This window comes from Shimia sp. (genome assembly GCF_039969785.1).
In the GTDB taxonomy this organism is placed as follows: domain Bacteria; phylum Pseudomonadota; class Alphaproteobacteria; order Rhodobacterales; family Rhodobacteraceae; genus Shimia.
Map to the genome: position 1 here is coordinate 113762 of NZ_JBDVNC010000005.1, position 57671 is coordinate 171432.

The window sequence follows — 57671 nt, forward strand, 5'->3', positions numbered from 1 at the left end:
GGCAAGGGCATTTCGGGCATGCAGACCAAAGAAGAGGATGTTGTCACAACGCTCTTCGTGGCCAATACGCACACGCAGTTGTTGTTCTTTACGACCGATGGCATGGCCTACAAACTCAAGACATGGCGCCTGCCCCAAGGGGGGCGGACCGCCAAAGGCAAGGCCATCATCAATATCCTGCCCATTCCGCAAGGTGTCTCTATTGCCGCCATCATGCCGGTGGATGCCGAGGAAGAAGACTGGAACGATCTGCAGATCGTGTTTGCCACGTCGGCGGGTGATGTGCGCCGCAACGCGCTGTCTGACTTTACCAACGTCAAACGCAACGGCAAAATCGCGATGAAGCTGCCCGAAGAGGTCGAACTCGTGAACGCTCGCATCTGCGGCGCGGATGACGACGTAATGCTGGTGACGAACTCGGGCCGGGCCATTCGATTCCGCAGCACGGATGTGCGTGTCTTTAAGGGGCGCGATTCCACCGGTGTTCGTGGCATCCGCCTGTCGGGCACAGACCGCGTGGTGTCGATGTCGGTGATCCGCCACTTTGAGGCTGAATCCGAAGAACGCGCCGCCTATCTCAAAATGCGCCGGGCCGTGGCCGGTGTGACCGAGGATGGAGAAGAGGACGAAGCCGTTCAGGGATCTATCAGTCAGGAACGCTATGCTGAAATGTCAGCTGCTGAAAACCTGCTGCTGACCATCACATCGGGCGGCGCGGGCAAGCTCAGCTCCAGCCATGATTATCCGGTCCGTGGTCGCGGTGGTCAGGGTGTTGCTGCAATGGACAAAGCCATGCGTGGAGGTGCGCTTGTAGCGTCCTTCCCGGTTGAAATGGGCGATCAGATCATGCTGGCAACCTCCAAAGGTCAGTCGATCCGCGTGCCCGTTGATGGCATTTCCTTTCGCTCGCGCAGCGCTGGCGGCGTCAAAGTCTTCAACACCGGCAAGGGTGAAGAGGTTGTCTCTGTTGCGTGGATCGCGGAACAGAACGACGAAGATGACCAAGATCAAGGCGAAGACACTTCAGAAAGCTGACAAGCATCAGGGGGCACAGGCTGCCCCCTGCATTCTGGAGACGCGTTATGAAATCCGCTTTGTTTGTCCCACTTCTGACTGGTGCCATTCTGGCTGGCCTGCCTGTGCAGGCCGCCGAAATCACCGGAGCAGATCTGATAGACCAGATCACGGGAAAATCCTTCGATTGTGTTCAGGGCGATATCCCGCTGGAATGGCGGTTTGACGACATCGCGCAAGATGCCAAAACCATTCCTTACACGGCTGTTGTGCGCGGTAAAACCGTCGAGGCCGAATATGAAGTCACTTCAAATGGTCGTTTAAGTTCTGATGGTTATGGCGCGGAACGCATTGTTGAACGCGCCCCGGACGGCACGTTGACCGTAACCCGTGCAGACGGGCGCGCAATGACGTGTATCGTCCAGTAATACCTAAAACCAGAACTCAAACCTGATAGCACTTATCAGGAAAGTTTGTTTGATTTGCGTTAAGCGCAATGCGTCTATCCGGCATCCAATTGACCCATGGTCAATGGACAGCTTTTAAGGAGAGACACATGCGCGCGATCAACACAGAGACCATGAAAATGATATTCATGGCAGGGCTAGGCGGAGAGTTCGTATTCGAAGCCTATTCATGGGTGCTATCGCCTGTTTTCTTCGGGCCAATTCTGGAACCCGCCAAACTGGTCACGGCCATCGTCGCCAAAACGACCGGGATTATGCTGCCCTATGGGCTTGCCTTTATTATCCACTTTCTGATCGGGTCTGTCTTCTTTGCTCTGCTCGTCTACCTGTTGAATGGCGTTCTGAAGAAAGGATACATTCTGGCGGGTCTGGCGACCGGTCTGATCCTTTGGTTTGTCGCGCAAGGCATGCTCGCCCCCTTCATAGGTCGACCGTTTATGATGGAATTTGGCGCCTATACACAATCGTCGTTTGTCGCACACACAAGCATGATGATGGTTATAGGCTTCATCCTGTCCAGGCTTTTGCCAAACGCAGCCGTAACGCCCTGACATCTGAGCGACCGGTTATTCGTCATGAGATGAAGCCATTCAGCATCGCTACCTAACTGGCGGTGCTGAGTTAGGTTCTGATTTCGCAAGGGTACCTAAGGCAAGCCCCATGACGCCAAATCAGAATAAAACCGCGTCTCTTGCCAAAGATTTCAAGGCGTTGCGAGCATCACTGAGCCTTTTCGATGCAACCAAACGGTCTATCCGTTTCAAAGCCGCCGGGACGTGCGCGCGATCAAGGCACCCAATCTGCGTGCCCGGCCCGCGATCAATGGTCAGGTATCCAAGTATATCCTCGGTTGCACCCAATTGAAACTTATACTCGGCATCGCCTTGCCCGAAATCATATGTTTCATACCCGTTCTGGATCGCAAAACGCATTGCCTCCAGATGCATCACCATCCCGGCACTAAATCGGGTTTCCAACGGATCACGCCCCTCAATCACGGAAATCATGCGCCGGGATTTGGCGTCTAACACATGCGCAGTGGCACAGATCTGACGCTCTCCGTCAAAGCATGCCATCAAAAGAAGCGTGCCCAGTTGATTGGCTCGATCCAGAAAAGCCTCATAACGATGCTTCAAAGCCTCCAGCTTGCGACCGCTTTTGTGATCTCCCCACTTAATGGCCCATTGTGCCATCATCTCGGCTTGCACAATTGCGCGGTCTTCGGGCTGTGAGATCACTCGCATCTCGATCCCTGCTGCGTCCGACGCCCGCAAGTCCCGTCGTAACCCTTTTCGCGTGCTGCGGCCCAAACCGGCAAGATAGCTGTCAAAATCCGTTGCCACTGTCATCGACAGATGGGCCAACTGATTTGTACGTCCGCCATTCGATCGATACTCAGGCCAATCAACCCGATACGCAGGCCCGCCAAAATCGTTCGACAATATCTGCAACCGCCGCAAATCGGGCACATGGCGCAGCGAAAGGCGCGCCCATGGAGCGTTTTTCAGATATCTGGCAAATGCACGCATGGCGATGGTCTGATGCTCTGGCGCACAAAGCATTCCTGCACTATCAGAAAGCCCCAGCCTGCCAAGCCCCGTCAGATGAGTCACAAATCGTTGACGTGACCGGCTCCAATGCAGTTGTCGCGCAAGCGGCAAAAACGCCTGAAACCCGTCACTTACATCCCTCGGCGACCACGCCAATACACACATGTCGTCTGGGTTTTCGCGCGTTATCGCGGTGATCCAATCCCGGCCAAGAAAGAACCCAGCGTTCGGATCAGCGCCATGCACGCGATCAAAAGCAGCGCGGCACGCTGCAAATTCGCGAATATCCGTGATCGCAACCACATCTCCAAGCGAGGCACCCGCCGCAATCTCTGCGCCGTCACGTTCGTTGGAAAAATTGCCGTCCATTTGTTTACTCGTCTGCAATAACACTACACCGCAGACGGTAGCACCGGATTAGGGCATCAGTTTGGCGAACCTCAAAGTCCGTACAAGTCCCCAAACTTGCCTTCCAGATAGGCCAGCAAGGGTTCTGGTGACGGCTCTACTCCGCTGGCATGTCTGATCGTGTCACTTGGGCGACGCAAACCGCCATGTTGTTGCAAGTTTTCGCGCAACCATCCGGTCGCAGCTTCGGTTTCGCCCTCTGCCAACAGAGCATCCAGATCGGGCACCGCCTTGCGCATCGCGTCGTTCAGGCATCCGGCATAGACATTGCCCAGCGAATAGGTCGGGAAATAACCAAACAGCCCCACCGACCAATGCACATCCTGCAAAACACCGTTTGATGGTTTGTCCACGGCATAGCCGAAATCAGCGGCAAACCGATCATTCCAGGCCGCCTCAAGATCAGCCACCTCAAGATCGCCGCTCATCAGCGCGCGTTCCAGATCAAACCGCAACATAATGTGCAGGTTATATTGCACCTCATCGGCTTCGGTGCGGATATAACCGTCATGAACGCAATTCACCGCGCCATAAAACGCATCGGCATCGGGCATGCCAAAATTGCCGAACTTTTCGCGCATTTCTTCGAACAACCATCCGGAAAAGGCACGGCTGCGCCCCAGCTGGTTTTCGTAAATCCGGCTCTGGCTTTCATGCACACCCATCGACACACCCTGCCCCAATGGCGTCAGAGCATAGTCGTCATCGATGCCCTGTTCGTAACAGGCATGGCCAACTTCATGAATAGTCGAATAAAAACAGTTGAACGGATCATCATCGCTGGTGCGTGTGGTGATGCGCACATCATGGCCGGACCCCGACGAAAACGGGTGCACGGCCTTGTCGATCCGCCCCATCGACATGTCATATCCAAAGCACCGCGCCAGATCGCGGGTCAGCTTCATCTGTTTGTTGGCCGGAAAAATACCTTCGATTCGCGCCGGAGCCGGTTTTTCCAGAACCGCCGCACGCAGCGCCACCAATCTTGGGCGCATGGTGTCAAACATCGCGCCCAATTCGTGCGCCGTCATGTCCGGTTCGTAATCGTCAATCATCGCGTCATAGACATCGCCACCGTTTGCCAGCGCCTGTCCTTCCTGGCGTTTCAGTGCGACAACCTCTTCGAGCACCGGCAAAAACGCGGCAACATCTTCGTCAGCCCGCGCCTGTGCCCATTGGCCCTGTGCGCGACTTGTCACCTTGGCAATTTCGGAAGCCAGTGCGGCGGGCACTTTCATGGTCCGGGCATAGCTTTTTCGGATATGACGCATCTGCGCCTGCCCAACTTCGTCCAACGTCGCATCGTCGATCTCGTCCAGCCACGCGCCCACTTTGGGATCAACCCGGCGTGCGTGCAATACCTGCTCCATCGCTGCCATTTCCTCGGACCGCTGACCAGCAGCCCCCCGCGGCATCACCGTTTCCTGATCCCAGCCAAGACGTCCGGCCACTTGCCCCAACGCCTGTGTGGTGTGGGTGAATGCCATCAAATCATCATACGCGCTCATTTACTCAGCCTTCCCGGATCGATGTTGCGATTGGATAATGTGACAGGAACCGCGCCTTCAGGATCAGAACCCAAACCAGAACCGCCATCACCTGATGCACAATCGCAATCTGCACAGGAGCGGCGTAAATCACCGTGACAACCCCAATCACAATCTGCAACACCACAGCCGCAAATACCGTGTTTAAGGCGAATTTTGTCCGACCATTGGCAGACCCTTGACCACGTCGCCACACAATCACGGCGAAGATCACAAACAGATAGCCCCAGATCCGATGCACAAACTGCACCAGCCCCGGGTTTTCGAAAAAGTTCTTCCAGCCCGGCGAAATCGAAAAGGCATCCGGCGGGAACAGTTGTCCGCCCATCATCGGCCAATCTGTATAGGACCGGCCCGCATCGATGCCAGCCACCAAAGCACCCAGCAATATCTGCACAAACGCCATGTGCATCAGGCCTGTCGACATGGAAAACAGTTTGTCCTCTTTACCGCGCCGGGCCTGCATCAGATCCCGTTCGCTGCGGCCCAACAAAAGGATGTACCAGCCGATAAAGCCCAGAATGACAAAAGCCAGCCCCAGATGTGTGGCCAATCGATAGCTCGCAACCGACGTCATGCCCTCGCCAGAGGTCACACCAGACGCAACCATCCACCAGCCAACAGCCCCCTGAACACCGCCAAGCGCACCAATCAGCACCAGCCGCCCGGTCCATCCGGTTGGAATTTTGCGCGCCGCCAGAAAACCAAAGAACCCCAACGCCCAGACCAGCCCAATCACCCGCCCCAGCTGGCGATGGCCCCATTCCCACCAATAGATAGATTTGAAATCGGCCAGCGTCATCCACTGGTTTTCAATCTGCCACTGGTCAATCTGTTTGTACTTGTCGAATTCGCTCTGCCAGTCCGCTTCGTTCATCGGCGGCAATGCCCCGGTCACCGGGCGCCATTCCGTGATCGACAGACCACTGTCGGTCAGACGGGTCAGCCCGCCGACAACAATCATCACGACAACCAGCGCAAACAACACCATCAGCCACAGACGAATTCCACCACGTGCACCTTTGTGCCCCTGATCGATCACACCCACCGCTTTTGCGGCGTCTTTGGGCGCGCTGTCGCCCACTTCTTCAAAAATACTGCGCTTCTGGCTCATGGGCATTCTCCCGGTCTTCGTGGGGGACATTAGGGATGGCTCGAACCACCTTCAACACCCAAGCCGCGATTAGTTCTGTGACACCGAAAATACTTGCCTTCCGGCCCTGCGTCCTGCTGCAAATCAAAGATGACCCGATGCATTCGACAATTGCCTGCACCTACATATCAAAGGCACGGCAGAAACCGCCGGTTCTGTCTGCGTTGCTGCATGCGTCTGTCTTACGATAAGCTGTGAAAAAAATGCGGGCGTCATATGAAAACAGAACAACAAAAGATGGCAGCGGGCGAATGGTACACCTGCCTTGATGACGAGCTAGAGGCGCTGCGGGCAACGGCACGAATGGCAGTCCATCAACACAATACCCTGCCCCCGGACGCGCGCGGCGCCATCGGGCCTAAGCTTAGCCAACTTCTGAACGCCACGAATGCCTTCATAGAAGCCCCCTTTCATTGTGCCTATGGCGTCAACATCCATCTGGGGGATCAGGTTTATCTAAATGCTGGCTGTACCATTCTGGATTGCGCCTCTGTGGCGATTGGCGACCAGTGCCATCTTGGCCCAAACGTGCAAATATTTTGCGCCGAACACCATCAGGACCCGGTGAAACGAAATGTCGACGGGTTAGAAATCGCCCGTCCTGTGACCATTGGCAAACGCGTATGGATTGGTGGCGGAGCGATCATTCTGGCCGGTGTCACAATTGGTGACGGAGCGGTCATTGGTGCGGGCAGCGTGGTCACAAAGGATGTCGCCGCCGGAGAGGTCGTCGTGGGCAATCCCGCGCGACCGATCGATCGAAACGGGTGACTATTATGTCATGAGGGGCGCTTAGCGCCTCTTGCGCAAACCCACCTGAAAAGCCGCTCGGAATTCTCAGCTATTCTCCGCGTTCTTTCCAACGCACCATCTGCCGCAGCATGCCATGCAACATCTGCACATCCGCCCGGGTCAGCCGCATCCGGCTCCACATATTGCGCAGATTGATCTTCATGCCCTCGGCCTTGGTCTCAGGAAAGAAAAAACCAGCCTGATCCAACCGTTCTTCGTAATGCCGGTTCAGGGCTTCCATTTCCGCGCCGGTGGCCCATTCCGTTTTGGCCATGTCCACCCGTTCGGCCTCGATCTCGGCACTTGCGCGTTTCCATTCATAGGCGGTCAGCAACACACATTGCGCCAGATTAAGCGATGCGTATTCCGGGTTCACCGGCACGTTGATAATCGCATTGGCTCGCGCGATGTCATCGTTCTCCAGACCAGACCTCTCTGGGCCGAACATCACTGCAACCTTGTCGCCTGCCGCAATCATCTGCGCGGCCATCTCCATCGCGCGCTCAGGCGTGACAACCGGTTTGGTCAGCCCGCGTGCCCGCGCCGTTGTGGCAAACACAAACTGACAATCCTCCAGCGCGGCTTCGGTTGTGTCACACAAAAACGCTTCATCCAGCAAACGCCCGGCCCCGCTGGCCATCGCCACGGCGCGCTCATTTGGCCAGCCATCACGCGGCGCAACCACTCGCATTCGGTCCAACCCGAAATTCCACATTGCCCGCGCTGCGCCGCCAATGTTTTCGCCCATCTGTGGACGCACCAGAACAAAGGCCGGTTGAGGGGTTGCGCTTGCCATGTCACTCTCCAAAAAATCTCGCCGCTGATACCGCCGCCCCGGAAAACAAACAACCCACAGCGCCTCATTTCACTGTAAATTCCCGATCGATGGCCTAAAATCGAACTTGTAACAGGGAGACACACCTTATGACTTATGACGACGGACACGCCACGATCCTGCGCGATGACCTGACCGACACGCACGGTCTGAGCGAAAAAAAGATGTTCGGCGGGCTCTGTTTCATGCTGAACGGCAATATGCTGTGTGGCGTGCACAAAGGCGGCGGCATGTTTCGCGTCGGCAAAGATAACGAGGCCGCAGCTCTTGAAATCGAGGGCGTTGATCCGCTTTCTTTTACCGGGCGCAAAATGGGCGGCATGGTGGATGTAAACGAAGACCTGATTGGCGACGATGACCGGCGCGCTCAGGTTATGGCCCTCGCGATGGATTTTGTGTCCAGTCTGCCAGCAAAGTAGCCAATCCTGAAAAACCGCGTTATAGCGGCCCGGACGTCATTCAAGGAGCCCGAAGATGGCCGATACCGAGCTGCCCCAGATCTATCTGATCTCCCCACCCGAGATTGAACTCAGCCGTTTTCCCGATCAACTCGCCCGCGTGCTCGATTCGACCGAAATCGCCTGTGTGCGTCTCGCACTTGCCACGCGTGACGAAGACCGCCTGTCCCGCGCCGCTGACGTGGTGCGCGAGGTCACGCATGCCCGCGACGTTGCAATCGTCATCTCTGAACACTTGCTTTTAGCCGAACGTCTGGGTCTGGACGGCGTACATCTGACGGATGGCGCGCGCTCAGTTCGAAAAACCCGCAAGGACATGGGCGACGACGCCATTGTCGGCGCGTTTTGCGGTGCCTCGCGCCACGACGGGATGACGGCCTGCGAACTGGGATGCGACTATGTCAGCTTTGGCCCCGTCGGAGCCACGCCACTGGGCGATGGCACATTGGCCGAACCGGACTTGTTTGAATGGTGGTCTCAGGTAATCGAAGTGCCCGTCGTTGCCGAAGGCGCGCTTGATACCGACATCATCGCCAGGCTTTCCCCGATGACCGACTTTTTCGGCATTGGTGAAGAGATCTGGCGCTGTGACGATCCGGTTGCGAAACTGACCGAATTGCGCGCCGCCATGTCGTAGGGCGGACAATCTGTCCGCCGCCACGCTTGCCAATCCGCATACAAAGCGCCAAAACGCTGGGATGACGCATTCGCCAGATATCCTTTGCATTGGCTCCGTCCTCTGGGACATAATTGGCCGATCCCCCAGCCATATGCGTCAGGGTTCTGACGTGCCCGGTCGGATCACCCGCCTGCCCGGCGGCGTGGCTCTGAACATTGCCATGACGCTGGCCCGCTTTCGTCTGCGTCCCGCGCTGTTGACAGCCATCGGGAAAGACGCCGAAGGCCACGAACTGATCCGCGCCTGTCACGATCTGGGCCTGATCACCGAGTATGCCTATCGTTCTGACGACCTGCCCACCGACACCTATATGGCGGTCGAAGGGGCCAATGGCGTGATTGCCGCCATCGCGGATGCCCACTCGCTCGAAGCGGCAGGTGACAAAATTCTGCGCCCGTTGTCGGATGGCTCGCTGGGGTCCCAGGATGCGCCTTACGCAGGCTTTATCGCACTCGATGGCAATCTCACCCAACGTCTTCTGGAACAAATCGCCCGCGCGCCCTTGTTTGCAGCGGCTGACCTGCGTGTCGCGCCCGCCTCTCCGGGCAAAGCGGAACGTCTGTCCCCCTTTCTCAACCATTCCCGCGCGGTGCTTTATGTGAACCTTGAAGAGGCCGGTCTGTTGTGCCAGACCGAATTCACCTCATCCGAGGCGGCCGCCCAAGGGTTGCTGAACAGGGGCGCCAAACGCGCGCTGGTGACGGATGGCGGCAAATCCGCCTCAGACGCCACCCCGGATGGTATCCTCACCCAAACCCCACCCGCCGTGCTTGTGACCCGCGTCACCGGTGCGGGTGATACGTTTATGGCCGCCCATATTGTGGCCGAAATCGCAGGTTGCGCCCGCGACGAAGCGCTTTCGCGCGCCCTCAACGCCGCCGCAACATATGTTTCCGGAGAACACGCAACATGAGCCTTGTCACCCTGTCGCCAGAAATCACCAAGGCCATGGCAAATGGCGTTCCCGTGGTTGCGCTGGAAAGCACGATCATCACGCACGGAATGCCATTTCCGCAAAACCTGGAGGTTGCAAGACAGGTAGAGGCCGACATTCGTGCAAAGGGCGCCGCACCGGCCACCATCGCCGTTTTGAATGGCACGCTGCACGTCGGCCTGACCGATGCCCAGCTTGAAACCCTTGCTCAATCCCAAAACGTCGCCAAGCTTAGCCGCGCTGACCTTGCCGTATGCATGGCGCAAGGCGGCACTGGCGCAACCACAGTTGCCGCCACCATGATCGCAGCTCATCAGGCGGGCATTGAGGTGTTTGCCACGGGTGGCATTGGCGGCGTGCACAAAGGGGCCGAGGACAGTTTTGACATTTCTGCCGACCTCAGCGAACTGGCGCAAACCCCGGTTACTGTGGTCGCCGCTGGCGCCAAGGCCATTCTTGACGTGCCCAAAACGCTGGAAATTCTGGAAACCAATGGCGTGCCGGTGATCACCTATCAACAAGACAGCTTTCCGGCGTTCTGGTCGGCCACATCAGCGCTGAAATCGCCCCTGCGTCTGGACACAGCCGCACAAATCGCCAAATCACATATCCTGCGCGGCGCACTTGGATTGCCCGGCGGCCATCTGATCGCAAACCCGATCCCACAGGCGGATGAAATCACCGCCGACACGCTCGCGCCTTTCATTGGTCAGGCCACAGATGAGGCGAACGCACAGGGAATCGCTGGCAAAGATGTAACGCCCTTCCTGCTGCAACGCATTTTCGAGCTGACCGGCGGCCGATCCCTGACCGCAAATATTGCCCTGGTGCGCAACAACGCCCGTCTGGCAGCGGATATCGCCCGTGAAATTGGCGCCCTGAAATCAAGTGGCTGAATTCGCTGCATTGTCGTTGAACGTTGCCGGTGAAAAGCCTAACTAGAGGGTGGACTTACCGGAACCCGCCCATGAACACGCCATTTGACGAACAGCCACAACCGCAAAAACACCGCCCCGGATTTTTCGGGCGCCTGCGGTCCAGCTTTCTGACCGGCATTGTGGTGATCCTGCCAATCGGTCTGACCATCTATCTGGTCTGGACGTTGATGGGTTGGGTCGATGGCTTTGTCCTGCCTTTGGTACCAAGTCGCTTCAATCCCGAAGAATATATCGGCATCAACCTGCGCGGCGTTGGCGTCATTATCTTTCTGGTGTTCACCATCATTGTGGGCTGGATTGCCAAAGGTCTGATCGGGCGATCCCTGATCCGCTGGGGTGAAACGCTGGTTGATCGCATGCCTGTTGTGCGTTCGATCTATTCCGGCGCCAAACAGATCGCTGAGACGGTCTTTGTTCAGACTGAACGCTCCTTTGAGCGGGCCTGCCTGATCGAATATCCGCGTCGCGGCATCTGGGCGATCGGGTTCATCTCGACTCACGCCAAAGGCGAAGTGGCTGACACAGTTGCCACTTCCAGCCAGTTGATGAGCGTATTTGTCCCGACCACGCCAAACCCAACTTCTGGCTTTCTGTTGTTTTTTCCCATCGATGATGTGATCGAACTGGAAATGTCCGTTGAAGACGCCGCCAAATTGGTGATCTCGGCTGGTCTGGTCTATCCCAACGCCAAAGACCCCACCAAACCTGCTGAAAACTGATCAACCATACGTCTCGGCCAGATCCACCGTGCCGCGTTTGTTCAGATCATCTTTGTGCGCGTCCAGAAACCCTTGCGCCGCAGCCTGCCCCGCCGCTTTCATGCGCGCCATGACATAGGGCACCGGGGTGCTTTTGGTGGCGACAGTCAGCTCATTCATCAGTTTGTCATCGGCAATCATATGCACATTCACTTCGCGAAACTGCCCACGCTCCAGAACGCCCTGTTCAATCAGGCGCCGCACAAACCCCACAGCGCGTAACTCGCTCATCATTGATGCATTAAAGCTGATCTCATTGACCCGGTTGGCGATCTGCTGCGGTGTAACCGGCAGCGTGTTGCGCTCTAAAGGGTTGATGTTCACAATCACCACATCTGACGGCAAATCGGGGCGATACAACGGCCACAACGCCGGGTTGCCAGTGTATCCGCCATCCCAGAATGCTTCCCGACGACCAGTCTTAGCATCATCGATTTCGACCGCCTGAAACATGGTGGGCAAACAGGCAGACGCTAACAACACATCTGTATTAATCTCTGAACCGGTAAAGACGCGCGCCTTGCCGGTGCGCACATTGGTCGCACAAATGAACAATTGCGGCCCGTTGTCATCACAGACCTTTTCATAGTGGAACTGGTCCGCAACCTGTCGCAAAGGATGCGCATAAAACGGCCCGTAAACATATGGCGTCATCATGCGTTGCGCCATGTCGGCAGCCATAAACGGCCACGAGTTTTCCAACGCCCGGCTGACAAACCCGGGTCCTGGCCCAATCCCGGCCATCCACGCCTCTAAGCCGGGTTCAGTCACAGCACCCAACTGCCCCCACAGCGACTCCAGATTGGCCCGCGCTGCCTCAGGCCCGCCTTCCAGCAATCCTGATTTCAGCGCAGCGCCATTCATCGCTCCGGCAGAGGTGCCGGAAATCCCGGCAATCTCAATATCCGGGTCCTGCAACAGAACATCCAGAACGCCCCATGTGAACGCGCCATGCGCACCGCCACCCTGAAGCGCAAGATTGATCCGCTTTTTATCACCCATATGACGACGCCCCTGTCTTGATTTGCGTCACCATATCTTAAGGTCGGCAACAATGACCACTCTGGGGGTCGGTGTGGGGGCTGCCCCCCACATCAACAAAACGTCAAAGCGCGGTCCAGCCGCCATCAACGGAAATGGTTGTGCCCGTGATCTGCGCCGCCGCGTCAGAGCACAGGAACGCCACCGTGCCCCCCAACTGCTCAACCGTAGCAAATTCCCGGCTTGGCTGACGCTCCAGCATCACCTTTTTGATCACCTCTTCGCGCCCCATGCCGTATTTTTCCATGGTGTCCGGAATCTGCGCCTCAACCAGCGGCGTCAAAACATATCCGGGGCAAACCGCGTTACATGTGATCGGCTCTTCTGCTGTTTCCAGAGCCACCGCCTTGGACATGCCCACAACGCCATGCTTTGCCGCTATATAAGCAGATTTGTAGGGCGACGCCGTCAATCCGTGCGCCGAGGCAATGTTCACCACCCGGCCCCATCCACGTTTGCGCATATGCGGCAAAGCAGCGGCTGTGGTGTGAAAGGCTGAATTCATATTGATCGCGATAATCGCGTCCCATTTATCGGCAGGAAATTCATCAATTGGCGCCACATGCTGAATACCGGCATTGTTCACCAGAATATCGCATCCACCCGCCTGTTCGATCAACGCCCGACATTCGTCTCCCTTGGACATATCTGCCTTGATATAGCGCGCCTCGACACCGCATTGCGCCGCGATTTCGGCGGCCAGCGCGTGATCTTCATCCCGATCTGTGAACGAATTCAGAATCACATTCGCGCCAAGCTTGGCGATTTCCTGCGCGATTCCCAAACCGATTCCCGAATTTGAACCAGTCACGATGGCCGTTTTGCCTGTCAGTGTCATGCCTCAGTCTCCTCATGTTGCAGTTGCACCATAACAATGCTGCGCTCGCAAAATAAGGGGTCATCCGCTGCTTGCGTATTCTTACGGACGCGCAAGTGCCAAAAAAAACGCCCGCACGAAGCGGGCGTAAAGTTATTGAGGCAGGTTTCATACAGGCAAGAAACCTATCGAGCAGTGCAATCTTTATAAGCGTTCCGACGCCGACCTCCAAGCTAAAAGTTTGATAACCCACGAATCCGCCGTTAGTTTTTAAGCTAATAAAACAAGGGCAAGAGAGGATTGTTCAGGCAATGACACCAGTATGTTTCCCACTTCGACGAGCATTTTGTGCGGCTTTGGCCGTTGTTTTCATGGGTGGTCAGGTCCAGTCGGACCCGGCGCACGGCATTGCCATGTACGGCGAACCAGCGCTGCCACCGGGATTCGAGTCGCTCCCCTATGCCAATGCGAACGCCCCCAAGGGCGGACGAATCGTTACCGGTAACACCGGCGGATTCGATTCGCTGAACCCATTTGTTCGCAAAGGAACAGTGCCTTGGCAGCTCCGATTCTTTGCTTACGAATCGCTCATGGGTCGCAATAGGGGTGAACCATTTGCCCTTTACGGCCTGCTTGCAGAATCAATCGAAACCGCACCTGACCGCTCTTGGGTTGAATTTAATCTGCGCCCCGAAGCCCGTTTCTCCGATGGAAAACCCGTCACTGTAGAAGATGTGATCTGGTCATTTGAAACCTTGGGCACCGTGGGTCACCCCCGTTATCTGGGTTTCTGGAAACAGGTCGAAAAGATCGAAGCCACCGGCCCGGATTCTGTCCGGCTGACATTTAACACCGACAATCAAGAACTTGCCCTGATCGCCGGCCTGCGTCCAATCCTGCAAAAGGCCCAGTGGGACGGCAAAGATTTTGCGGACGCCACGCTGGAAGACATCCCTATCGGTTCAGCCCCCTATCTGGTCAGCGATTTTGACCCCGGGCGCTATGTCACCCTCTCTCGCGATCCCGACTATTGGGGCGCCGACGTGCCGTTTCGCAAAGGCACCAACAATTATGACGAAATCCGCATTGATTTCTACGGCGATGGCGACGTCCTGTTTGAGGCCTTCAAAGCAGGTGAAATCTCTTACGTGCGCGAATTCAATGCTGATGACTGGGCCAGCCGATACAGCTTTCCTGACGCGGTGTCCGGAGATGTGGTGAAATCCGAAATTCCGCACCAGAAACCATCTGGCATGACCGGTTTTGTGATGAATGAACGCCGTCCGCCCCTTGATGATATCCGGGTGCGGGATGCGTTAATCCACGCCTTCAATTTTGAGTTCATCAACGACACCATGACCGGTGGACGCCAACCGCGCATCACATCGTATTTCTCAGGCTCTCTTTTAGGCATGGAGGATGGTCCTGCGACCGGTCCCGTGGCCGATATTCTGAAACCAATTGCGGATCAGCTGCCGCCAGACGCACTGTCCGGCTACACCCTGCCCGCCTCGGATGGCAGCGCACGCAACCGCGCCAATCTGCGTCGTGCAACCGATCTTTTGAATGCGGCTGGTTGGAATGCAGTCGATGGCAAAATGACCAATGCAGACGGGAAATCCTTAAGTCTTGAAATCCTGCTGCGTCAGGGCGACAGCCAGAACAAAGCCGTGATCGACATCTATACCAAATCGCTCGAACGCCTTGGCATCGACTCCACAGTGTCTCAGGTCGACAACGCGCAATACACGCAACGCGTCGCAGAGTACGATTTCGATCTCGCAGACTTCCGCCGCGCCCTGTCTCTCAGCCCCGGCAACGAGCAATACCTCTATTGGGGCAGCGACTCGGCCAAACAACCCGGATCGCGCAACCTGATGGGTGTGCAATCGCCGGTAATCGATGGTCTGATTGACGCCATGCTCACCTCTGACACGCAGGCAGATTTTGTCGCCAACACCCGCGCGCTGGATCGCGTCCTGATCGCCGGGCGGCATGTGATCCCGATCTGGAACTACGCCGTGGGCCGCATCGCACATCGTAAAGAGATGCACTTCCCGGACATCCTGCCAATCTATGGTGACGGTGCAGACTGGATGCCAGCCTTATGGTGGTACGAAGAGTAATTACCAACAACAGCTCGGGGCGCGCACCTTTGTCTGCGCGCCCTGTTTATGAAACCGATGCGATACCGACGTGATACCGACGCCGCGCCGATGCAGATATTCGCCTCTTAGCGGCGTTCAATTTTCAGGCGAATACCATCCCGCGAACGCACCGTCAGATACGCCACAGGCACCGGTGGCGGCCCGTCGGTGGTGATGCGAAAATGCTTAAGGATCATCGACAGGATCAATGGCCCCTCGACCATCGCAAACCCAGCCCCGGTACAAACCCGCGACCCGGCAGAGAATGGAATATAAGCCTCGCGCGCGCATTTGCGCCCGTTTTCAGTCCGCCAACGCGTGGGATCAAACCCATCCGGATTGTCCCACAACCGTTCGTGTCGATGCAAATGCCACGGCGACAAAACCATCTGCGCACCCGGTTTAATGTCGCGATCCCGAAACTGCTCCGGACAAGTCGACTGACGCACCATCATCGGCACAGGCGGATATAACCTCAGCACCTCGCGAAACACGTCCCGGCTGACTTTCAATCGCGACACTGCGCTAAAATCTTCTTCCAGATCAGTCGCTTCCGCCGCAATTTTTTCCTGCCACTCTGGATACAACGCCATTATATACAACGCCCATGCCAAAGCTGATGCGCTGGTTTCATGTCCGGCAAGGAAAAAGATCGCAACCTGATCGACCATCTCATCCGCATCAAAGGTTTCCCCGCTTTCCGGGTCTTGCGTGGTCATGATCTTGGTGGCCAGATCATCCGGCGCCGACCCGTCCCGGATCGCGACCATCCGTTCTTCGGTCAGTTGCTTGATCAACCCGCGAATAGACGCCGCCGTAGCCTTGGTATCTTTGCGAAAGAACCGTGGCATCCAGCGTGGCAAAGGCACAAATGCCGCCAGATTTAAGATCGGCTGGCTGCGCTGATAATCGCGGAACTGGGAAAACACCGCTGACGCAATTTCGTGCTCAATCGGGATTGAAAACAATGTGCGAAAGATCACATCTGCCGCAACATGACTGGTTTCCTGTTCTATCTCAACCACTTGTCCATCAAAGTTATCCAACCTTTGGACCGCCGCTTCGCTGGCTTGCCACATTGCCGGAAACGTATCGCGCAGCCGACCGCCCTCAAATGCGGGATCTATTATCCGCCGCTGCCGCTTCCATTTCTCCCCATTGGTCAGAAACACAGACTCCCCCAGCAAAGGCCGCAACCCTTCGCTGATCCGACTGGATTTCGGGAAATCATCCGGGCGTTCCTTCAACACCGTTTTCACCAAATCGGGTTGGTTCAACATGTATGACCGGAAAAACGGCGTCCGAAACTCGGCCATCCAGGCCCGGTACAAGCGCGCAGGCTGCGCCGAAAGAATGTCTTTGCGAAACAGCTTCACATAGTTGCGCAACGACACAGCATCGGGTCGCGACTCGGGCTTGGGGGGCAATGTCATGGGGTCATCTGCGGGAATTTATTCACCGCCCTCTCAATCCGGGATTTCGACGGCTGTCGGTCTTTGTAACGCTCTGCCAATGTCTTAGGTCCGGCTGTTATACGAAAATAGTCGTAATCCCCGGGTCGATCAAACGCGCACATATACTGAAAATGTAGCCTGAAGAACCGCCAGCGCAGCTCTTTCCAGCGCTCCGGGCTCAAGGTCTTTGTGAACGCCGCCGACACCACAAGCGGCCAGATTTTGTCGTCCTTCGCCACGCCAGTGACCGACACCGGGTCACATAATGCAAACGCACAGCCATCACCGGGCGCTGTCACATCTACCCACGTCACTGCAGGACAGGTTGACAAAAAGGCCAGATCAGCGCGCAGACGATACGCTTTGGGCAGGAATGACACCATTGGAACCACCTGCCCCAACGACAAAAAGGCCAACGCAGGTCCGTCTTTTGGCACATGACCGCCACGCACCAGATCCGCAAGGATCGACACCGCCAGATGCGCACCTGAACTGTGGCCCACCACAAGAACTTCGTCCACATCCTCTTGTAAACTCGGCGCAATCCGATCGCGAAACGCGCCCATACGCGCTTCTAGCTCGGGCGGATTGGCACCCTGGCTGGCCGCCGAATAGGCGTAGTCATGCATCAGGTAATAGGCGAAAAATTTGCCGTCCTTTTTGCGAAACCAATTCAGAATTGGCGGCACCACGGCAAGCGCCGCAAACCCGACCCTCCAAGGCAGAAATACCGCAATCGCCGCGCCGATCCCCCAAGCCACCAACAGTGCCAGCACAAGCTGGACCACCAGAAAAACCACCGGATACAGCGCCGCAATCACCGGCCCCTTGCGCAGTTTCATCAAACGCCCCAACGCACCGCTGACAATATATGTCCATGCGGTTCGGGCCAGCTGCACATAGGTTGCGGTGATACCCTGTTCCATGCTGTCACGCACGATGTCGGACCAGACCAGCACCTCAACGTCTGCCTGAGTCTGGCCGTTCTCGATCTCTGCGTCGACATGCCAGCCATAGGGACCATCGCCTGGTGTCTTGGCGGTCAGGGCAATGTCATACCCCGACACAGCCGCCTGCGCTGCACCTTCTTTGCGATAAAGTTCACGGTATCGTCTGGGATGAATGGGGTCATAGCCGGGAATGTAAAATACCCGACGGCGTCGCACCTCGCGGTGACTGTTTTTGCCCATATGCCTGCCCTTTCTTTGCTGGCAGACTACCCAACTACTGGGGCAAGAATACGCCCCTAACCAAGCGTTGCCAAGGCAGGGAATGTCTCTAGCAGCCACCAGCTAAACGTGCTGAACGCCCCGGTGACCAGCATCAGCCCGACTAGCACCAGCAACACGCCCATGATCTTTTCGATCAGGCCCATGTGACGCTTGAGTTTGTTCATCACACCCACAGCGCGTGTCAGAAAGATCGCAGCCAGCAGAAATGGAATGCCCAGACCCGCCGCATAAACCCCAAGCAATATCGTGCCGCGCGCGACCGACGCTTCGCCAGCTGCCATTGACAGGATCGCGCCCAATTGTGGACCAATGCACGGCGTCCAGCCAAATGCAAACGCAAGCCCCAGAACATAGGCTCCAAACGCCGATCCACCGGATTCGCCAGCATCAATGCGGGCCTCACGGTCCAGAAACGGAATGCGAAACACGTTCAGAAAATGCAGCCCGAAAATAATCACAATCACACCGGCAATTTGGCCGAAAAGCGTTTGATTTTGCAGGAAAAACGCACCAAATGCTGACGCCGTAAACCCAAGGAACAAAAATACCGTCGACAGCCCCATGACAAAGAACAGGGCCGCCCAAATGGCCTTGCGCCGTGCGGCGGCTTCGTCGGTCAGTTCCGCCATGCTGACACCACTCATATAGGCCAGATACGGCGGCACAATAGGCAGGACACAAGGCGACAAAAACGAGACTACACCAGCAATCAGCGCAACGAGCATTGCGGGTATCATTCCCGCATCGATGATATCAATTCCGAACATGCCCATCCCTTATCGCATTGCCACGGCCCCGTCACGCGCCACTGCAGTCACGCCCAAACACATCCCTGTGGACAGGCCATTTTTTCAGGATTATGTCATTGACATGGATCACGAAATTGACGCCATCGGGCTGTTGTGCCCTCTTCCGGTTCTGCGCCTGCGCAAACGTATGATGCCGTTGTCGGCTGGCACCCGTATCCGATTGCTGGCGGATGATCCCGCCGCCGTGGTCGACGTGCCTCATTTTTGTAACGAGGCTGGTCACAAGTTGATCGAGATGACCCAGACCGACGGCCATCTCAGCTTTCTTGTCGAAAAACAGGGCCGCCAAAAATAGAGACGCCGGGGAAATCCCCGGCGCTTTTGTTCTTTGTTTGACTGGCTTTAGCTGCCCTTCGACCACCAACCACGCCGCTTGGGCTTTGGCGGCATAGCCGGTTGCTCTGGCACGACGTCTACGACGGTCTCAACCGGTGCCACGACCTCTGCCTCAACAGCGGGTTCAACAATGGCCTCGGCCACATGTTCAACACCATTGGCAATCCCGGCCTCGACAACAGGCTCCGCCTCAACCGGCGCAGCAGGTTCGCTTTCGACAACGTCAACTGCTACTTCAGCGGTCTCTGCCAAGACGACAGGAGTCTCTGCCACAGGTTCGGCATCCGGTGCAGTCTCAACAGGCGCTTGAGCGCTGTCAGCGGCATTCGTCTCTTCCGTCTTTTTCGAACGTGATCGACTGCGCGACCGGCTACGAGTCCGCTTTTTTGGTTTGTCTTCGGTCTCGACGTCACCAGTGGCTTCGGTCTCACCAGCTCCAGCAACCTCAGATGGCTCTGCGGCTTCTTCTGCAGCGTCTTGCCCCTTGGCCTCGGCTTCACCGTTTTCCTGATCGTTTTCCTGCGCACCGGTTGAGGATTTACCCCGACGGCGACGACGACGACGGCGCTTCTTGGGCTTGGTTTCCTCTTCAGCCGCTTCCACGACGTCTTCGACTTCCGCCTCTACCGTTTCGATCTCGTCGATTTCATCCATCAATGAAGTATCCACCGAAACCACAGGCGAAGCCACTTCGGCCACAACCCGAGACGCTGTTTTGAATTTCTCCAGCGTAAAGTCAGGCGACACCAGATGCGTATCCCCTTCGATGCGCACCGAAAGACCATAACGTCCTTCAATCTGGGCAACATGTTCACGCTTTTGGTTCATGATGTAATTCGCAATGGCCACAGGGCATTTCACCAATACTTCACGTGACCGGCGGCGTGTGCCTTCTTCTTCGATCTGACGCAGGATCGACAGCGCAAGGTTATCATCCGACCGGATCAACCCGGTGCCGTGACATGCCGGACAAGGCTGTGTGGTGGCCTCAATCATGCCAGGACGCAGACGCTGACGCGACATTTCCATCAGACCAAAGCCCGAAATGCGCCCAACCTGAATGCGCGCGCGGTCGGTTTTGAGCTTGTCCTTCATCCGTTTCTCAACGGACGCATTGTTCTTGCGCTCGTCCATGTCGATGAAATCGATCACGATCAGACCCGCCAGATCGCGTAAACGCAACTGACGCGCCACTTCTTCGGCAGCCTCAAGGTTGGTTTTCAACGCGGTCTCTTCGATCGAACCTTCTTTGGTGGCCCGTCCAGAGTTCACGTCGATCGCAACCAGCGCCTCGGTGACACCAATCACGATATAACCGCCGGATTTCAGCTGAACCGTCGGATTGAACATACCGCTCAGGTATGTTTCGACCTGATAGCGGGCAAACAATGGCAGCGCTTCGGTGTAGTGCTTCACGTTTTTGGCGTGGGACGGCATGATCATTTTCATGAAGTCCTTGGCGATGCGATAGCCGCGCTCGCCTTCCACATGCACCTCGTCGATCTCACGATTATAAAGATCGCGGATCGATCGTTTGATCAGATCGCCTTCTTCGTAAATCTTCGCAGGCGCAATTGATTTCAGCGTCAGTTCGCGAATCTGCTCCCACATACGCTTGAGATAGTCATAGTCGCGTTTGATCTCGGTCTTGGTCCGCTTGGCACCCGCTGTTCTGACGATCAGACCAGCACCCTGCGGGACTTCGATTTCGCTTGCGATATCTTTGAGCTTCTTGCGGTCCGCAGCATTGGTGATCTTGCGGGAAATCCCGCCACCACGCGCCGTGTTGGGCATCAGCACGCAATACCGGCCTGCCAATGACAGATACGTTGTCAATGCCGCGCCTTTATTGCCGCGCTCTTCTTTGACCACCTGTACCAAAAGGATTTGGCGAACTTTGACCACTTCCTGAATTTTGTAACGGCGCGCGCGTGGTTTGCGAGGCGGGCGAATATCTTCGCTGTCATCCTCTTCCGCAACGGATTCGATACTGTCGTCTTTATCAGACGCCTTGGACCCTTTGGGTTTGGCTTCCTCAGACGTTTCTTCGCCAGAATCAGGCTCCTCGCTCGCCTCTTCCTGTGCGGGTGCGTCATCAGCTTTGGCTTCAACCGGCGCAGGGTCTTCCTGAGCGGCTAGTTCGGATGTTTCGGCGTCTACGGTCTCAGCTTCTGCTGTGGCGACATCTTCATTTGGCGCTACTGCTTCAACGTCCTGAACCGTTTCGGGCTGTTCTTCAACCTCTGGTGCTTCCACCTCTGCAGTGGCCTCAACCTCAGCTGCTGCTTCAGGTTCAGACGGCTCGCTTACAGTTTCTTCCCCGGTTTCGGGATCTTTTGAGACGACAGGATCGTCAGAATCCGTATTGGCGGCAATGGTTTTGCCACCTTCAGGCTTGTCTTCGGGCGCTTCCTCAACAGTTTCAACTGCTTCAGCAACGTCTTCGTCAGCACCCTCAGTCGCCGCCTCAACGTCAGGCTCAACCTCTGCTACCTCTTCGACAGCACTTTCCGGCGCCGCTTCAACTTCCGGTGCAGCTTCGGCAACGTCTTCTACTGGCGCAGTTTCGGCCGGGGTTTCAACACTTGCAGCGTCCGCTTCAGCAACCTGTGCCACATCGGCGGGCTCTTCAACCGGAGTCTCTGACACCAGTTCCATCGGAGACAGACCTTCGCCGCTATCTGTATCGGCTTCGTTCAGGTCAATTGTCTCCATCCCGGAGATGTCTTGAATTTCGGGCTTTTCAGCGTCTTGAACCGCCGCGACGGCTTGTTCATCCGTCGTCTCGACAGCCGCTGTTTCTTTGGGTTTACGAGACCGCGAACGCGACCGTGAACGCGACCGCGAAGATTTGGGTTTCTCGTCTTCCTCGTCGCGCGCCTTCAACGATTCAGCATAGGCGCGCTCTTCTTCCATCAGCGCCTCGCGGTCAGCGACCGGGATTTGATAATAGTCTGGGTGAATTTCCGAAAACGCCAGGAACCCATGGCGGTTTCCGCCATAGTCAACAAAAGCCGCCTGAAGCGAAGGCTCCACACGCGTGACTTTTGCGAGGTATATATTTCCTGCTAGCTGACGTTTGTTTTCTGATTCAAAGTCGAATTCCTCAACTTTGTTTCCGTCCACCACCACAACGCGGGTCTCTTCCGCGTGGGTGGCATCGATGAGCATTTTTTTGGCCATGATATCCGTATGCACCTACGCAATCGTCCGCGCCCTGGTGGGGCGTTGAGGGTGAATTGCGTCGGGTGACTTGTCTGTGCGATGTCAGGCGCGCGGCCAAGAGGGCCGCGTACGGCCTCTGCTCGGTCCATCAATATGTTGGCGCGCTTCATCGCGTTTCTTCTCCGACACAGCAAACCATTAAGCCTAACTGCGCCTGTTATATGCCCTCCGCCGTGCGGATCGGGCGTCTCACTGGCCCCTTTTGAGGGCCTCATCGGTCTGGATGTATCGCGTGGCCACCGGCCTCTCGCGCGTCACTCTCCAGCGAAACTTTTACCGTCAACCGAAACACGGACTGACGTATGACTACATAAGACCACTGGTAGGGAGATTACAATGGAGAAACGACACCGTATGTTGCGACTACAGATTTCGCCAGTCGCTATGAAAGCGGCGCGTTCCACAAACCAAGCTGACGCAAAGCATCCCGCAAATCTGTTGCAATCTCCTGTCCCAAGTCAGGCAACTGGCTGCAGGACGGGCGCAAGTCAGGAATCTGAAAGCTGTGGCACCCCGACGCCACGGCGGCGGTAATTCCCGGATCGCTGTCTTCAAAGGCTACGCAGTCCTGTGGATGCACGCCAAGCGTCTCAGCCGCCTGTAAATAGGGCGCCGGATCTGGTTTGTTGGCACGCACTTCGTCCCCTGCCCGAACGTGATCAAGAAAGGGCAGCAATCCAGCCGTGGCCAGTTTCTGCCGCGCCAGCACACCTTTGGTCGAAGTCACAACCGCAATGCGCGCGTCCAGTTCTCTGAGGCGGCTCAGGACGTCTTTGGCAAAGGGGCGCAATGGAATGCCCGCCTCTGCCCGTGTCGCGTACCGTCTGCGAAATGACAGCATAAAGTCGGCAAACTTCACATGCCGTGGCAGAAAATCCGCCACCCTCTGTTCTGTTTCGGCGCTGGAGGTTCCAATCAACCCCATAAAAAACTCGGTTGAGGTACCGTGATCCAGGGCCAGTTCATCAGTCATCTCTAAAAAGATGCGCATCATCAGACGCTCGGAATCAAGCAACAGCCCGTCCATGTCGAATAAGAATGCTGCGGGACGTGGCACGTGAAAAGCTCCTGACGGCAAAGCTGCCTGTGCCCAAGTCAATGTCAAACGAGGCCGCAGGTTTCAATCCCGCAGCCCCGTTTCCAAGGTCACACTTTCCTTCAACCTGAAGCGAACCGGTTAAAGATAATCCGCACGCTGCAGTCCGTATTTCGCCATTTTCTCATTCAGCGTCCGGCGCGGCAGGCACAATTCTTCCATCACGCTGGCAATCGAGCCGCGATGACGCCGCATCGTATTGTCGATCAACATGCGCTCAAAGGCTTCGACATATTCTTTCAGTGGCTTGCCTTCTGTGGTCATGACCGGCTGCATGTCTTCGTGGTCTGACATCAACAGCGACGCGATCGTGCCTCCGCCACGGCGCGATTGCAGAACGGCCCGTTCCGCCAGATTGATCAGCTGACGCACATTGCCCGGCCACGGAGCCTGTAACAATTGCGCGGCTTCCTGCGCGCTGACTTGCGGCGCGTCACAGCCATATTCCTCGGAAAACTGCTCGCTCAACCGTGTGAACAACGTCAGAATGTCCTCTCCGCGCTGGCGCAAAGGCGGCACGGTGATGCGCAGCGCGGCCAGCCGGTAAAACAGATCGGGGCGCAAAGCGTCTTCACAGGTGCGGTCCTGTTCTTGCATGTTGCACAATGCCACAATCCGCGTTTCTGCCGGGGTGCCCTGTTCATTGATCACGTTCAACAGCTTGGCCTGTAACCCGTCGCTCAGCGTCTCAACATCTTCCAACACAAGCGTTCCACCGCGCGCCTCTTCGATGGCAGGCAACTGGCTGTCCTCCGGGTTCATCGGGCCGAACAAACGGCGCGCCAGAGCCTCTTCCTCAAACGCACCGCAGCTGACCAGCACAAACTTTTTCCCGGCCCGACTGCCCACAGCATGCAATGCATGCGCCACCAGCGTTTTGCCGGTACCGGTTTCACCATCAATCAGAACATGGCCATCCGCCTGCCCCAAATCCAGAATATCCTCTTTCAGACGTTCCATCACCGGACTGGCGCCGATCAGTTTTTTGATGATCTGCCCACCATCGCTCAACTCGCGCCGCAACACACGACTGTCCAACGTCAGGCGACGTGCAATGGTCGCCTTTTTGGCCAGTTGGGTCATGCGATCCGGGTTGAATGGTTTTTCTAGGAAATCGTAGGCTCCAACGCGCATCGCTTCCACCGCCATGGGCACATCACCATGCCCGGTGATCATAATCACCGGCAACGCGCTGTCCGCACCCATCAGCTTTTTCAGGAACTGCATCCCGTCCATGCCCGGCATTTTGATGTCCGAGATGACAATGCCCGGATAGTCCGATCCAAGCGCTTTTAGCGCGTCTTCTGCGCTGGCAAATGTTTCTGTGTCATATCCTGACAGCGCCAGCCACTGGCTGATCGACTGCCGCATATCCTGTTCATCATCGACGATGGCGATTTTCATACCTTGGGCCACGCGTTTACTCCGCTGCTTCTACGTCTTCATTCAAAATGGGCAGCTGCACTTCAAATACAGCCCCCTGTGTGTGTCCATTGCGCGCCGTCAGGCGGCCGCCCAGATCATTCACGATCCCCGAAGAGATCGCCAATCCAAGGCCAACTCCGTCACCGGGCTGCTTGGTGGTAAAAAACGGCTCGAATAATTCATCCAGATTTTCGATGCCCGGACCGTTATCGCGCACGGTCAGTGTCGCGGTCTCTCCGACGGCCAGAATGATGTCGATTTCCGGATTATCCACACCCAGCGTCGCATCCAAAGCGTTGCGCAACAAATTGATCATCACCTGTTCAATGCGCACCCTGTCACCCATCACGCGCACCGGGTCATCCGGAAGAATCTGGCTAATCCGGACTTGCCGCTGCCGCAGCTGGGGCTCCATCATCGACAATGCCGAGGTCAGTGCGTCGATCATGTTCACCGGCGTAAAATCATCGCCACCTTTACGGGCATACGATTTCAGCTGTTTGGTGATCGCACCCATGCGCTCAATCAGATCGTCAATCCGCTGAAATGACGACAACGCCTCTTCTGGCCGGTTGCGCCGCAACAAAAGCCGCGCGCCCGCCAGATAGGTCTTCATCGCCGCCAAAGGCTGGTTCAGCTCATGACTGACCGCCGCAGACATTTCCCCCAACGCCGCGAGCTTTGAACTCTGCGCGAGACTGTGTTCGGCGACTTCCAAACTTTGCTGCATCCGTTCACGCTCAGCAATTTCACGCTGAAGCCTTTGGTTCAAAGCGCGCAGCTCAACCGATTCCCGCTGAAATAACGCCACACGCACAGCACTTTTGCGGCTAACCACGTAAAACGCCAATGCCAGCAAGATCGCAAAGCCCATTATTTCAAGCGCCAGAACCGCGTTCACCTTTTCGCGCACGCTGGCATAAGTCGTAAAAGACGTCATACGCCAGCCTCGAAAAGGAATGCGCACATCCTTGCGCATTACAGCCTCACCCTGAAAATAGGCGTCCGCAGGTAACTGGGTCCAGTCTGCAGTGGCCTGAATAGCGCGTTCAATGGCACCTTGGGCTGGCTGACGCGCCAAAGCTTCGGTTTCTGTTAACCCTCGCCACCTTGGCTCTGAGGCCAGAACGATCGACCCTTCACTTTGCGTGACATAAACCGCGTCTGAAATGCCGGCCCAGGCACGCTCAAATTTGTGCAGGTCGACCTCAACAACAATCACACCAATCGGCTGACCCTGGCTGTCCACCCGTCGCGAATAGGTAAAACGGTTGGTCCCGGATTCACCTTCTGTAACAGAAAACAACGTTGCGTTAGAACGCAACGCATTCACAAAAAACGCGCTGTTTCTGTGCGATGTGCCCAAACGCGTCCGATCCGTGGCCGCGACTGTGCGCCCGCCCTCATCCAACAATAACAAAGACGCCGCACCAATTTCCTCGACAAAGGATATCAGCCGCGCGGTGGACTGTGAGAAATCGTCTGAGTTCAATGCCCCGATAAGCTCGGGGTCCTTTGCCAACAACTGCGGAACAATCGCACTACGTCTGAGTTCCGACAGCAAGTTACCAGAGTAAAGCGCCAGCCTTAGCTCAGCCCGGTTGCGCGTATTCTGCGTGAACCGATCCGTCAAAAGGCTGTTTGTAACCCAGATCGTCACCCCGGCAAACAGACACAACACCAGCAGAGCTGTGCGCACACGCCAGCTGGCCGCTTTGGGTCGCGATTTCGCTGCGTCTTGTGTGGGAGGCGGGTTCATACCTCCCAGAATACGCTTGGGCTGCGTCGGCCTCAAGTCAGGCGGTCGCCAACTGGTCCATTAACGAGCGGAACATTGCCACCCCATCGGTGCCACCATGCCCATCATCGGCCGCCCGCTCAGGGTGTGGCATCATCCCCAGAACCCTGCGGTTCTTGGAAACCACACCGGCAATATCTGCAACCGAACCGTTCGGATTATCAGTGTAAGTAAAGGCAATTCGACCTTCATCACGCAACTGCGCCAGCTTTTCGTCTGTAGCAAAATAGTTGCCATCGTGATGGGCAATCGGAATATCGATCACCTGCCCCGGCGCATATCCGCCGGTAAAGGCTGTTTCGGTCGTTTCAACCTTCAAACCAACCGTGCGGCAAATGTATTTCAGTCCTGCATTGCGCCGCAACGCCCCCGGCAGGATGCCGGTTTCGGTCAAAACCTGAAATCCATTGCAGACGCCAATCGCATATCCACCACGCTCGGTGTGGGCGATAAGCGATTTGCAGATTGGCGAGTTGGCAGCAATTGCCCCGCAGCGCAAATAGTCGCCAAAAGAAAAGCCGCCCGGAACGCCAACAATGTCCAGCCCTTCAGGAAGCGCTGTGTCCTTGTGCCAGACCATGGTCACATCCATACCCGCCTGTTCAAAGGCGACGGCAAGATCCCGGTCACAGTTAGATCCGGGAAAAACGATGACAGCTGCACGCATTTTGGGCTCTCCTAGGCAGAAACTCGGTGATGAGCGGCTTGGTTGCGCATCCCCTAGCCCATCTGACGCCCGCGTTCCAGCCCCCAAACAGCGCTCAGAGCCAATTGCCCATCAACACAAAGGCAGACCAGAAATAAGGATGCGCAAACCCGGCTTCGCCCTGATCGTCATCCATCGATTCAGCCGCGCGGGTGGCGCCAGCGCCCTGCCCGTCGCCCTGCAGCATCGCAACCTGCGCGCGGCGCAACGCTTCGGCCTTGTCCAGCCCCTCGATTATCATGCCGTGATAGAAATCCTGCATCAGTATCGGCGTCGCCGCATCCGCAACAGGCCAAAGCGACGCCATCACCGCACTGGCGCCGTTCAGCTGCGCCGTTGCGCCAAACCCGTCAATTTCCGACCCATCTCCACCACGCGCAGTCTGACAGGCCGACAATGTCAAAAGATCGACGCCCTGAAACCGAAACGCACGTTTCTGACGAATGGCGCTCAGGCTCAAGTGCGTGCCGTCGCCGAGCAACAAAAAAGAATCGTCTTCCTGCCCGGGGCGCAGCGCAAAGTGGCTGGCAATGTGCAGGATGCCAGGTTTGCGCATCAGCACCTTGCGCAGGCTGCGGGTATCAAACCCTTCGTCCAACACCGCATCCCCCAGCAAAACACCCTGTCCGTCCTGCGCGGCAAATATCGTCTCGATCTCGTGCGCCACACCGGGCAAAGGTGAAAATCCCGGATGGGCCCGCGTGACTCCAAACCCGGCGGCCTTTTCTGCCACCCGCGCGCCGCGCGCAAATTGGGTTGGAACGGCTGTTGAATACAGTGAAAATGCAAAGCTCTCGACCAGATATCCCTGACCATCATGCAGCGCCGCAAAGGGTATATACCGCAGGAATCCTTCGAGGTTCAGCATCACAACCTCGGTTCCGGCCTCCTCCAACGCATCCCGCACCGGTTCGAATACTGCGTCATACAGCGCCTGAAGCTGCGCTTCTGCGTCCGGGCTGCGCGCTTCTTCGATCAGCTGCAATGCATCCAGCACCTGCCGCCCCAGCTCCCCTTTGGGAATAGGCGTCTCCTCATGCAATGTCACACCCGGCAGCGTCAAAAACAAATGCACGGCCTCGTCCAATGCCGCCACTTGCAGGATCGCCGTAGGCCGCTCTAACCCGGCCAAAACATCCTGATAGGCGCCAACAGCGTCAAATTGCGCGGCCATACCGGCGCGTTCCGCCTGATTCGCGACCTGCACCAGAAAATCCTCTACCGCCGCATCAAATTCGTCCGTCGCAACCTGCAATGCGTCTTCCAAAAGGAACAGCTGATCCTCTTCGGCCTCTGTCGCAGTGCCCGCATCCAGCTTAACGTACAGTGCGCGCAATTCCTGCTCCGCTTTGATTGGAATTTGCGCAAGCACCGCCAGCTTGGATTCCACGCTCAACTCATCATCGGTCAGGATGGCCCGGGTGCCCGTCAAATCTGCGCCACCATCGCGACGCAGGAACTCAAAAACCTCTTCCTCTTTTTCCATATTCAGCACGGCCTGCGCCTCGCTGATGCGACCCTCTTCAATCAGCAAATCCGCCAAAGACTGGTAAAGCCGTCGCCACTCGGCGCGCAATTCTTCGGTGCCGCTGTCGCTGATTGACGCGTTGATCGCACGCAATTCCTGCTGCGCATTAACCGCCATTTTGCCGAAAAAGATCGCCCGTTCGCGATTGCCCTTAGCCGCAAATGCGCGCGACAACATTTCAAACAACCAGCGCTGATCGCTCAGCGACTGGGTTCGGTTTGCGGCAATATAGGGCATCGCAGACATGCCCCATTGGATGGCTTCATCATACCGCCCGGTTTCGGAAATCACGATGCCGATGTTCATGCGGGCTTTTCCGGTCGAATCCGCCAGCGGGCCATCGATCTTTTCCATTACGGGCAAAGCCCGCTTGATCCAAGCCTCGGAAGATTCAAATTCCTTTAAACGCCAATAACTTACACCGATGTTATTGGCCACATAGGCTGCTGAAATCTCGGCGCGTACGCCTTCGCTTTTCTCAAAGAACTCCAATGCGTCGTCATAAACGCCAATGGCCTCGCGAAACCGTTTCATACCGTCCAGACCGACGCCCTCGTTCAGCAACGCGTTGGCGATCGCAAATTCCATCTCGGGAATGATGCCAATATTGGCCCGGTAAATGCGGCGCGCCTGATCCAGATATGGCAGGCTGTCGCGATGGCGCTCCAACCCTTGCAGGGCGATCGCCATATCCTCATAACACACCGCCAGCTGCACTTCGTATTCCGGCAAGGTCAGGTTGGGCAACAGAATGCGCACGCACCGGCTGAGCCAGTTCAGCGACTCGACATATTCCGAGACATTCTGCAAAGCCTGCCCAATCTGGCGCGCAGCATAGGCTGCATAAATCTGTTCATCCGCGTTGCCCTGTCGCCAACCTTCATAAGCAATCTCCAGATACGGGATCACCGCCTGAAGCGTTGCTTCGCTTTGGCGTGGGCCGCCAAATACCGGGAGAACAAAGTTATAGGCGGCGTATGGATCGCCCGCATCTGCGGCTTCGCGCTGGCTGAAATCGGCCAGCGCCAAAGGGTCGTCCTGCGCACGCAAAGGCCCCGCCGCGACCCAAAGAGCCACAGTCAAAACCAATATTACCGTCACTATGGTGCGTTGGATCATACGAGACCCCAGCCCCTTTGATTACTCTCAAAGGCTAGGCAGTCTCGGACAGCGTTGCAACGAAAAGATCGCGCGGGCGTTAGCCCAGCTCGACGCGGTAGCTTTCGATCACCGTGTTGGCCAACAGCTTTTCGCACATGTCAGTGACGGTATCTTCGGTGGTGCCTTCGGCCAGATCCAGCTCGATAACCTTGCCCTGACGCACACCTTCAACACCGTCAAACCCAAGGCTGCCAAGCGCATGGCGCACTGCCTCGCCCTGTGGGTCCAGAACGCCGTTTTTTAACATCACGTACACACGTACTTTCATCGTCTTCATCTCCGATCTGAAGAAGAAACATGCTCGTGTTTCTTCACATCATCATTCTTTTGCGCCAACACACCCTTTTAGGGCGGGGCTGTATCAGTTCACCAAAGTTGGTTTTGGACCGGTTCCCTTGGGCATCACACCCAATCGGCGCGCCACTTCGGCATAGGCATCTGTCAGATTGCCCAGATCGCGGCGGAACACATCTTTGTCGAGCTTCTGACCCGTCTCAATATCCCACAAACGGCAACTGTCCGGGCTGATCTCATCGGCCACAACCAAACGCTGGAAATCGCCCTCATAGATCCGGCCAATCTCAATTTTGAAATCGATCAGCTTGATCCCGGCGCCAAACATCACGCCCGACATGAAGTCATTCACCCGCAGCGCAAGACCCAGAATGTCGTCCATGTCCTGCTGGCTGGCCCAGCCAAACGCGGCAATATGCTCTTCGGAAACCAACGGATCACCCAGCGAGTCGTCCTTGTAGCAATATTCCACAATCGGGCGCGGCAACTGTGTGCCTTCTTCGATGCCCAGACGTTTGCTCATGGTGCCAGCAGCAAAATTGCGCACGATCACTTCCAGCGGGATAATCTCGCAGGACCGCACCAGTTGTTCGCGCATGTTCAGCCGTTTCAGAAAGTGAGTCGGCACGCCAATCTGGTTCAAACCGGTCATGAAATATTCGCTCAGGCGATTATTCAACGCACCTTTGCCGTCAATCACATCTTTCTTTTCAGCGTTAAAAGCGGTCGCGTCATCTTTAAAATACTGCACGATGGTGCCCGGTTCCGGCCCTTCAAACAGGATTTTGGCCTTGCCTTCATAGATTTTTTTGCCGCGTGCCATGGCTGAACTTCCTTTTTTGCCGGGTTGAGTCCCGGTGTCAGGCGCTCTCTTACTGGATGGGCGCCATTGTCGCAAGCACACCTGCCCCCCTTGCAGCATGCGTCATCAAAGGGCATATCTTAAGGGACTTCCATGTTTCCAGAGGACTCTTCTGATGACCACCTTTGACGATCGCGAAAGCGCTTTTGAGAACAAATTCGCGCATGACGAAGAAATGCGCTTTAAAGCAGACGCACGCTGCAACAAGATGCTGGGCCTTTGGGCCGCAGAACATTTAGGCAAGTCCGGCGACGATGCCGAGGCCTATGCCAAAACAGTTGTGGTTGCCGATTTCGAAGAAGCAGGCCATGAAGATGTGATCCGCAAAGTTGTTGCTGATCTCGAAGGAAAAATAACTGCTGACGATATTCGCGCCAAACGCGCCGAATTACTGCAACAGGCCCAGGCACAGATCGTCAACGAAGCCTGACATCTGACCACAGACTGAAATTCAAAAAACGCGCGGGTTACGGCCTGCGCGTTTTTTTGCGTCCTGTTCAGCCTGGATGCGCGTCTCGGGCCGGGTGCATTTCCGGTATCGTGCCGTCACTATCAAAATACCCAATAAACATCTTCGCATGTGGCTCATAATCTTCGTGCAAAGAATGCGATTGCCACCAGTCGGTACGCATGCCAAACCGCGCACATATTGATCTGTCCTTTAGGAGACCCGGAATGACAAATGCCCTGACCAAATTGCTGGAAACACGCGACTGGCTCATGGCAGATGGGGCCACTGGCACCAACCTGTTCAATATGGGTCTCAGCGCGGGCGACGCGCCGGAAATGTGGAATATCGAGCACCCGGACCGGATCAAGAAACTATACAGCTACGCCGTCGACAACGGGTCGGACATTTTCCTGACCAACTCTTTTGGTGGCAACAGCTCGCGATTAAAGCTGCATGACGCCGGTCACCGCGCCCGTGAAATTTCGCGCATTTCTGCGGAGCTTGGCCGCGAAGTGGCCGATGCCGCCAACCGGCCCGTCATTGTTGCAGGCTCCGTTGGCCCAACCGGCGACATCATGCAACCAGTCGGCTCGCTCAGCCATGCCGACGCTGTGTCGATCTTTCACGAACAGGCCGAAGGCCTCAAGGAAGGCGGCGCAGATGTGCTGTGGCTTGAGACAATTTCTGCCCCAGAAGAATACCGCGCCGCTGCCGAAGCCTTTGGGCTGGCGGACATGCCCTGGTGTGGCACCATGAGCTTTGACACGGCCGGACGCACCATGATGGGCGTCACCTCGTCTGACATGGTTCAGCTGATCCAGGACCTGCCCCACCCACCGCTGGGATTTGGCGCCAATTGCGGTACTGGTGCGGCGGACTTGCTGCGCACTGTGCTGGGCTTTTCGGCACAGGGCACCGAAACGCCAATTATTGCCAAGGGCAACGCGGGCATCCCGAAATATCACGACGGCCACATTCACTATGATGGCACCCCCGAACTGATGGCCGATTACGCGGTCATGGCGCGCGATTGCGGCGCCACCATCATTGGCGGTTGCTGCGGCACAATGCCAGAGCATCTCGCATCTATGCGTGACGCATTGGAAAATCGCCCACGCGGCCCGCGCCCGTCTTTGGAGCAGATCACCGAAACACTCGGTGCGTTTTCATCTGCTGGCGATGGCACCGGAGATGATGTCGCGCCCGTGCGCCAGCGTCGTCGTGCGCGCCGTCAAAGCTGACCACGGCAACACCGCTCAGCACATTGATTATTGCAAAGCCGCCCCCGAAAATGGGCGGCTTTCTTTTGTTATCCGCCTGAATCAGCAACCATGCCTTTGCATTTATTCAAATAGCGCCAGTTGATCCCCCTGCGCCAAAGGCGGGCGAAACAAATCACATCGTTGCGCAGGCAGATCGCCCTCAAGACCAAAACGTTTCATCGCCTTTTCCACGCGCAACGCGATCATCTGAGCGTAATTACCTTCACCTCTCATGCGCCGCCCCCAGCGCGCGTCATAATCCTGACCACCATGCATCTCGCGTACCCGCGCCATGATCCGCCCTGCACGGTCCGGGAAATGCGTATCCAGCCATTCCCGAAACAGCTCCGACACTTCCAAAGGCAACCGCAGCATGATCCAACTGGCCGCTTTGGCGCCCATTTCGGCGCCCGATTGCAGGATGTTTTCAACCTCGTGATCTGTCAAAGCCGGGATCACCGGCGCCATCATCAGACGCACCGGAATGCCTGCTTCGGTCAACCGGCGGATGGTCTGTAATCGACGCGCAGGCATCGGCACGCGTGGCTCCATCAACCGGGACACTTTCGGATCCAGCGTCGTGACTGATATCCCCACATGCACAAGCCCCCTAGCTGCCATTTGCGACAGAATATCGATGTCACGTTCGATCAGCGTGCCCTTGGTCACAATACCCACCGGGTGCTGAAAATCGCGCAACACGATCAACAGACGCCGCATGATCTCATGTGTTTTCTCAAGCGGCTGATATGGGTCTGTGTTTGTGCCAATAGCCAAAGGCGCCGCGCGATAGGATCTTTTGCGCAACTCGCGCTTTAGAACTTCAGGCGCGTTCGGGCGCGCTACCAGCCGGGTTTCGAAATCCAAACCCGCAGAGTATCCCAAATAGGCATGTGTCGGGCGCGCAAAACAATAGATGCAGCCATGTTCACAGCCACGATACGGATTGATCGACCGGTCAAAAAGCACATCAGGTGATATATTCCGCGTAATCACACTGCGCGGCTCTTCCAATTCGACATTTGTGCGAAACAACGGTCGCTCTTCTTCGATCTCCCATCCGTCATGCGTGTCTTCACGCTGAGGCTCATAACGGGATGCTCGGTTGCTAACCGCACCCCGCCCGCGCCGCCGCCCCGGATCAATTCCATCCGCTGTATTTTTGTCTGTATCCTGTCGCATGGCTCAAAAATAGAACAAATCAGGAACAAATGCAACGAACCCAATAATCCACATGAATAACTTTCACGCGCCGCCCTCATTTTCCGTCTTACAAGTCGGAACCGACGTCGGCTATGTCGTTATTCAGACAGTCTGATTTCGCCAAAAAGACAAAGTGAGGTCAGACATACAAAAACAGGCGCGCGCGCCGGCAAGCAAGGAATCGGCCATGTCGGAAGAAGAAGACGATATCATCCTGTCTGAACTTGATGACGAAGAACTTGTCCAACAGATGTTCGACGACCTTTATGATGGTCTCAAAGAAGAGATCGAAGAGGCCGTCAATATTCTGCTTGAACGCAAATGGGTGCCTTACGACATTCTGACCAAAGCGCTGGTCGGCGGCATGACCATTGTCGGCAATGATTTCCGCGATGGTATCTTGTTTGTGCCCGAAGTGCTTCTGGCCGCCAACGCCATGAAAGGCGGCATGTTCATCCTTAAGCCCCTGCTGGCCGAAACCGGCGCACCGCGCGTCGGCAAGATGGTGATTGGCACGGTCAAAGGCGACATCCACGACATCGGCAAAAACCTTGTGTCGATGATGATGGAAGGTGCTGGTTTCGAAGTGGTCGATCTGGGCATCAACAACCCGGTCGAAAGCTATCTGGAAGCGCTGGAAACAGAAGAGCCTGACATTCTGGGCATGTCCGCGCTGTTGACCACAACCATGCCGTATATGAAAGTTGTGATCGATACGATGATCGAACAAGGCATTCGCGACGACTATATCGTTTTGGTCGGTGGTGCGCCCCTGAACGAAGAGTTTGGCAAAGCAATTGGCGCAGACGCCTATTGCCGGGACGCCGCCGTAGCTGTGGAAACTGCCAAGGAATTTGTGTCACGCAAACACAATCAACTGGCAGGATGAGCTGGGGCGGATGTGATCCGCAGCCTGTTTTAAAAGGCCGCAGCCTGTTGCTGCGGCCTTTGTTGCCTGATGACCGCGCCCCATTATTCGCCGCCGCGTCTGATCCTGACATCTGGCAACAGCACCCGGCACATGACCGCCATGACCAAACGGTTTTTGATCGCTATTTTGAGTTTCTTCTCTCCCGCAAGGCGGCACTGGCGGTTCTGGACCGGACCAAAAACGCTGTTATCGGCACGTCCAGCTTTTATCTGACCCCGGAAACCCCGCCCTGCGCATCCATCGGATTCACTTTTTTGACACGCGCCTATTGGGGGGGTGACACCAATCGAGAGCTTAAGGATCTGATGTTCGCGCATCTGTTCCAGAGCTTTGACACCGTCTGGTTGCATGTCGACCCTGCGAACATACGTTCCCGCAAAGCGACGGAAAAACGCGGTGCGACCTATGTCGATGACCGCACCCTTGATCTGGGGGCCGGCCCCGCGCCTTTCAGCACGTACAGGCTTAGGCACGCAGACTGGAGTCTGACCCAATGATCCCAAGCGACACCGATTTGACCAAAACCGGACTTCAGGCCACAGGACATGGCCGTATCCTGCTTTTGGCCTGTGGCGCCCTGGCGCGTGAAATCATTGATCTGAAGGCGGCCAATGGCTGGGATCACATGGATCTGACCTGCCTGCCCGCCATTCTGCACATTCACCCCGAGAAAATTCCGGCTGCCGTCGCAGAAGCGGTCGACAAACACCGCGCCGCCTATACCGACATTTTTGTCGTATACGCAGACTGTGGCACCGGGGGGCTTTTGCAAAAAACCTGCGATGATCTGGGCGTGTCGATGATCGAAGGGCCGCATTGCTACTCCTTCTTTGAAGGTAATGACCGCTTTGCCGAGATCAGCGAAACCGAGTTCACCGCCTTTTACCTCACAGACTTTCTGGTGCGCCAGTTTGATGCCTTTGTCTGGAAACCCATGGGATTGGACCGCCACCCCGAACTGGCCGACATGTATTTCGGCAATTACGAAAAACTGGTCTATCAGGCGCAAACGGATGATCCCGCGCTGACTGAAAAAGCCAAAGCCTGCGCCAAACGGCTGGGTCTGGCCTTTGAACGCCGGTTCACTGGTTATGGTGATCTGAAGTCAGAACTGGCAGGCCTCTAGAACCACCAATCAATCAGACGATCTCGTCGCCATATGGCAGATCATCCAGCGAGACGTTCACAAAATCCGGTTCTGGTGTTTGGGCAAATCGCACCGCATCAATCGTGCGGTGCCTGGCCAGCAACGCTTTGACCAGCCGGTGCATGCCATCCATCAATCGCCCTTCAGCACACAGGATAATTGGATGGCTCAGGTCAGTGGCGTTGACCAGCGCAATATGCGCGGCAATGGCGCGTGGTGACGGCACCTCGGATGACGCCTGATACCACCAGTTTTCATCCAGTTCTGCAATCGCGGACAAAGCCACCGGCTGCGTCGGCAATGTCTGTGCCAGCCGCGCCAGTCGATGCACGTCCCAAACATGCGTGTCCGCGCCAACCAGTCTGGAATGATATTGTTTTCTCATGGGATCATCGCTGCTTGATGCCGCAATACGCGCCTACGCATTGACCAGCGACGTCACCCACAAAATTGTCGCGTCTTCGTCGCTGAGTGACACCACGTTGTGCCCCATCGCCCCGTCATAATAGGCACTGTCACCGCGCCGCATTTCGATGGGTTCGTAGAATTCTGTGTAAAGCTGGATCACCCCGGTCAGCACAAACAAAAACTCTTCGCCATCATGGCGCACCCAGCCTTCGAATTCTTCGACATTACGCGCCCGGATGCGCGCGCGATACGGCAACATCGACTTTTTGCGCAGTCCTTCGGCCAGCAACTCATGCTCATACGTTGCCGTGGCGTGGTTCACGCCTTCGCCCGATTTGACCACGGCCAATCGCCCCATGACCTGATCTTTCTTGGGTGGCGTGAACAGCTGCGGCACTGAAATTTCCAATCCGACAGCCAGCTTTTTGAGCGCGTCATAAGTTGGCGACATCTGCCCGTTTTCAATCTTGGACAACGTCGAACGGGCCAGTCCGGCCTGTTTCGCAGCCTGTTCCAGCGTCCACTTGCGCGCACGGCGCAGCTCTCGCACACGCACGCCAAGATCAAGCGGTTCGACATGCACCGACCCACCTTTTTCACGTGCAAGGCGGATCAATGATTTTGGGTCCTGTCCGGTCATATCTGCGCTTCTAACGCAGGCGTCCCGCCACTTGCAACCATCCCGCAGCCCGCATAGCTAGTGGGTATGCTGTCACTCTTTGATCAGGGGCCCTCTGCGGCCTGCCCGACCCCCTTTAACATGGCCGCCCATGTGCTGTCTCAGGCCGACGCGCAGCCAGACAAAACCGCACTGTCAGTGCTGTCGCCAACGCACAGCACAAGCTGGAGCTATGAGCAGATCAAATCGGCGGTTCTTGGCACCGGGACGGGCTTGCTGCGTTCCGGGCTGAAACCGGGTGACATTGTGCTGATGCGTCTGGGCAATACGGTTGAATTCCCAATTGCCTATCTGGCGGCCATCGCTGTCGGTCTGATCCCGGTGCCGACATCATCGCAGCTGACCGAAGGCGAAACCGCCAAGATGGTTGCTGAACTGTCCCCCGGTGCCATCTTGCGCGATCCGGCTATTGCTTGTCCGAACACCCCAGACATTCCCAAAATTTTGCTGGATGATCTGGAAGACATGCGCACTCTGCCACCGGCAAGGTTTGACATGGGATCACCGGACCGCATGGCCTATATCATTTACACATCGGGCACATCCGGTGTGCCACGCGCCGTGTGTCACGCGCACCGGGCGATCTGGGCACGTCAGATGATGCACAATGGTTGGTATGGGCTCACCAAGGATGACCGGCTGTTGCATGCCGGGGCTTTCAACTGGACCTATACACTTGGCACCGGGTTGATGGACCCATGGTCTGTGGGCGCAACGTCCCTGATCCCAGCCCATGGCGTCGACCTGAAAACCCTCCCCGCTTTGCTCAAAACCCATCAGGCATCGATATTTGCCGCAGCACCGGGCGTTTACCGCAAATTCCTCTCGGATCATCCTGACCTGCACCTGCCCGATCTGCGCCACGGCCTGACCGCTGGCGAAAAACTGTCCGAGACCATCCGCGAAGACTGGTTCACCGCCACCGGCACGCCAATTTTTGAAGCTTACGGCATGTCCGAATGCTCAACCTTTATATCCGCCAGCCCAACCAGCCCCGCGCATCCCGGTACGTTGGGTAAACCACAGGTCGGGCGGCGTATCGCAATTGTTGACGAAAACGGTCCGGTTTCATTGGGAAAACAGGGCACCATTGCGATTGATCAAAACGACCCCGGTCTGATGCTGGGCTATCTGAATGCTGAAGAAGACACCCAATCCCGGTTTCAGGACACGTGGTTCCTGACCGGTGATCAGGGCGTGATGGATGGCGATTTTTACATCACCTATGCCGGGCGCGCTGATGACATGATGAACGCAGGCGGCTACCGGGTTTCGCCGCTTGAGGTCGAGGCCGCCCTGTCCCGGTTTCCCGGCATCACAACCGTTGGCGTCACGGATATCGAGATCAAACGCGACGTCCGCATCATTGCCGCGTTCTATACCGCGTCCTCTGAACTGGACGAAACCGCGCTGAAAGCGTATGCCGAACAAAACCTGGCCCGATACAAACAGCCAAAACTCTTTCAAAGGCTCGACGCCCTGCCAACAAATCCCAATGGCAAGCTCAGCCGCCGCGCCCTGCGCGCCCAATTTAAGGCACCAAAATGATCAAGCTTGATATTCTCTCCGACCCAATCTGCCCATGGTGCTATATCGGGAAATCCCGTCTGGAAAAGGCGCTGGAGGCTGAACCGGACCACCCGTTTGCCATTGAATGGCATCCGTTTCAGCTTAACCCTGACATGCCTGCCGAAGGCATGGACCGGCGCACTTATCTTGAGACCAAGTTTGGCGGCAAGGAAAACGCCGTGCGGGTCTATGCAGAGATTGAACGACACGCCGTCGAAGAAGGGTTGGACATCGACTTTGCCGCGATCCAGCGCACGCCCAACACAATCGATGCGCATCGCCTGATCCACTGGGCCGGGATCGAGCAAAAACAAAACGCCGTCGTGGACGCCCTGTTCAAAGCCTATTTCAAAGAAGGGCGTGATATTGGCGATGCCGAAGTGTTGTGCGATCTGGCGGATGGCTGCGGTCTGGACGCGGCGGTGATTTCCAAACTTCTGGCCACGGACACTGACGCCGACGACATGCGCAAACGCGATGCACACAGCCGCGAAATGGGCGTAAATTCCGTGCCCACATTCATTGTCGCCAACCAACACGCTGTTCCCGGCGCCCAGACCACCGAGCTGTGGCGCAAAGTGATCGGAGAGCTGCGCGCACAACAGGCCGCTGAATGACAACATTTGAACGACTGATCACACTTGTATTGCTGCTCACGCCTGTGATCGTCGGCGGCACGGTGTTTTTTCACATCGTCGAAGGCTGGAGCTGGGTCGACAGTTACTTTTTTTCGGTTGTGACATTGTCCACGGTCGGATACGGCTCATTTGTGCCCGTTACTACATTGGGCAAAATCGGAACCACCATCTATATCTTCCTCGGCCTTGGCATTTTTGCGTTTGTAATTCAGCAGATCGGCCATATCGCCGCGGAAAAACGTGCCGCGCATACAGAATGGCTCATTGCCCGGCTTGGTCATCACAAGGTATCGCCCGAGCCGCATGCCGATAACAGGGACGATCCGCCAACGCCATGACTGCGAACCTGCCGATGTCGCGGGTCGAATTCATCGCCCTTTGCGCGATGATGTTCGCCACCATTGCGTTTTCTATTGACGCAATGTTGCCCGCCCTGCCCGAGATCGGACAGGAGCTCAGCCCTGACAACCTCAACCGCGCACAACTGATCCTGACCAGCTTCGTTTTGGGCATGGGACTTGGCACTTTCTTTACCGGCCCGTTGTCGGACCGCTTTGGTCGCAAGCCCATTCTGATTGGCGGCGCCGTTGTCTATTCCGCATGCGCCTTCATCGCATGGCTCAGCCAATCGCTTGAGGTTGTGTTGATTGCCCGCGTGTTACAGGGCATCGGCGCTGCCGGACCACGCATTGTCACCATAGCAATCATCCGCGACCTGTTCTCGGGGCGCGAAATGGCGCGCATCGTGTCTTTTGCCATGATGATCTTTACGCTTGTTCCGGCGATCGCCCCCGCACTTGGCACTGTCATCATCGAGTTTTCAAGCTGGCGCGGCATCTTTATCGCCTTCATTCTGTTCTCTGTAATAAGTGTGATCTGGATCAGCATCCGCCTGCCCGAACCGCTTGCCATCGAAGACCGTCGCCCGTTTTCCCTGCGCAAAATTGTGTCGGGCGCGCGTGAGATGTGGCGCATGCCAGCCGTGCGCATATCGATCCTTGTCCAATCCCTGATATTTGGCACGCTCTTTGCCGTGATCAGTTCCGTGCAGCAGATTTATGACGTCACCTATGGTCACGGCGCGGATTTCCCATTGTGGTTTGCCGGTGTCGCGCTGGTCTCGGGATCGGCCAGCCTTTTGAACGCCAAACTCGTGATGCGGCTGGGCATGCGCTATCTGATCACCGCCACGACCGGCGCACAGATAATCTTCTCCTGTGTCATGGCAACAGCAGTGATGACAATGAACCCTGACGGAGTGCAATTCTATGTTTTTGTCCTTTGGCAAACGTCTGTCTTTTTTGGCATTGGCATGACACTGGGCAACCTCAACGCGTTGGCGATGGAACCTTTGGGGCATATGGCAGGCACCGCAGCCAGCATCATGGGTGGCATCTCAACCATTCTGGGCGCAGCCATTGCCGTGCCCATCGGATTGGCGTTTGATGGCACACCTTTACCGCTGGCCGTCTCTGTCAGCGTGTGTTCTGCACTGGGCTTTTGGCTGATGCTGCGCATGCGCCAGATCGAGGCCACCGCCTGAGCCAATTTCGGCAATAGTCCCCGGTGTGATACGCTACCCCTCGCGAACAGAGGGAGACAGACCAATGACCAGCTATGATTACGACCTTGGCACTCACACCTTCAAAGTCACCACATCCAGCGCTGAGGCCCAACGCTGGTTCGACCTCGGTCTGAACTGGACCTACAACTACAACCACGAAGAAGCCGTTGTTTGTTTCAAAAACGCCCTGACCGAAGACCCGGATTGCGCCATGGCGCATTGGGGCGTGGCCTATGCAGCTGGCCCAAATTATAACATGCCGTGGGAGCTCTTTGACGGCCAGGGTCGCGCCGAAGCGCTGGCCACATGCTATGCAGCCACGCAACAGGCCATAAACCGCATCGACGCCGTAACCCCGCAAGAAGCCGCCCTGATCCGCGCCCTGCCCGCGCGCTACCCCGTTTGCGATGTTATCGATCCGGACCTCATGTCCGTATGGAACGATGACTTTGCCAACATCATGCGCGCCGCATTTGACGAATTTCCGCAAAGCCTTGAGATTTGTACGATCTTTGCGGAATCGATGATGAACCGCCACCCGTGGAACATGTGGAATCTGCCTTCCGCCGCCCCAACAGACGGCGCGGACACGGTGGAATGTCAGGCCATACTGGAACAGGCCATGACCAACGATCCCGCCGCAATGCGCCATCCGGGTCTGTTGCATCTCTATGTGCACCTGATGGAAATGTCACCCTTCCCGGAGAAAGCATTAAAAGCCGGAGACGCCCTACGTACGCTGATGCCGGATGGCGGCCACCTCATCCACATGGCCACACATATTGATGTACTGTGCGGCCATTATGAAAACGTCGTGCGTTGGAATACGGCTGGCTCAGTCGCCGACATGAAGTTCTACAATCGCGAAGGCCCGTTCAACATCTACACCGGCTATCGCATTCATAATTACCATTTCGTCATCTACGGCGCGCTGTTTCTGGGTCAGATTGCCCCTGCGCTCGCCGCCAATCAGGGCATTCTGGACACCTGCCCCGAAGACATGTTGCGCGTCCCGTCCCCGCCTATGGCCGACTATTTCGAGGCCTATTGCTCGATGTATCCCCATATCCTGATCCGCTTTGGCCGCTGGCAAGAAGCAACCCAACTGGCGCTGCCCGAAGACACGGAGCTATACTGCACCCTGACCGCATTCACCCATTACGCGCGCGCCGTGGCACATGCGGCACTTGGCAATGTGCCAGAGGCCGAAGTGGAAGCCGCGTTGTTTACGGTTGCAAGAGAACGTGTTCCTGAAAGCCGCCGATTGCACAACAATACCGTCGTGGATCTTCTGGCGGTCGCACATGACATGCTGCATGGCGAGATTGAGTACCGTAAGGAAAACTACGACGCGGCCTTTGCGCATCTGCGCCAGGCTGTGCATCTGGAAGACACTCTTGCCTATGATGAGCCCTGGGGCTGGATGCAGCCTGTACGCCACGCATTAGGCGCGCTGCTGTTTGAACAAGGGCACGTCACCGAAGCTGAAGCCGCTTATCGCGAAGATCTGGGGCTTGGCGGGCAACTGAGCCGCGCAACAGTGCATCCTGACAATGTTTGGGCATTGCGTGGTCTGCATGATTGCCTCAAGGCACGTGGCGACACCAAAGAGCTGCCATTGATCAAACAACGCTTAGAGATGGCAGAGGCCCGCGCTGACGACACCGTCAAAGCATCTTGTGCCTGTGCTCAGGCCGCAATGGCCACCTGACGACGGTCGCGAAAACCAAACCGACGCGGTGCTGACGCAATACCGACGTTATGCCGACGTCGGTTTTTGCGCCTTGGCCCTAGCGCGTTTGCGCTCGGCAACGACTTTGGCTGCCAGATCACGCGCCAGTCCAAAAGCGCCTTTGATCTTGTCGCTTTCTTTAATCCAGTCGCGCCGCACTACGATCTTGTTGTCCTTGATCTTGGCCAGCCCGCGCTGGTCCTGAATGAACTCAACCAACCCCTGAGGAGAAGCAAACTTGTCGTTGTGAAACTGAATTGTCGCCCCTTTGGGCCCGCCATCCAGCTTGGCAATGCCAGCTTTCTTGCACATCTCCTTGATGCGTACAACAAGCAGCAAGGTGTTGACTTCCCTTGGTAATTTACCAAACCGGTCAATCAGTTCGGCGGCAAACCCTTCCAGTTCAACCTTGCCCTGCAATCCGCTCAGACGCCGGTAAAGACCAAGCCGCACATCCAGATCAGGCACGTAATCTTCGGGGATCAGAACCGGCACGCCCAGATTAATCTGCGGTGCCCATTGATCATCCGCTGCGGACAGGCCTTCCAACTCACCCGCCTTGATCTTGGCAATCGCCTCTTCCAGCATCGACTGGTAGAGCTCATAACCAACATCGCGCATCTGACCGGACTGTTCTTCACCCAGCAAGTTACCCGCGCCACGTATGTCAAGGTCTTGAGAAGCAAGGGTAAATCCGGCACCCAGCGTGTCCAGCGACCCCAAAACCCGCAGCCGTTTTTCCGCCGTCGCTGTCAATTTGACCCTCGGTTTCGTGGTCATATAAGCGTAGGCCCGCGTCTTGGATCGGCCCACCCGACCCCGGATCTGATAAAGCTGCGCCAACCCAAACATGTCTGCCCGGTGAACCACCATCGTGTTCGCCGTCGGAATGTCCAACCCGCTTTCCACAATTGTGGTCGCCAACAGCACGTCATATTTGCCGTCATAAAACGCATTCATTCGGTCATCCAGCTCGCCCGCGGCCATCTGACCATGTGCAATCACAAAGCTGACTTCCGGAACGTGATCGCGTAAAAACGCTTCAATTTCAGGTAGATCGCTGATGCGGGGCACCACATAAAAGCTCTGCCCGCCCCGGTAATGCTCTCGCAGCAACGCTTCACGCAGCGTGACACCGTCAAATTCGCTGACATAGGTGCGGATCGCAAGACGGTCCACCGGCGGCGTGCCAATGATCGACAGATCCCGCACACCGGACAGGCTCAGTTGCAAGGTGCGTGGAATTGGCGTCGCGGTCAGCGTCAGTACATGCACGTCGCTGCGTATCTGTTTCAGCCGCTCTTTATGGGCAACCCCAAAATGCTGTTCCTCATCAATGATCAGCAGTCCAAGGTTCTTGAAACGCACACTTTTCGCCAACAACGCGTGGGTGCCGATCACAATATCAACCGTGCCGCGCGACATTCCATCCCGGGTTTTGTCTGCGTCCTTTGCTGAAACAAACCGGGATAAACTGCTGACATTAAGCGGAAAACCTCGAAAGCGCTCCGAAAAACTCTTGTAATGCTGGCGCGCCAAAAGAGTGGTCGGCGCGATCACCGCGACCTGCATCCCCGACATCGCCGCAACAAATGCCGCGCGCATCGCCACTTCGGTTTTGCCAAATCCAACATCACCGCAAATCAACCGGTCCATCGGCTGACCCGAGCCCAGATCGCCAATCACATCCTGGATGGCGCGCAACTGATCATCGGTTTCCTGATACGGGAACCGCGCGCTAAACTCTTCCCACGCGTGGTGTTCCGCCTCCAGAATTGGTGCAGTGCGCAATGCCCGCTCTGCCGCGACCCGGATCAACCGGTCCGCCATCTCTCGGATGCGCTCTTTCAGCTTAGCTTTCTTAGCCTGCCACGCCCCACCACCAAGCCGGTCCAAAAGGCCTTCGTCATGGCCGTATTGTGACAGCAGTTCAATGTTTTCGACGGGCAGGTAAAGCTTTGAACTTTCTGCATATTCAAGGCTGATGCATTCATGCGCGGCACCAGCTGCAGTGATCACCTCAAGCCCGTGATACCGCCCAATCCCATGATCGACATGCACCACCAGATCACCCGGGGACAACGATTGTGCTTCGGTCAGGAAATTCTCGGCACGGCGTTTCTTGCGTGGCGCCCGGATCAACCGGTCACCCAGAACGTCCTGCTCGGAAACAACTGTCATGTCGGGCGTTTCAAAGCCGTGTTCCAGCGCCCAGACCGCCAGATACAACCCGGTTTTGCCCACACGCGCCGCATCATTTACATGCACAGTCTCGGCCAGACCTTCGTCTTCAATCAACCCGCTGAGCCGTTCGCGCGCGCCTTCGGAATAGCTGGCCACCACCACCGGCCCATCCGGCAGTTTCTTGCGGATATGGTCCGCCAATGCGGCAAACAGGCTAATACTCTCCTGCTGTCGTTCCGGCGCAAAATTTCGTCCGATACGTCCGCCCGCATCAATCACGCCCGGTCCGCTGGCCTGAGGCAAGGGGTTAAAGTTAAGCGATCTGCGCTGCGCAACCGCTTCCTCCCATGCGGCATCGTCCAGATAAAGCAAACCCGGTGGAATCGGCTTATAGACCGTGTCCAACCGAGTCTTTTGTTTCATCGCAAGATGCCGGGTCTGATATTGATCTTCAATCATATCCCAACGTGAGAGGCGCGCCGCATCTATCTGATTATCAACAGATATTACTGCATCTAGAAGGTAATCAAACAGGGTTTCCAAACGTTCGTGGAAAAATGGCATCCAGTGTTCCACACCCTGATGCTTACGCCCCGCACTTACTGCCTCATATAAGGGATCATCGGTTCCGGCAGCGCCAAATTCGATCCGGTAATTCTGGCGAAACCGGGTGATGGCGGCTTCATCCAAAATGATCTCGCTAACGGGAGCCAGTTCAATGCGGTCCAGCTTTTCGGTCGTCCGCTGGGTCGCAGGATCAAAGCGGCGCGCACCATCCAATACGTCGCCAAACATGTCCAACCGAACTGGCCCGCTGTCTCCGGGCGGAAAAATGTCGATGATACCGCCCCGAATGGCATAGTCGCCCGGCTCCATCACCGTGGGGGCCTGCGTAAAACCCATCCGCACCAAAAACGCGCGCAATGCCGCTTCGTCTACACGATTGCCAACTTCTGCCTTGAAAGCCGCCTCGCGCAGCACTTCGCGCGCAGGCAGCCTTTGTGTTGCCGCGTTCAAAGTGGTCAACAGCACAAATTTCGGTGGCATGCCGTGCACAAGCCCGGCCAGCGTCGCCATACGCGTCGCTGAAATATCGGCATTGGGCGATACCCGGTCATAGGGCAAACAGTCCCAGCCAGGAAATGTCACAACCGGCATGTCAGGTTGAAAGAATGACAGCGCGGCCCGCATCGCAGCAAGGCGTTTGTCGTCACGTGCAATATGCAACACAGGACCGTTTGACCGGTCGACCTCGCGCAGAATCAACTGCGCATCATAGCCTTCGGGCGCGCCGCCCACCTGAATGTGTTGCGCATCACTCATCGATCAGTTGTCCTGCTCACCCAAGCGGTGAAATTTGAAAATTCTGGTACATGCCCCATAGGGATGTCACGAAAATCGAAATCATGCCAACGCATTGAGTCCAGAAACGATGCCGGCCCAACCGTTTGCGCAACAGATCGCCTGTGGCCTCTTCGATCTGAATACGTCGCGCGGCAAAAATGCTCATGAAACCAACAATCGACATCGGGAACATCAACAGAAATACGGCCTGCGCGAACTCAAGCCCGTAGATGAAACCCATTACCGCCAACCCGGTGAGCAAAAAGCATGCCAGCGCCAAAAGCCAAAGACCGGAAACCTGCGCGATATAGAGGATGCGATTGGTGTTGACCCGAACTATGTCCTGCAGGTCAATCTCGGCCTGTTCGCCAACACGTTTGGCACGCAGCACCATATCCCATGGAACCCCCAGCACCCAGTGGCTGGCGGACGACCAGAATACAGCAAGCGCAATCCAGAACCAAAGGTTGGAAAAGCTGCGCATATCGATCAGTTCAAAGACGGTCTGGTGCCAGTTCAAGTCTGCTGCCCTTTTGAATTGTCCACCACATACCCCGCCTCTGCGGCAATTCCTAGCCTTGAGATAAGGGAAAATCCATGGCACCTATTTTGCAACAAATTCTGAGGATGCCATGACTGTCACACCCCCCGCATTTCCGACCGCGCGCCTGCGACGAACGCGTCAATCTGCTGCCGTTCGTGGCCTGGTACGCGAAAACACATTAACCGTCGATGATCTGATCTGGCCTGTATTTGTGCGCGATGGCGAAGGCGTCGAAGAACCGGTTGAGTCGATGCCCGGTGTATTACGTCGCTCTGTCGACAAGATTGTCGAAGCCGCGCGCGAAGCCGCTGATCTTGGAATTCCGGTGATTTGTCTGTTCCCTTATACCAATCCGTCTCTCAAGACCGCAGATTGCGCCGAAGCCTGGAACCCTGACAACCTGTCCAATCGCGCGACCCGGGCCATCAAACAGGCCGTGCCAGAGATTGCGGTGATGACCGACGTGGCGCTGGACCCCTATAATATCAACGGCCATGACGGATTTGTTGTGGACGGTCAGATCCTGAATGATGAAACGGTCGAGGCGCTTGTGAAACAAGCCCTGTCTCAGGCTGAGGCAGGTGCGGACATCATTGGCCCCAGCGACATGATGGACGGGCGCATCGGCGCCATTCGCAACGCTTTGGAAGCCAACGACCACCAGAATGTCATGCTGCTTAGCTATGCTGCCAAATATGCCAGCGCGTTTTATGGCCCGTTCCGGGACGCCGTTGGTGCCTCCGGTGCGCTCAAAGGCGACAAATCCACCTATCAGATGGACCCGGCCAACAGCGACGAAGCCTTGCGTCTGGTTGCCAGAGATCTGGACGAAGGTGCAGACATGGTGATGGTCAAACCCGGCATGCCGTATCTCGATATTTGCCGCCGGGTGAAAGACAGCTTTGGCGTGCCGACCTATGCCTATCAGGTGTCTGGTGAATACGCGATGATCCAGGGCGCTGCCCAAATCGGCTGGATCGACGGCGAAAAGGCCATGGTTGAAAGCTTGATGGGATTCAAACGCGCCGGGTGTGATGGTATTCTGACCTACTTTGCGCCGACTGTGGCTAAGAAACTCGCCGCGCGCTAACCCGCTCAAAGCCATGCAAGCTAGTGACAGACGGCGGATTGCCGCGTATAGTGCGCCGCACAAACCGGATTGAACCGGCGGTAGCAGAAAACAAAAAATCGGGCAGTAAATTATGGACAGGATTACAAGACGCGGCTTTGCGCTGACCGGCCTTGCGGCTGCTGGTATGACCGCAGCCTGCGGTAACGGTGTTGGCAGCAATGGTGCCAACGAAATCGATGCGCGCGTCGATGCAACGTTGAACTATCTCTATACGAATTATCCCAACACCACCGACCTGCGCGACAAGGCCACCGGAATGCTGGTTATGCCAGTTGTGACCGAGGCCGGGTTTGGCGTGGGCGGCGGCTATGGTCGTGGCGCTTTGCGGGTCAATGACGTCACCGTTGATTATTATTCTGCCACCAAGGGCAGCTTTGGATTCCAAATCGGCGCCGAGCAATATGCGCATGTTCTGTTTTTCATGACAGAGGGCGCGCTGACCGAATTCCGCCACTCCAATGGCTGGGCTGCAGGTGCAGGTGTCGAATATGTCGTCGCCAACGAAGGCGGAAATCTCAGCGCGGAAACCACCAACCTGCTGGCTCCGGTGATCGCTGTGATCTTTGGTCAGGCCGGGCTCAAGGTTGGTGCCTCGCTGGAAGGCATCAAATACACACGGATCATTCCCTGAACCACGCCATGCGTGTTCTCGGCGACATTCCTTATTCCGGGCGCCAGGGCATCCCTTTGGCGCTCGATTTGTATCTGCCCGAAACCCCGGCGCAGGCAACGGTACTTCATGCCCATGGCGGCGGGTTTTTCAAAGGGCACCGGCGCGCAAAACGGGTGCGTCCCCTGGCAGAACGGCTAACCCAACAGGGGCTTGCACTGGCATCCGTCAGCTATCGGCTGGCAACCCCACCAACCGCCTTTACCGCGTCAGACCTTGAAATCATCCGGGAAAGCCGAAAACGCTCATTGCGCCAGGGTGTTTCCATCGCAAAACGCATGCTTGGCCCCGCGTTTGAGGCCGCTCGACAGGACATCGGAACCGCACTCAGTTTTCTGCGTCTCAATCACAGCCGCTATGATATCCAAAGTGACAAAGTTGCGGTGCTTGGTATTTCAGCTGGCGGCATCGCCGGGTTTTCGCTGGCTTATCCGCCAGCAAACTTGCCTCAATTCCCAAAACCCGACGCGGTCGTCGCTCTTGGTGCCACAATGGTACAACCGTGGGAATTCACCAAAAACGGCCCGCCCGCTCTGCTTATCCACAGCCAGCAGGACAACATCATCGCCCCGGGCAATGCCCAAAACACGTTTGCAGCAGCGCAAATGGTTGGCGCGCCGGTTACTGTGCTGACATGCGAGCGTAAGGGCCACAACGCCCCGGTTCAGGCGCTGCTCCAGGATGATGCGAATGACGAACTACCCTATTGGGATCATATGACGACGCTGTTTGAAACTGCCGGGTTGATCAGCCCATAGCGCGCAGCCGTTTGAGCAGGCTGGACGTGTCCCAGCGTCCGCCACCCAGCTTCTGGACATCCTTATAAAACTGATCGACCAGCGCAGTTACTGGCAGACTCGCGCCGTTTTCATCAGCCGTATCCAGACAAATGCCCAGATCCTTGCGCATCCAGTCCACGGCGAACCCATGTTCAAACGCATCATCCAGCATAGTTTCATACCGGTTCATCATTTGCCAGCTGCCCGCGGCACCGCCTGAAATCACGTCGACCACTTGGCGCCCATCCAGACCTGCCTTCTCGGCAAAGTGCAGACCTTCGCTCAACCCTTGCACCAGACCGGCGATACAAATCTGATTGACCATCTTGGTCAGTTGCCCCGCGCCGCTGTCGCCCAATCGTTTGATCGTGCGCCCATAGGCGTCCAATACCGGTTCTACTGCCGAAAACGCGCCTTGATCTCCGCCGCACATGATGGACAAAACACCGTTTTCCGCGCCGGCCTGCCCGCCTGAAATCGGGGCGTCAACAAAACTGACATCACATTCTTTCGCAGCGCTGTAGAGTTCACGCGTGACTTTGGCGGACACTGTCGTGTGATCCACAAACACCGCGCCCGCAGCCATCCCGCCAAATGCCCCGTCCTCGCCCACGCAAACAGCGCGCAGATCGTCATCATTTCCAACACAGGACATCACAAATTCAGCGCCCTTCGCCGCACCCGCAGGTGTTGGTGAAAATGCGCCGCCATGCGCCTTGGCCCAGGCTTCGGCCTTGGCCGTGGTCCGGTTATAGACGGTCACGTCATGGCCTGCAGAGGCCAGATGCCCTGCCATCGGATAGCCCATCACACCCAATCCCAAAAACGCCACTTTCGCCATCTGCTTTTCCCTCGCATTTTTTCGTCGTAATAGTCGTCATACTTGTCTCGTCTGAAGAGGCGGATGGCAAGAGACAATGCGGAGCAGGTGATTTGGGTCCTATAATTCAATGGCTTTTACGAATTGCCACCGGTCTGGTGATTCTGGCGGTGCTTGCTGTTTCGCTGATCTATTTCCTCGCGTCGCGGTCTTTGCCGGAATATGACAAGACGCTGGTGACCCCGGCGGTCAAGGCTCCGGTGGAAATTGTGCGAGACAATGCCAATGTTCCCCACATTTTTGGCGACACCGATCAGGACGTGTTTTTTGCCCTCGGTTATGCCCACGCCCAGGACCGGCTATGGCAGATGATCACGCTGCGCCGGACCGTTCAGGGCCGCTTGTCCGAGGTGTTTGGCACGCGCACCGTTGAAGTCGACAAACTTTTGCGTCGCTTTGATCTTCATACGCTTGCCCAGCAATCGGTTTCAGCTCAGGACGCTCAGACAACTTCTGCACTTCGCGCCTACGCCAATGGTGTGAACACACGCATTGACGAAATCAATGTCAGCTCTCTGGGGCGCGGTGCACCGGAATTGTTCATGTTCTCTCAGCCAATTGCCCCGTGGCAACCGGCGGATTCGCTGGCTGTTCAAAAGCTCATGGCCCTGCAGCTGTCCGGTCATCTGGAAGAAGAGGTCCTGCGCGCACGCACGTCACTGGCGCTGAATGATCAGGCCCGCTTGTCTGACATTTTGCCAGATGCCCCCGGTGCGGGAATTGCCGCCCTGCCGGAATATGCGCAATTGGTGCCCGGCGTGCCAAAATTCGCGGCCACAATCCCGATGCCGCAAACACCATTGTCACCCTTTCCGGAATACAAACTGGCTGGCGCATCCAACGCCTGGGCTGCCGCCACCAGCCGAAGCGCATCAGGCGGTACTTTGCTCGCCAATGATCCGCACCTGGGGCTATCCGCTCCGGCGATCTGGTATCTTGCCCGGCTCGAACTGCAATCCGGTGGCGTCATTGGCGGGACTATTCCGGGCATTCCTTCGCTGCTTGTCGGGCGTTCCGACGCGCTGGGTTGGGGACTGACGTCGTCTTATCTTGATGATCAGGACGTGTTCATCGAAGAACTGAACACCGAAAACCCAGAAGAATATCGGACACCGGACGGGTTCAGGGAATTCGTTACCAGAAAATCCATCATTCACATCAAAGATGAAACGCCAATCACGATCACCTTGCGATGGACAGATAACGGCCCGGTCCTGCCCGGCACGCATTACAATCTGGCCTCGATCACACCCGGTGGCCATGTCGCGGCGTTGTCATGGACCGCGCTCAGCCCGCAAGACACGTCAATGTCGGCCGCAATTGCGTTGATGCAGTCTCAGTCGGTTGGCGAAGCGCTTGAGGTGTCCAAAGACTATATCTCACCCTCGCAAAACCTGACCGTGGCGGACCGCGAAACCATCGCGCTCAAAGTGGTTGGCGCCATGCCAAGGCGGGATGCCCAAAGCCAAAGTCAGGGGCGTCTGCCCGCACTGGGGTGGCGAAGCGAGAACAGATGGCAGGGCACCTATCCTTATGTGTCAAACCCGGCGTTTATTGCGCCAACCGGCGGCATCGTTGGTAACACCAACAACAAGGTTGTCGAACGCCCGTTTCCGCTGCACATGTCTTTTGTCTGGGGTGACAGTCAGCGCGTCCAACGCTGGCAACGCCTGATGCAGGGGCGTCAGGTCCACACACGTGACAGCTTTGTCGAAGCACAGCTTGATACCGTCAGTTTCTCTGCCCGCGCGCTTTTGCCTCTGATCGGGGCCGATCTGTGGTTCACGTCGGAAACCGCGCCCGATGGCAGCCGCGAGCGCCAACACCAGCGCGCTTTGTCGCTGTTGTCCGAATGGAATGGCGAGATGAACGAACACCTGCCCGAACCGCTGTTGTATGCAGCGTGGGTGCGTGCGCTTCAGGATCGGTTGATCCGGGATGAACTTGGCCCGCTTGCAGATGCATTCAAACACGTGGAACCGCTGTTTATTGAGCGGGTGTTTCGAAATGTCGATGGCGCATCTGTATGGTGCGACGTGCGCCAAAGCGCGCCGGAAGAAACCTGTACCGATATGGCCCGACTGGCACTGACCGATGCGCTGGTCTGGATCGAAGAACGCTATGGCACTCAGCTTGAGTCCTTGCGTTGGGGAGATGCTCATCAGGCCACACATGACCATCAGGTACTGGGCTCTGTCCCATTGCTGCGGTATTTCGTGAACATTCGGCAGTCCACGTCAGGGGGCGACAACACATTGCAACGCGGACGTACAAGCGGCTCTGGTCCTGATCCGTTCCAGAATGTGCACGCTGCCGGATACCGTGGGGTCTATGATTTTGCCGATCCCGACAGTTCAGTTTTTGTGACTTCAACCGGACAATCCGGCCATTTCCTGTCGCGGTATTATGACGACATGGCCCAACTTTGGCGCCGCGGCGAATACATTCCGATGTCCCTGGACGCAGAACTGGCGCGTGCCGCCGCCGTCGGCGTTACCAAAATTCTACCGCTGGAAAACTAACCGGGACCCCGGATCAGAGTGTTTGATATTTGCGGGCCTGGCGCGCGGTCCATTTGACCGTGATGTCAAACCCGTCTTCACCCTGTTCTTCGGCTTCAATCACGCCTTCCTTGAACAACCACGCACGCTGTTTTCCCTGGGCAAACTCCAGATGCAGCATTTCAAGGGTTTTTTCCGCATCCAGCGCCCGGGCTATCGCCACAAACATCTCATCCAAACCTTCGCCAGTCACGGCAGACACGGCAAAAATATCATCCTGGCGCGCGGCTTTTGCCTGTAGTGCTGCTTGTGTTTCGCCATCTAACAGATCAATTTTGTTCCAAACTTCGATCTGGCGCGTGTCTTCGTCTAAACCAAGCGATTCAAGAATGGCGTGCACATCTTCAGACTGATGTTCGGTTTCCGGATGTGCAACGTCACGCACATGCAAAACCAAATCCGCTGCAAGAACCTCTTCCAACGTGGCCCGGAACGATGCCACCAATTCGGTCGGCAAATCGCTGATGAAACCCACCGTATCAGACAGGATCACTTCCGGTCCGTCCGGTAACTGCACCGCCCGCATGGTGGGATCAAGCGTCGCAAAAAGCATATCCTTGGCCATCACATCGGCCCCCGTCACCCGGTTAAACAACGTCGATTTTCCAGCGTTTGTGTACCCGACCAGCGCGACAATAGGAAACGGCACCTTGGCACGTGCTTTGCGATGCAATTCGCGGGTCTTCACCACTTTGGACAACTGACGTCGCAGGCGCACAAGTTGATCGTCAATGGCACGCCGGTCGGCCTCGATCTGGGTCTCGCCGGGTCCACCGACAAATCCCAATCCACCGCGCTGACGCTCAAGGTGGGTCCAGGCGCGCACCAACCGCGTGCGTTGATAACTCAGCGCGGCCATTTCAACCTGCAAAACACCCTCTCGCGTACGAGCACGGTCCGAGAAAATCTCAAGGATCAACCCAGTGCGGTCCAGCAATTTAACCTTCCAGGCTTTTTCAAGATTGCGTTGCTGGACGGGGCTGACCGGACCATCGATCAGGACCAGCTCAACATCGTTGGCTTTAAACAGATTGCCCAGCTCTTCTATCTTGCCTTTGCCAAACAACATGCCTGCATGGGCTTTGGGCAACCGCACAGCGGTCGATCCAATAACATCCAGCTCAGGCAAAGCAACCGCAAGGGCAACTGCCTCTTCCAACGCGAAAGAAACCTCGCGCCGCTTATCGGCGCCAGCAATATCGGGATGCAGGACCCATGCGCGGGTAACCTGCGCGTCATGCTCCATCAAGAGGCGTCTTCACCTTCATAAAGGCTGATCGGCTGAGCCGGCATGATGGTTGAAATTGCATGTTTGTACACCAGCTGGCTTTGGCCATCCCGACGTAACAACACACAAAAGTTGTCAAACCAGGTAATCACACCCTGCAATTTGACACCATTAATCAAAAAAATAGTCACCGGAACTTTTGTTTTCCGGACGTGATTTAGAAATGCATCTTGGAGATTCTGTCGATCCGAAGCCATCGCGCGCTTGCCTTTGTTCTTGTTGGGTGCATCGGGTGCGTTCATTCTTACACGATGAGTATGGAGTGCGGTTTCCAGAGTTTCCAGCCCAAAATGTGAACGTCGTCCCCGCAGGTCAGATCAAAAGCATCATTTGTGCCACAAGTCGGGAGACAAAAGTGCAATAATTGCCAATGTTTCCAAGCGCCCCAACACCATGGCCCCAGTCAAAACCAGTTTTTCCCACCCGCCAAGCGACAAGAGATCAATTGGGGCATCTCCGGCGAACTGGGTTAAAGGACCTGTTGTGGTCAGCGCCGAAATTGCGAGGATGATGGATTGCTCAAAATCGCTTCCGAATGCGGCCAGTATTGTGGCTACGCCCGCCAATGAAATCGCGAACAGCATGAAAAAGACCCATGCGATCACCGCGCCACGTCGCCGGATGCGACGGGATCCGCCACCGCGACTGCCCACCACAACACTGGGATGCACCAGCCGCTCCATTTCACCCAACCCTTGCAAATAAAGCGCATAAACGCGCAACAACTTGACGCCCCCCGCCGTTGTCGCCACGCCTCCGCCGACCAGGGCCAGTCCCAACAGGATCAAACCCGGCGACCCAAGGCCAGACCAATCCTGTGCGACCTGCCATTCAGAGCTTTCAAAGCCAGTGGTTGTCAGGAAACTCAAGACCGTAAAGACACCACCCCATGCCGCCTTGAATGCGGCCAGCGCGTCGGGGTTTTCATTCACGTCAATCGCCCCAAACCAGTGACGCACAAACAGCACCAACGGCACCAACAGAACCAAAAGCAGACCCAGTCGGAATTCGGGGTCCATGACCAGACTTTCGCGTCTTACAGCACCGGTATCAGCGGAAAACGTTGTGCGCGACAACGCAAATAACAGGAACAGGAAAATAACGCCCTCTCCGGCCAGCCCCGCATTTGAATTCTGAAGACCACCAACCGGGGAAATTCCGCTTGTCGACATGGTCGACATGGCGTGCATCAGTCCGGTCAATGGTGTGTCGCCAAGGATCATCAACATCACCCAAATCGCCAAGGTCAACCCGGCGTAAATTGGCAGCAAAGCCTTCGCGCCCTTGATCCACCGCTTCATCGGCGCCGCGCGCTGCATCTGGCTGCCGCCTGAATTCAGCTGGCCAGGTTCGCCACGCGCCGTCACCTCAAACCCACCCACCGACAGCGGCGCAAACACGGCTGATGCGGCAATCCACATCATCAAACCACCCATCCAACCAACAATCCCCCGCCAAAGATGTAACGCAGGCGGCAAACGCTCGGCTTGCGCAAACACAGTTGCGCCGGTTGTGGTCAGACAGGAAACCATCTCGAAATAAGCGTTGATAAAGGTTGTGGTTTCCAACGCTTCAAAAAATGGCATCGCCAGTACAATGGGCAGTATTGCAAACGCGCTAAACAGTGACAGCAAATGGTCGATTGTTCTGGGCGCCGGACGCGTCCCGGAAATGGCCATCGCGATCAACGCACAAACAAACAGAACCAAGGTTGCACTGTAAAAGAACATGCGCGCGACAAAATCATCGTTCTGAAGCGACGCCACGATCGCCGGGACAAACATCAATAGCCCGGAAATAGCCACCAAGTGCAGAAAAAGCGGCAATCTGGACAGGCGTGACAGCATGGTTCAGAAAAAATCGATCGAGACCTGCAACAGACGTTCGACTTCGGGAACATCCGCCGCCATGCTGAACAGCGCGATCACGTCGCCCTCTTCGACACGCGTGCCGCCTTTGGGTTTCAACACGTCTTTGCCTTTCATAATCGCGCCAATCAACACACCTTCGGGAAAATCGATATCGCGCACCTGCTGCCCGGCAATGGGTGAGGTCGACAATACTTCGGCTTCAATGATCTCGGCTTCAGCGTCGCCAACGGAATACACGTTGCGCACCCGGCCATGTCGAATATGGCGCAGAATGGAACTGACGGTTGTTGCACGTGGGCTGATGAACGCGTCAATGCCAAGGGGGGTCATCATGGGCGCAAGCGTCGGATCGTTGATCAGGGCAATCGCCAGAGGGCATCCATTTGCCTTGGCCCGTACTGACGCCAACATGTTGGTTTTGTCGTCATCTGTGACCGCCAGAATGGCGTCCGCCCGTTCGACCCCTGCCTCGGCTAACAGCGCCGAATCCAGACCATCGCCATTCAACACAATTGTCCGCTCCAATGCTTCGGCGGCTTTTTCGGCTGTGCTTCTGCTGCGTTCGATCACTTTGGTCCGCACTTTGTCAGCGCTTTGCTCAAGGCGCTGCGCCACCATCAATCCCACGTTTCCGCCGCCAATAATGATCGTACGCTCGTGCTTTTTCTGTATCTTGCCAAAGACTTCCATTGTGCGGCTCACGTCATCAGCAAAAGTAAAGACGTAAATCTCATCACCCGCGAACAACTGATCCCCCGGTTCTGGCGCAAACAATGAACCTTTCCGGCGCACCCCAACAACGACCGCGCGCAAAGTGGAAAACAGGTCGGTCAGCTGACGCAAGGGCGTATTGAGAACCGGACATTCGTCGGTCAACGACAATCCCAGCATCTGAACATTGCCATCCAGAAACATCTCGGTGTCAAACGCATGCGGCGCGCTCAGACGTTTCAACGCGGCTTCGGCAACTTCCAACTCGGGTGAAATCACCACATCAATTGGCATATGGTCGCGCCGGTACAAATCGGAATAGACCACATCAAGATAGGCCTGACTTCGCAACCGGGCGATTTTGCGCGGCACGGCAAACACCGAATGCGCCACCTGACACGTCACCATGTTCACTTCGTCAGAATGGGTTGCGGCAATGATCATATCCGCGTCCCGCGCCCCAGCCCGGTCAAGAATATCAGGGTAACTGGCAAATCCCGAGATACCCTGCACGTCCAGCGTATCGGTCGCGCGGCGCACCAGTTCGGGATTGTTATCTACAACGGTGACGTCGTTTTTCTCACCGGATAAATGACGCGCGATCTGCCATCCGACCTGACCGGCACCACAGATAATGACCTTCATAACTTGCCTCTCCG

At 56.4% G+C, this 57671-nt stretch carries 51 protein-coding genes and 1 pseudogene (1 of these 52 cut by a window edge); 25 read left to right on the forward strand and 27 right to left on the reverse strand.

Annotation, left to right across the window (positions count from 1 at the left end; all coding sequences use genetic code 11):
- The 3 genes from gyrA to ABJI08_RS02785 all read left to right on the forward strand — a co-directional run.
- Positions 1–1035, forward strand: partial view of a DNA gyrase subunit A gene (gyrA, locus tag ABJI08_RS02775; protein ID WP_348400292.1) — the 3' portion only. It extends 1710 nt beyond the left edge of the window; 1035 of the gene's 2745 nt are visible here — the last part of the coding sequence; the start codon falls outside the window, past its left edge; its stop codon occupies positions 1033–1035.
- Between the two features lie 47 nt (positions 1036–1082).
- Positions 1083–1442 (forward strand): hypothetical protein, encoded by a 360-nt coding sequence (locus tag ABJI08_RS02780; RefSeq protein WP_348400293.1) that lies wholly within the window; start codon positions 1083–1085, stop codon positions 1440–1442.
- 128 nt (positions 1443–1570) lie between these two features.
- On the forward strand, positions 1571–2032 hold the full coding sequence (locus tag ABJI08_RS02785; protein WP_348400294.1) for a hypothetical protein: 462 nt from the start codon (positions 1571–1573) through the stop codon (positions 2030–2032).
- Positions 2033–2152: 120 nt separating this feature from the next.
- On the opposite strand, the gene ABJI08_RS02790 is transcribed toward ABJI08_RS02785, so the two are convergent.
- The 3 genes from ABJI08_RS02790 to ctaA all read right to left on the reverse strand — a co-directional run bounded on the left by ABJI08_RS02790 (position 2153) and on the right by ctaA (position 6100).
- Entirely contained in the window at positions 2153–3400 is a 1248-nt protein-coding gene (locus ABJI08_RS02790) for a GNAT family N-acetyltransferase (RefSeq protein ID WP_348400295.1), read from the reverse strand.
- Between the two features lie 71 nt (positions 3401–3471).
- A complete protein-coding gene (locus ABJI08_RS02795) occupies positions 3472–4947 on the reverse strand; it encodes a carboxypeptidase M32 (RefSeq protein ID WP_348400296.1) in 1476 nt (491 codons plus the stop codon).
- A 4-nt stretch (positions 4948–4951) separates the two neighbouring features.
- Positions 4952–6100 (reverse strand): heme A synthase, encoded by a 1149-nt coding sequence (gene ctaA / locus ABJI08_RS02800; protein ID WP_348400297.1) that lies wholly within the window; start codon positions 6098–6100, stop codon positions 4952–4954.
- A 255-nt stretch (positions 6101–6355) separates the two neighbouring features.
- Here ctaA and ABJI08_RS02805 point away from each other — a divergent pair, with 255 nt between their 5' ends.
- Entirely contained in the window at positions 6356–6910 is a 555-nt protein-coding gene (locus ABJI08_RS02805) for a sugar O-acetyltransferase (RefSeq protein WP_348400298.1), read from the forward strand.
- 70 nt (positions 6911–6980) lie between these two features.
- Here ABJI08_RS02805 and ABJI08_RS02810 read toward each other — a convergent pair whose 3' ends face one another.
- Positions 6981–7727, reverse strand: coding sequence for an RNA methyltransferase (locus ABJI08_RS02810; RefSeq protein WP_348400299.1), 747 nt, complete (start codon positions 7725–7727; stop codon positions 6981–6983).
- A gap of 128 nt (positions 7728–7855) precedes the next feature.
- Here ABJI08_RS02810 and ABJI08_RS02815 point away from each other — a divergent pair, with 128 nt between their 5' ends.
- From ABJI08_RS02815 to ABJI08_RS02835, 5 genes are all read left to right on the forward strand, one after another.
- Positions 7856–8185: a TfoX/Sxy family protein gene (locus tag ABJI08_RS02815; RefSeq protein ID WP_348400300.1), complete on the forward strand. Its 330-nt coding sequence runs from the start codon at positions 7856–7858 to the stop codon at positions 8183–8185.
- A gap of 55 nt (positions 8186–8240) precedes the next feature.
- Positions 8241–8861, forward strand: a complete 621-nt coding sequence (locus ABJI08_RS02820) for a thiamine phosphate synthase (RefSeq protein WP_348400301.1) — start codon at positions 8241–8243, stop codon at positions 8859–8861.
- A 61-nt stretch (positions 8862–8922) separates the two neighbouring features.
- A complete protein-coding gene (locus tag ABJI08_RS02825) occupies positions 8923–9816 on the forward strand; it encodes a PfkB family carbohydrate kinase (RefSeq protein ID WP_348400302.1) in 894 nt (297 codons plus the stop codon).
- Positions 9813–10733, forward strand: a complete 921-nt coding sequence (locus tag ABJI08_RS02830) for a pseudouridine-5'-phosphate glycosidase (RefSeq protein ID WP_348400303.1) — start codon at positions 9813–9815, stop codon at positions 10731–10733. The genes ABJI08_RS02825 and ABJI08_RS02830 overlap by 4 nt, the downstream gene beginning before the upstream one ends.
- A gap of 71 nt (positions 10734–10804) precedes the next feature.
- Positions 10805–11494, forward strand: a complete 690-nt coding sequence (locus ABJI08_RS02835; RefSeq protein WP_348400304.1) for a DUF502 domain-containing protein — start codon at positions 10805–10807, stop codon at positions 11492–11494.
- Here ABJI08_RS02835 and ABJI08_RS02840 read toward each other — a convergent pair whose 3' ends face one another.
- Positions 11495–12535, reverse strand: a complete 1041-nt coding sequence (locus ABJI08_RS02840) for a patatin-like phospholipase family protein (RefSeq protein WP_348400305.1) — start codon at positions 12533–12535, stop codon at positions 11495–11497.
- 103 nt (positions 12536–12638) lie between these two features.
- Positions 12639–13412: a 3-hydroxybutyrate dehydrogenase gene (locus tag ABJI08_RS02845; RefSeq protein WP_348400306.1), complete on the reverse strand. Its 774-nt coding sequence runs from the start codon at positions 13410–13412 to the stop codon at positions 12639–12641.
- A 350-nt stretch (positions 13413–13762) separates the two neighbouring features.
- Between ABJI08_RS02845 and ABJI08_RS02850 the strand changes: the two genes are divergently transcribed.
- A complete protein-coding gene (locus ABJI08_RS02850) occupies positions 13763–15517 on the forward strand; it encodes an extracellular solute-binding protein (RefSeq protein WP_348400533.1) in 1755 nt (584 codons plus the stop codon).
- 107 nt (positions 15518–15624) lie between these two features.
- On the opposite strand, the gene ABJI08_RS02855 is transcribed toward ABJI08_RS02850, so the two are convergent.
- The 3 genes from ABJI08_RS02855 to ABJI08_RS02865 are packed head-to-tail and all read right to left on the reverse strand — an operon-like array spanning position 15625 to position 18991.
- A complete protein-coding gene (locus ABJI08_RS02855) occupies positions 15625–16971 on the reverse strand; it encodes a cytochrome P450 (RefSeq protein ID WP_348400307.1) in 1347 nt (448 codons plus the stop codon).
- On the reverse strand, positions 16968–18182 hold the full coding sequence (locus tag ABJI08_RS02860) for a hypothetical protein (protein WP_348400308.1): 1215 nt from the start codon (positions 18180–18182) through the stop codon (positions 16968–16970). The genes ABJI08_RS02855 and ABJI08_RS02860 overlap by 4 nt, the downstream gene beginning before the upstream one ends.
- A 56-nt stretch (positions 18183–18238) precedes the next feature.
- Positions 18239–18991 carry a cytochrome c biogenesis protein CcdA gene (locus ABJI08_RS02865; protein ID WP_348400309.1) on the reverse strand — a complete coding sequence of 251 codons (753 nt, stop codon included), beginning with the start codon at positions 18989–18991 and terminating at the stop codon, positions 18239–18241.
- On the opposite strand from ABJI08_RS02865, the gene ABJI08_RS02870 reads away from it, so the two are divergent.
- Positions 18990–19328: a sulfurtransferase TusA family protein gene (locus ABJI08_RS02870; protein ID WP_348400310.1), complete on the forward strand. Its 339-nt coding sequence runs from the start codon at positions 18990–18992 to the stop codon at positions 19326–19328. The two genes, ABJI08_RS02865 and ABJI08_RS02870, sit on opposite strands and share 2 nt — an antisense overlap.
- A gap of 47 nt (positions 19329–19375) precedes the next feature.
- On the opposite strand, the gene ABJI08_RS02875 is transcribed toward ABJI08_RS02870, so the two are convergent.
- The 8 genes from ABJI08_RS02875 to purC all read right to left on the reverse strand — a co-directional run bounded on the left by ABJI08_RS02875 (position 19376) and on the right by purC (position 31425).
- Complete coding sequence (locus ABJI08_RS02875; RefSeq protein ID WP_348400311.1) at positions 19376–22540, reverse strand: Rne/Rng family ribonuclease; 3165 nt, start codon at positions 22538–22540, stop codon at positions 19376–19378.
- Positions 22541–22976: 436 nt separating this feature from the next.
- Positions 22977–23651 (reverse strand): HAD family phosphatase, encoded by a 675-nt coding sequence (locus ABJI08_RS02880; RefSeq protein WP_348400312.1) that lies wholly within the window; start codon positions 23649–23651, stop codon positions 22977–22979.
- 120 nt (positions 23652–23771) lie between these two features.
- Positions 23772–25106: a sigma-54 dependent transcriptional regulator gene (locus tag ABJI08_RS02885; protein WP_348400313.1), complete on the reverse strand. Its 1335-nt coding sequence runs from the start codon at positions 25104–25106 to the stop codon at positions 23772–23774.
- 4 nt (positions 25107–25110) lie between these two features.
- Positions 25111–26874, reverse strand: a complete 1764-nt coding sequence (locus tag ABJI08_RS02890; protein WP_348400314.1) for an ATP-binding protein — start codon at positions 26872–26874, stop codon at positions 25111–25113.
- Between the two features lie 37 nt (positions 26875–26911).
- On the reverse strand, positions 26912–27580 hold the full coding sequence (gene purQ, locus ABJI08_RS02895; RefSeq protein ID WP_348400315.1) for a phosphoribosylformylglycinamidine synthase subunit PurQ: 669 nt from the start codon (positions 27578–27580) through the stop codon (positions 26912–26914).
- A 94-nt stretch (positions 27581–27674) separates the two neighbouring features.
- Positions 27675–30266 carry a CHAT domain-containing protein gene (locus ABJI08_RS02900; protein ID WP_348400316.1) on the reverse strand — a complete coding sequence of 864 codons (2592 nt, stop codon included), beginning with the start codon at positions 30264–30266 and terminating at the stop codon, positions 27675–27677.
- 79 nt (positions 30267–30345) lie between these two features.
- Positions 30346–30576, reverse strand: a complete 231-nt coding sequence (gene purS, locus ABJI08_RS02905; protein WP_348400317.1) for a phosphoribosylformylglycinamidine synthase subunit PurS — start codon at positions 30574–30576, stop codon at positions 30346–30348.
- Positions 30577–30669: 93 nt separating this feature from the next.
- The gene (gene purC, locus ABJI08_RS02910) at positions 30670–31425 is read right to left on the reverse strand and encodes a phosphoribosylaminoimidazolesuccinocarboxamide synthase (protein ID WP_348400318.1); all 756 of its coding nucleotides are present in this window, start codon (positions 31423–31425) and stop codon (positions 30670–30672) included.
- A 154-nt stretch (positions 31426–31579) separates the two neighbouring features.
- Here purC and ABJI08_RS02915 point away from each other — a divergent pair, with 154 nt between their 5' ends.
- On the forward strand, positions 31580–31894 hold the full coding sequence (locus tag ABJI08_RS02915) for a DUF1476 domain-containing protein (RefSeq protein ID WP_348400319.1): 315 nt from the start codon (positions 31580–31582) through the stop codon (positions 31892–31894).
- A 245-nt stretch (positions 31895–32139) separates the two neighbouring features.
- Positions 32140–33156, forward strand: a complete 1017-nt coding sequence (gene bmt / locus ABJI08_RS02920) for a betaine--homocysteine S-methyltransferase (RefSeq protein ID WP_348400320.1) — start codon at positions 32140–32142, stop codon at positions 33154–33156.
- Positions 33157–33258: 102 nt separating this feature from the next.
- Here bmt and ABJI08_RS02925 read toward each other — a convergent pair whose 3' ends face one another.
- Positions 33259–34359, reverse strand: a complete 1101-nt coding sequence (locus tag ABJI08_RS02925) for a PA0069 family radical SAM protein (protein ID WP_348400321.1) — start codon at positions 34357–34359, stop codon at positions 33259–33261.
- A 208-nt stretch (positions 34360–34567) separates the two neighbouring features.
- Between ABJI08_RS02925 and ABJI08_RS02930 the strand changes: the two genes are divergently transcribed.
- Genes ABJI08_RS02930 through ABJI08_RS02940 form a run of 3 tightly spaced genes read left to right on the forward strand, consistent with a single transcriptional unit; the run spans position 34568 to position 36437 of the window.
- On the forward strand, positions 34568–35269 hold the full coding sequence (locus tag ABJI08_RS02930; protein ID WP_348400322.1) for a B12-binding domain-containing protein: 702 nt from the start codon (positions 34568–34570) through the stop codon (positions 35267–35269).
- Positions 35266–35808 (forward strand): GNAT family N-acetyltransferase, encoded by a 543-nt coding sequence (locus ABJI08_RS02935; protein ID WP_348400323.1) that lies wholly within the window; start codon positions 35266–35268, stop codon positions 35806–35808. Before ABJI08_RS02930 ends, ABJI08_RS02935 begins: the two co-directional genes overlap by 4 nt.
- Positions 35805–36437 carry a DUF1638 domain-containing protein gene (locus tag ABJI08_RS02940; RefSeq protein ID WP_348400324.1) on the forward strand — a complete coding sequence of 211 codons (633 nt, stop codon included), beginning with the start codon at positions 35805–35807 and terminating at the stop codon, positions 36435–36437. The genes ABJI08_RS02935 and ABJI08_RS02940 overlap by 4 nt, the downstream gene beginning before the upstream one ends.
- Before the next feature lie 13 nt (positions 36438–36450).
- On the opposite strand, the gene ABJI08_RS02945 is transcribed toward ABJI08_RS02940, so the two are convergent.
- Together ABJI08_RS02945 and ABJI08_RS02950 are read right to left on the reverse strand one after the other, a co-directional pair.
- The gene (locus tag ABJI08_RS02945) at positions 36451–36843 is read right to left on the reverse strand and encodes a hypothetical protein (protein WP_348400325.1); all 393 of its coding nucleotides are present in this window, start codon (positions 36841–36843) and stop codon (positions 36451–36453) included.
- Positions 36844–36876: 33 nt separating this feature from the next.
- Positions 36877–37506, reverse strand: a complete 630-nt coding sequence (locus tag ABJI08_RS02950) for an XRE family transcriptional regulator (protein WP_348400326.1) — start codon at positions 37504–37506, stop codon at positions 36877–36879.
- A 66-nt stretch (positions 37507–37572) separates the two neighbouring features.
- Here ABJI08_RS02950 and ABJI08_RS02955 point away from each other — a divergent pair, with 66 nt between their 5' ends.
- From ABJI08_RS02955 to ABJI08_RS02975, 5 genes are all read left to right on the forward strand, one after another.
- Entirely contained in the window at positions 37573–39093 is a 1521-nt protein-coding gene (locus ABJI08_RS02955; protein ID WP_348400327.1) for a class I adenylate-forming enzyme family protein, read from the forward strand.
- On the forward strand, positions 39090–39731 hold the full coding sequence (locus tag ABJI08_RS02960) for a DsbA family oxidoreductase (RefSeq protein ID WP_348400328.1): 642 nt from the start codon (positions 39090–39092) through the stop codon (positions 39729–39731). Before ABJI08_RS02955 ends, ABJI08_RS02960 begins: the two co-directional genes overlap by 4 nt.
- Entirely contained in the window at positions 39728–40090 is a 363-nt protein-coding gene (locus ABJI08_RS02965) for a potassium channel family protein (protein WP_348400329.1), read from the forward strand. The genes ABJI08_RS02960 and ABJI08_RS02965 overlap by 4 nt, the downstream gene beginning before the upstream one ends.
- Entirely contained in the window at positions 40087–41295 is a 1209-nt protein-coding gene (locus tag ABJI08_RS02970; protein ID WP_348400330.1) for a multidrug effflux MFS transporter, read from the forward strand. Before ABJI08_RS02965 ends, ABJI08_RS02970 begins: the two co-directional genes overlap by 4 nt.
- 64 nt (positions 41296–41359) lie before the next feature.
- Entirely contained in the window at positions 41360–43027 is a 1668-nt protein-coding gene (locus ABJI08_RS02975) for a hypothetical protein (protein WP_348400331.1), read from the forward strand.
- A gap of 48 nt (positions 43028–43075) precedes the next feature.
- Here ABJI08_RS02975 and mfd read toward each other — a convergent pair whose 3' ends face one another.
- Positions 43076–46555 carry a transcription-repair coupling factor gene (gene mfd / locus ABJI08_RS02980; protein ID WP_348400332.1) on the reverse strand — a complete coding sequence of 1160 codons (3480 nt, stop codon included), beginning with the start codon at positions 46553–46555 and terminating at the stop codon, positions 43076–43078.
- Between the two features lie 16 nt (positions 46556–46571).
- Entirely contained in the window at positions 46572–47096 is a 525-nt protein-coding gene (locus tag ABJI08_RS02985) for a component of SufBCD complex (protein ID WP_348400333.1), read from the reverse strand.
- A gap of 112 nt (positions 47097–47208) precedes the next feature.
- Here ABJI08_RS02985 and hemB point away from each other — a divergent pair, with 112 nt between their 5' ends.
- From hemB to ABJI08_RS03000, 3 genes are all read left to right on the forward strand, one after another.
- Complete coding sequence (gene hemB, locus ABJI08_RS02990; RefSeq protein ID WP_348400334.1) at positions 47209–48210, forward strand: porphobilinogen synthase; 1002 nt, start codon at positions 47209–47211, stop codon at positions 48208–48210.
- 112 nt (positions 48211–48322) lie between these two features.
- Positions 48323–48883 carry a YSC84-related protein gene (locus tag ABJI08_RS02995; RefSeq protein WP_348400335.1) on the forward strand — a complete coding sequence of 187 codons (561 nt, stop codon included), beginning with the start codon at positions 48323–48325 and terminating at the stop codon, positions 48881–48883.
- 8 nt (positions 48884–48891) lie between these two features.
- On the forward strand, positions 48892–49680 hold the full coding sequence (locus ABJI08_RS03000; protein ID WP_348400336.1) for a hypothetical protein: 789 nt from the start codon (positions 48892–48894) through the stop codon (positions 49678–49680).
- On the opposite strand, the pseudogene ABJI08_RS03005 reads toward ABJI08_RS03000, so the two are convergent.
- Positions 49670–50551 (reverse strand): annotated as a pseudogene (locus ABJI08_RS03005) (NAD(P)-dependent oxidoreductase); the annotation flags it as partial. The gene ABJI08_RS03000 and the pseudogene ABJI08_RS03005 overlap by 11 nt on opposite strands.
- Positions 50552–50634: 83 nt before the next feature.
- Here ABJI08_RS03005 and ABJI08_RS03010 point away from each other — a divergent pair.
- A complete protein-coding gene (locus tag ABJI08_RS03010; RefSeq protein ID WP_348400337.1) occupies positions 50635–53103 on the forward strand; it encodes a penicillin acylase family protein in 2469 nt (822 codons plus the stop codon).
- 13 nt (positions 53104–53116) lie between these two features.
- Here ABJI08_RS03010 and hflX read toward each other — a convergent pair whose 3' ends face one another.
- From hflX to trkA, 4 genes are all read right to left on the reverse strand, one after another.
- Entirely contained in the window at positions 53117–54388 is a 1272-nt protein-coding gene (hflX, locus tag ABJI08_RS03015) for a GTPase HflX (protein WP_348400338.1), read from the reverse strand.
- Positions 54388–54627 carry an RNA chaperone Hfq gene (gene hfq, locus ABJI08_RS03020; protein WP_008204623.1) on the reverse strand — a complete coding sequence of 80 codons (240 nt, stop codon included), beginning with the start codon at positions 54625–54627 and terminating at the stop codon, positions 54388–54390. Before hfq ends, hflX begins: the two co-directional genes overlap by 1 nt.
- Positions 54628–54756: 129 nt before the next feature.
- The gene (locus ABJI08_RS03025) at positions 54757–56277 is read right to left on the reverse strand and encodes a potassium transporter TrkG (RefSeq protein WP_348400339.1); all 1521 of its coding nucleotides are present in this window, start codon (positions 56275–56277) and stop codon (positions 54757–54759) included.
- Positions 56278–56280: 3 nt separating this feature from the next.
- Positions 56281–57657, reverse strand: coding sequence for a Trk system potassium transporter TrkA (gene trkA / locus ABJI08_RS03030; RefSeq protein WP_348400340.1), 1377 nt, complete (start codon positions 57655–57657; stop codon positions 56281–56283).
- Positions 57658–57671 lie beyond the last annotated feature (14 nt).

Bases quoted from the DNA above. Each gene is read 5' to 3' on its own strand.
- ABJI08_RS02780 (WP_348400293.1), top strand. From the start codon at position 1,083: ATGAAATCCGCTTTGTTTGTCCCACTTCTGACTGGTGCCATTCTGGCT.
- ABJI08_RS02785 (WP_348400294.1), top strand. From the start codon at position 1,571: ATGCGCGCGATCAACACAGAGACCATGAAAATGATATTCATGGCAGGG.
- ABJI08_RS02790 (WP_348400295.1), bottom strand. From the start codon at position 3,400: ATGGACGGCAATTTTTCCAACGAACGTGACGGCGCAGAGATTGCGGCG.
- ABJI08_RS02795 (WP_348400296.1), bottom strand. From the start codon at position 4,947: ATGAGCGCGTATGATGATTTGATGGCATTCACCCACACCACACAGGCG.
- ctaA (WP_348400297.1), bottom strand. From the start codon at position 6,100: ATGAGCCAGAAGCGCAGTATTTTTGAAGAAGTGGGCGACAGCGCGCCC.
- ABJI08_RS02805 (WP_348400298.1), top strand. From the start codon at position 6,356: ATGAAAACAGAACAACAAAAGATGGCAGCGGGCGAATGGTACACCTGC.
- ABJI08_RS02810 (WP_348400299.1), bottom strand. From the start codon at position 7,727: ATGGCAAGCGCAACCCCTCAACCGGCCTTTGTTCTGGTGCGTCCACAG.
- ABJI08_RS02815 (WP_348400300.1), top strand. From the start codon at position 7,856: ATGACTTATGACGACGGACACGCCACGATCCTGCGCGATGACCTGACC.
- ABJI08_RS02820 (WP_348400301.1), top strand. From the start codon at position 8,241: ATGGCCGATACCGAGCTGCCCCAGATCTATCTGATCTCCCCACCCGAG.
- ABJI08_RS02825 (WP_348400302.1), top strand. From the start codon at position 8,923: ATGACGCATTCGCCAGATATCCTTTGCATTGGCTCCGTCCTCTGGGAC.
- ABJI08_RS02830 (WP_348400303.1), top strand. From the start codon at position 9,813: ATGAGCCTTGTCACCCTGTCGCCAGAAATCACCAAGGCCATGGCAAAT.
- ABJI08_RS02835 (WP_348400304.1), top strand. From the start codon at position 10,805: ATGAACACGCCATTTGACGAACAGCCACAACCGCAAAAACACCGCCCC.
- ABJI08_RS02840 (WP_348400305.1), bottom strand. From the start codon at position 12,535: ATGGGTGATAAAAAGCGGATCAATCTTGCGCTTCAGGGTGGCGGTGCG.
- ABJI08_RS02845 (WP_348400306.1), bottom strand. From the start codon at position 13,412: ATGACACTGACAGGCAAAACGGCCATCGTGACTGGTTCAAATTCGGGA.
- ABJI08_RS02850 (WP_348400533.1), top strand. From the start codon at position 13,763: ATGGGTGGTCAGGTCCAGTCGGACCCGGCGCACGGCATTGCCATGTAC.
- ABJI08_RS02855 (WP_348400307.1), bottom strand. From the start codon at position 16,971: ATGACATTGCCCCCCAAGCCCGAGTCGCGACCCGATGCTGTGTCGTTG.
- ABJI08_RS02860 (WP_348400308.1), bottom strand. From the start codon at position 18,182: ATGGGCAAAAACAGTCACCGCGAGGTGCGACGCCGTCGGGTATTTTAC.
- ABJI08_RS02870 (WP_348400310.1), top strand. From the start codon at position 18,990: ATGCCCATCCCTTATCGCATTGCCACGGCCCCGTCACGCGCCACTGCA.
- ABJI08_RS02865 (WP_348400309.1), bottom strand. From the start codon at position 18,991: ATGTTCGGAATTGATATCATCGATGCGGGAATGATACCCGCAATGCTC.
- ABJI08_RS02875 (WP_348400311.1), bottom strand. From the start codon at position 22,540: ATGCTCATCGATGCCACCCACGCGGAAGAGACCCGCGTTGTGGTGGTG.
- ABJI08_RS02890 (WP_348400314.1), bottom strand. From the start codon at position 26,874: ATGAACCCGCCTCCCACACAAGACGCAGCGAAATCGCGACCCAAAGCG.
- purQ (WP_348400315.1), bottom strand. From the start codon at position 27,580: ATGCGTGCAGCTGTCATCGTTTTTCCCGGATCTAACTGTGACCGGGAT.
- ABJI08_RS02900 (WP_348400316.1), bottom strand. From the start codon at position 30,266: ATGATCCAACGCACCATAGTGACGGTAATATTGGTTTTGACTGTGGCT.
- purS (WP_348400317.1), bottom strand. From the start codon at position 30,576: ATGAAAGTACGTGTGTACGTGATGTTAAAAAACGGCGTTCTGGACCCA.
- purC (WP_348400318.1), bottom strand. From the start codon at position 31,425: ATGGCACGCGGCAAAAAAATCTATGAAGGCAAGGCCAAAATCCTGTTT.
- ABJI08_RS02915 (WP_348400319.1), top strand. From the start codon at position 31,580: ATGACCACCTTTGACGATCGCGAAAGCGCTTTTGAGAACAAATTCGCG.
- bmt (WP_348400320.1), top strand. From the start codon at position 32,140: ATGACAAATGCCCTGACCAAATTGCTGGAAACACGCGACTGGCTCATG.
- ABJI08_RS02925 (WP_348400321.1), bottom strand. From the start codon at position 34,359: ATGCGACAGGATACAGACAAAAATACAGCGGATGGAATTGATCCGGGG.
- ABJI08_RS02930 (WP_348400322.1), top strand. From the start codon at position 34,568: ATGTCGGAAGAAGAAGACGATATCATCCTGTCTGAACTTGATGACGAA.
- ABJI08_RS02935 (WP_348400323.1), top strand. From the start codon at position 35,266: ATGAGCTGGGGCGGATGTGATCCGCAGCCTGTTTTAAAAGGCCGCAGC.
- ABJI08_RS02940 (WP_348400324.1), top strand. From the start codon at position 35,805: ATGATCCCAAGCGACACCGATTTGACCAAAACCGGACTTCAGGCCACA.
- ABJI08_RS02945 (WP_348400325.1), bottom strand. From the start codon at position 36,843: ATGAGAAAACAATATCATTCCAGACTGGTTGGCGCGGACACGCATGTT.
- ABJI08_RS02950 (WP_348400326.1), bottom strand. From the start codon at position 37,506: ATGACCGGACAGGACCCAAAATCATTGATCCGCCTTGCACGTGAAAAA.
- ABJI08_RS02955 (WP_348400327.1), top strand. From the start codon at position 37,573: ATGCTGTCACTCTTTGATCAGGGGCCCTCTGCGGCCTGCCCGACCCCC.
- ABJI08_RS02960 (WP_348400328.1), top strand. From the start codon at position 39,090: ATGATCAAGCTTGATATTCTCTCCGACCCAATCTGCCCATGGTGCTAT.
- ABJI08_RS02965 (WP_348400329.1), top strand. From the start codon at position 39,728: ATGACAACATTTGAACGACTGATCACACTTGTATTGCTGCTCACGCCT.
- ABJI08_RS02970 (WP_348400330.1), top strand. From the start codon at position 40,087: ATGACTGCGAACCTGCCGATGTCGCGGGTCGAATTCATCGCCCTTTGC.
- ABJI08_RS02975 (WP_348400331.1), top strand. From the start codon at position 41,360: ATGACCAGCTATGATTACGACCTTGGCACTCACACCTTCAAAGTCACC.
- mfd (WP_348400332.1), bottom strand. From the start codon at position 46,555: ATGAGTGATGCGCAACACATTCAGGTGGGCGGCGCGCCCGAAGGCTAT.
- hemB (WP_348400334.1), top strand. From the start codon at position 47,209: ATGACTGTCACACCCCCCGCATTTCCGACCGCGCGCCTGCGACGAACG.
- ABJI08_RS02995 (WP_348400335.1), top strand. From the start codon at position 48,323: ATGGACAGGATTACAAGACGCGGCTTTGCGCTGACCGGCCTTGCGGCT.
- ABJI08_RS03000 (WP_348400336.1), top strand. From the start codon at position 48,892: ATGCGTGTTCTCGGCGACATTCCTTATTCCGGGCGCCAGGGCATCCCT.
- hflX (WP_348400338.1), bottom strand. From the start codon at position 54,388: ATGGAGCATGACGCGCAGGTTACCCGCGCATGGGTCCTGCATCCCGAT.
- hfq (WP_008204623.1), bottom strand. From the start codon at position 54,627: ATGGCTTCGGATCGACAGAATCTCCAAGATGCATTTCTAAATCACGTC.
- ABJI08_RS03025 (WP_348400339.1), bottom strand. From the start codon at position 56,277: ATGCTGTCACGCCTGTCCAGATTGCCGCTTTTTCTGCACTTGGTGGCT.
- trkA (WP_348400340.1), bottom strand. From the start codon at position 57,657: ATGAAGGTCATTATCTGTGGTGCCGGTCAGGTCGGATGGCAGATCGCG.